Source organism: Streptomyces sp. NPDC057702 (assembly GCF_042799315.1).
GTDB lineage: Bacteria > Actinomycetota > Actinomycetes > Streptomycetales > Streptomycetaceae > Streptomyces.
In genome coordinates this window covers 261,591-319,261 of sequence record NZ_JBHVJC010000001.1, presented here as the reverse complement: position 1 = coordinate 319,261, position 57,671 = coordinate 261,591, and the positions used below count along the sequence as shown (strand labels likewise).

At 74.2% G+C, this 57,671-nt stretch carries 37 protein-coding genes and 3 pseudogenes (1 of these 40 only partly in view); 15 read left to right on the top strand and 25 right to left on the bottom strand.

Annotated elements, in window-relative coordinates; all coding sequences use genetic code 11:
- Both ACFVFR_RS01180 and ACFVFR_RS01175 read right to left on the bottom strand, forming a co-directional pair.
- Positions 1–588 carry the 5' end (the start) of a gluconate:H+ symporter gene (locus tag ACFVFR_RS01180; RefSeq protein ID WP_383696672.1) on the bottom strand. Its footprint begins 810 nt before the window's first position, so the window shows 588 of its 1,398 coding nt (coding positions 1–588); its start codon is at positions 586–588; its stop codon lies beyond the left edge, outside the window.
- A 298-nt stretch (positions 589–886) separates the two neighbouring features.
- Entirely contained in the window at positions 887–1,408 is a 522-nt protein-coding gene (locus ACFVFR_RS01175) for a gluconokinase (protein WP_383696669.1), read from the bottom strand.
- A gap of 131 nt (positions 1,409–1,539) precedes the next feature.
- Between ACFVFR_RS01175 and ACFVFR_RS01170 the strand changes: the two genes are divergently transcribed.
- Positions 1,540–2,241 carry a FadR/GntR family transcriptional regulator gene (locus ACFVFR_RS01170; RefSeq protein ID WP_383696822.1) on the top strand — a complete coding sequence of 234 codons (702 nt, stop codon included), beginning with the start codon at positions 1,540–1,542 and terminating at the stop codon, positions 2,239–2,241.
- A gap of 979 nt (positions 2,242–3,220) precedes the next feature.
- Here ACFVFR_RS01170 and ACFVFR_RS01165 read toward each other — a convergent pair.
- Positions 3,221–3,916, bottom strand: a complete 696-nt coding sequence (locus tag ACFVFR_RS01165; RefSeq protein ID WP_383696667.1) for a GNAT family N-acetyltransferase — start codon at positions 3,914–3,916, stop codon at positions 3,221–3,223.
- 351 nt (positions 3,917–4,267) lie between these two features.
- Here ACFVFR_RS01165 and ACFVFR_RS01160 point away from each other — a divergent pair, with 351 nt between their 5' ends.
- Positions 4,268–5,185: a L,D-transpeptidase family protein gene (locus tag ACFVFR_RS01160; protein WP_383696664.1), complete on the top strand. Its 918-nt coding sequence runs from the start codon at positions 4,268–4,270 to the stop codon at positions 5,183–5,185.
- Positions 5,186–6,423: 1,238 nt separating this feature from the next.
- Here ACFVFR_RS01160 and ACFVFR_RS01155 read toward each other — a convergent pair.
- The 4 genes from ACFVFR_RS01155 to ACFVFR_RS01140 form a co-directional block, all read right to left on the bottom strand.
- The gene (locus tag ACFVFR_RS01155) at positions 6,424–7,509 is read right to left on the bottom strand and encodes a hypothetical protein (RefSeq protein WP_383696662.1); all 1,086 of its coding nucleotides are present in this window, start codon (positions 7,507–7,509) and stop codon (positions 6,424–6,426) included.
- A 1,016-nt stretch (positions 7,510–8,525) separates the two neighbouring features.
- On the bottom strand, positions 8,526–9,416 hold the full coding sequence (locus ACFVFR_RS01150; RefSeq protein WP_383696660.1) for an RNA polymerase sigma factor: 891 nt from the start codon (positions 9,414–9,416) through the stop codon (positions 8,526–8,528).
- 59 nt (positions 9,417–9,475) lie between these two features.
- Complete coding sequence (locus tag ACFVFR_RS01145; RefSeq protein WP_383696657.1) at positions 9,476–10,387, bottom strand: DUF4328 domain-containing protein; 912 nt, start codon at positions 10,385–10,387, stop codon at positions 9,476–9,478.
- Positions 10,388–10,977: 590 nt separating this feature from the next.
- The gene (locus ACFVFR_RS01140; RefSeq protein WP_383696654.1) at positions 10,978–12,699 is read right to left on the bottom strand and encodes a glycoside hydrolase family 20 protein; all 1,722 of its coding nucleotides are present in this window, start codon (positions 12,697–12,699) and stop codon (positions 10,978–10,980) included.
- 435 nt (positions 12,700–13,134) lie between these two features.
- Here ACFVFR_RS01140 and ACFVFR_RS01135 point away from each other — a divergent pair, with 435 nt between their 5' ends.
- From ACFVFR_RS01135 to ACFVFR_RS01115, 5 genes are all read left to right on the top strand, one after another.
- A complete protein-coding gene (locus ACFVFR_RS01135) occupies positions 13,135–13,761 on the top strand; it encodes a 2-oxo-4-hydroxy-4-carboxy-5-ureidoimidazoline decarboxylase (RefSeq protein ID WP_383696652.1) in 627 nt (208 codons plus the stop codon).
- A 241-nt stretch (positions 13,762–14,002) separates the two neighbouring features.
- Entirely contained in the window at positions 14,003–14,383 is a 381-nt protein-coding gene (sdhC, locus tag ACFVFR_RS01130) for a succinate dehydrogenase, cytochrome b556 subunit (protein WP_383696649.1), read from the top strand.
- 2 nt (positions 14,384–14,385) lie between these two features.
- The gene (locus ACFVFR_RS01125) at positions 14,386–14,847 is read left to right on the top strand and encodes a succinate dehydrogenase hydrophobic membrane anchor subunit (RefSeq protein WP_383696646.1); all 462 of its coding nucleotides are present in this window, start codon (positions 14,386–14,388) and stop codon (positions 14,845–14,847) included.
- 21 nt (positions 14,848–14,868) lie between these two features.
- A complete protein-coding gene (sdhA, locus tag ACFVFR_RS01120) occupies positions 14,869–16,623 on the top strand; it encodes a succinate dehydrogenase flavoprotein subunit (protein ID WP_383696643.1) in 1,755 nt (584 codons plus the stop codon).
- Positions 16,623–17,396: a succinate dehydrogenase iron-sulfur subunit gene (locus tag ACFVFR_RS01115; protein ID WP_383696640.1), complete on the top strand. Its 774-nt coding sequence runs from the start codon at positions 16,623–16,625 to the stop codon at positions 17,394–17,396. The genes sdhA and ACFVFR_RS01115 overlap by 1 nt, the downstream gene beginning before the upstream one ends.
- 97 nt (positions 17,397–17,493) lie before the next feature.
- Here ACFVFR_RS01115 and ACFVFR_RS01110 read toward each other — a convergent pair whose 3' ends face one another.
- A complete protein-coding gene (locus ACFVFR_RS01110) occupies positions 17,494–17,895 on the bottom strand; it encodes a MerR family transcriptional regulator (RefSeq protein ID WP_383696637.1) in 402 nt (133 codons plus the stop codon).
- A 66-nt stretch (positions 17,896–17,961) separates the two neighbouring features.
- Here ACFVFR_RS01110 and ACFVFR_RS01105 point away from each other — a divergent pair, with 66 nt between their 5' ends.
- Complete coding sequence (locus ACFVFR_RS01105) at positions 17,962–18,909, top strand: alpha/beta fold hydrolase (protein WP_383696635.1); 948 nt, start codon at positions 17,962–17,964, stop codon at positions 18,907–18,909.
- 98 nt (positions 18,910–19,007) lie between these two features.
- Here ACFVFR_RS01105 and ACFVFR_RS01100 read toward each other — a convergent pair whose 3' ends face one another.
- The 3 genes from ACFVFR_RS01100 to ACFVFR_RS01090 all read right to left on the bottom strand — a co-directional run bounded on the left by ACFVFR_RS01100 (position 19,008) and on the right by ACFVFR_RS01090 (position 22,850).
- Positions 19,008–20,573 (bottom strand): ABC transporter substrate-binding protein, encoded by a 1,566-nt coding sequence (locus ACFVFR_RS01100; RefSeq protein ID WP_383696633.1) that lies wholly within the window; start codon positions 20,571–20,573, stop codon positions 19,008–19,010.
- A gap of 531 nt (positions 20,574–21,104) precedes the next feature.
- A complete protein-coding gene (locus ACFVFR_RS01095) occupies positions 21,105–22,583 on the bottom strand; it encodes a metallophosphoesterase (protein ID WP_383696630.1) in 1,479 nt (492 codons plus the stop codon).
- Between the two features lie 15 nt (positions 22,584–22,598).
- Positions 22,599–22,850: an SCO4848 family membrane protein gene (locus ACFVFR_RS01090; RefSeq protein WP_232109995.1), complete on the bottom strand. Its 252-nt coding sequence runs from the start codon at positions 22,848–22,850 to the stop codon at positions 22,599–22,601.
- On the opposite strand from ACFVFR_RS01090, the gene ACFVFR_RS01085 reads away from it, so the two are divergent.
- Positions 22,849–24,294, top strand: a complete 1,446-nt coding sequence (locus ACFVFR_RS01085; RefSeq protein WP_383696628.1) for a D-alanyl-D-alanine carboxypeptidase — start codon at positions 22,849–22,851, stop codon at positions 24,292–24,294. The two genes, ACFVFR_RS01090 and ACFVFR_RS01085, sit on opposite strands and share 2 nt — an antisense overlap.
- Positions 24,295–24,823: 529 nt before the next feature.
- Here ACFVFR_RS01085 and ACFVFR_RS01080 read toward each other — a convergent pair.
- The 5 genes and pseudogenes from ACFVFR_RS01080 to trpS all read right to left on the bottom strand — a co-directional run.
- Positions 24,824–25,768: pseudogene (locus ACFVFR_RS01080) on the bottom strand (YihY/virulence factor BrkB family protein); the annotation flags it as partial.
- Positions 25,769–26,053: 285 nt separating this feature from the next.
- Entirely contained in the window at positions 26,054–28,120 is a 2,067-nt protein-coding gene (locus tag ACFVFR_RS01075; protein WP_383696820.1) for a HelD family protein, read from the bottom strand.
- A 1,264-nt stretch (positions 28,121–29,384) separates the two neighbouring features.
- Positions 29,385–29,819, bottom strand: a pseudogene (locus ACFVFR_RS01070) (TetR/AcrR family transcriptional regulator); the annotation flags it as partial.
- Between the two features lie 55 nt (positions 29,820–29,874).
- Positions 29,875–30,486 (bottom strand): 2'-5' RNA ligase family protein, encoded by a 612-nt coding sequence (locus ACFVFR_RS01065; RefSeq protein WP_383696626.1) that lies wholly within the window; start codon positions 30,484–30,486, stop codon positions 29,875–29,877.
- Positions 30,487–30,799: 313 nt separating this feature from the next.
- Positions 30,800–31,813 (bottom strand): tryptophan--tRNA ligase, encoded by a 1,014-nt coding sequence (gene trpS / locus ACFVFR_RS01060; RefSeq protein ID WP_383696624.1) that lies wholly within the window; start codon positions 31,811–31,813, stop codon positions 30,800–30,802.
- Positions 31,814–32,217: 404 nt separating this feature from the next.
- Here trpS and rocD point away from each other — a divergent pair, with 404 nt between their 5' ends.
- Positions 32,218–33,429 (top strand): ornithine--oxo-acid transaminase, encoded by a 1,212-nt coding sequence (rocD, locus tag ACFVFR_RS01055; RefSeq protein WP_383696622.1) that lies wholly within the window; start codon positions 32,218–32,220, stop codon positions 33,427–33,429.
- A gap of 127 nt (positions 33,430–33,556) precedes the next feature.
- Here the strand turns inward: rocD and ACFVFR_RS01050 are convergent, their stop codons facing one another.
- Positions 33,557–35,065, bottom strand: a complete 1,509-nt coding sequence (locus tag ACFVFR_RS01050; RefSeq protein ID WP_383696619.1) for a PLP-dependent aminotransferase family protein — start codon at positions 35,063–35,065, stop codon at positions 33,557–33,559.
- A 47-nt stretch (positions 35,066–35,112) separates the two neighbouring features.
- On the opposite strand from ACFVFR_RS01050, the gene ACFVFR_RS01045 reads away from it, so the two are divergent.
- The gene (locus ACFVFR_RS01045; protein ID WP_383696617.1) at positions 35,113–35,598 is read left to right on the top strand and encodes a carboxymuconolactone decarboxylase family protein; all 486 of its coding nucleotides are present in this window, start codon (positions 35,113–35,115) and stop codon (positions 35,596–35,598) included.
- Positions 35,598–36,365, top strand: coding sequence for an isocitrate lyase/phosphoenolpyruvate mutase family protein (locus ACFVFR_RS01040; RefSeq protein ID WP_383696616.1), 768 nt, complete (start codon positions 35,598–35,600; stop codon positions 36,363–36,365). Before ACFVFR_RS01045 ends, ACFVFR_RS01040 begins: the two co-directional genes overlap by 1 nt.
- 815 nt (positions 36,366–37,180) lie before the next feature.
- Here ACFVFR_RS01040 and ACFVFR_RS01035 read toward each other — a convergent pair.
- The 5 genes and pseudogenes from ACFVFR_RS01035 to ACFVFR_RS01015 form a co-directional block, all read right to left on the bottom strand.
- Positions 37,181–38,074, bottom strand: coding sequence for an ABC transporter substrate-binding protein (locus ACFVFR_RS01035; protein ID WP_383696817.1), 894 nt, complete (start codon positions 38,072–38,074; stop codon positions 37,181–37,183).
- A gap of 271 nt (positions 38,075–38,345) precedes the next feature.
- Positions 38,346–40,496, bottom strand: a complete 2,151-nt coding sequence (locus ACFVFR_RS01030) for an ABC transporter permease (protein WP_383696613.1) — start codon at positions 40,494–40,496, stop codon at positions 38,346–38,348.
- Positions 40,497–40,804: 308 nt separating this feature from the next.
- A pseudogene (locus tag ACFVFR_RS01025) lies at positions 40,805–41,809 on the bottom strand (glycine betaine/L-proline ABC transporter ATP-binding protein); the annotation flags it as partial.
- 143 nt (positions 41,810–41,952) lie between these two features.
- Complete coding sequence (locus tag ACFVFR_RS01020; protein WP_383696610.1) at positions 41,953–43,494, bottom strand: GMC family oxidoreductase; 1,542 nt, start codon at positions 43,492–43,494, stop codon at positions 41,953–41,955.
- A 230-nt stretch (positions 43,495–43,724) separates the two neighbouring features.
- On the bottom strand, positions 43,725–45,227 hold the full coding sequence (locus ACFVFR_RS01015; RefSeq protein ID WP_383696607.1) for an aldehyde dehydrogenase family protein: 1,503 nt from the start codon (positions 45,225–45,227) through the stop codon (positions 43,725–43,727).
- Between the two features lie 207 nt (positions 45,228–45,434).
- Between ACFVFR_RS01015 and ACFVFR_RS01010 the strand changes: the two genes are divergently transcribed.
- Positions 45,435–46,244, top strand: coding sequence for a hypothetical protein (locus tag ACFVFR_RS01010; RefSeq protein ID WP_383696604.1), 810 nt, complete (start codon positions 45,435–45,437; stop codon positions 46,242–46,244).
- Between the two features lie 303 nt (positions 46,245–46,547).
- Complete coding sequence (locus ACFVFR_RS01005; protein ID WP_383696602.1) at positions 46,548–47,783, top strand: metallophosphoesterase; 1,236 nt, start codon at positions 46,548–46,550, stop codon at positions 47,781–47,783.
- 339 nt (positions 47,784–48,122) lie between these two features.
- Here ACFVFR_RS01005 and ACFVFR_RS01000 read toward each other — a convergent pair whose 3' ends face one another.
- Positions 48,123–49,112 carry a malate dehydrogenase gene (locus tag ACFVFR_RS01000; RefSeq protein WP_383696600.1) on the bottom strand — a complete coding sequence of 330 codons (990 nt, stop codon included), beginning with the start codon at positions 49,110–49,112 and terminating at the stop codon, positions 48,123–48,125.
- A 350-nt stretch (positions 49,113–49,462) separates the two neighbouring features.
- Entirely contained in the window at positions 49,463–50,035 is a 573-nt protein-coding gene (locus tag ACFVFR_RS00995; protein ID WP_383696599.1) for a winged helix-turn-helix transcriptional regulator, read from the bottom strand.
- 127 nt (positions 50,036–50,162) lie between these two features.
- On the opposite strand from ACFVFR_RS00995, the gene ACFVFR_RS00990 reads away from it, so the two are divergent.
- Complete coding sequence (locus ACFVFR_RS00990) at positions 50,163–51,746, top strand: MFS transporter (RefSeq protein ID WP_383696596.1); 1,584 nt, start codon at positions 50,163–50,165, stop codon at positions 51,744–51,746.
- A 1,162-nt stretch (positions 51,747–52,908) separates the two neighbouring features.
- On the opposite strand, the gene ACFVFR_RS00985 is transcribed toward ACFVFR_RS00990, so the two are convergent.
- Complete coding sequence (locus ACFVFR_RS00985; RefSeq protein ID WP_383696594.1) at positions 52,909–55,830, bottom strand: DUF2690 domain-containing protein; 2,922 nt, start codon at positions 55,828–55,830, stop codon at positions 52,909–52,911.
- Between the last annotated feature and the right edge of the window lie 1,841 nt (positions 55,831–57,671).

Genomic DNA, 57,671 nt, shown 5'->3' with positions numbered 1-57,671 from the left:
GACGCCGAGGTTGGCGTCGATCGCGTCGATGGCGGCGAGCGGGCCGGGGTGGGGCGGGACGAGGCCGTGCATGACGGACAGGCCGGCGAGAGCCGGGATGCCGATGCGCATGAGGGAGTACTGGCCCCGCTTGGCGACCAGCAGCACGACCGGGATCAGCAGCACGATGCCGACCTCGAAGAAGAGCGGTAGCCCGATGATCCCGGCGATGAGGGCCATGGCCCAGGGCATGGTGCGTTGGTTGGCCCGCGCGAGGATGGTGTCCACGATCTGGTCCGCGCCGCCGGAGTCCGCCAGCAGCTTGCCGAGGATCGCGCCGAGCGCGATGAGCACCCCCACACCGCCGACCGTGGACCCGAGCCCCGCCGTGAAGCTCGCGATGGTCTTGTCGAGCGGGGCCGCCGCCACCGCTCCGAGCACCAGCGAACCGATGGTCAGGGACAGGAACGCGTGCAGCTTGAACGTGGTGATGAGCAGGACGATGGCGGCGATGCCGACGAGGACGGCGATGCCCAGTTGGGCGTGGCCGGCCGAGGTGATGGGCTCGGCGGCATCCGCGGCCAGCATCTCGACGCTGAGAGTGCTCACGGGACGGTTCCTTACGTGTGCGGGTGCGGGTCAGGGGGCGTACGGGACGGGAGGGAGGCGGCGGACGGGAGAGGTACGGGGCGGCCCGGGCGCGTGGCGCGGCAGCCGGCGCGCGGTGGAGCCCCCCGGCGCGCCCGGGGTCGGGCGTGGGGCGGTGGCTCCCCCGAGCCGGCCGACGCCTGGGGGCCCGGAGCCGGCCACGGTGGCCGGGCGGCGACGCGGTCGGCTGGGGCCGGTGGGGCCGCCGCCGGGAGGCTGGCGGGTGTGCCGCCAGCCCGGGTGGCGGGCCGGGACGAGGTCAGACGGGGTGGTCCGGGTCGAGTCGGGCGATCTCCTCGACGGCGCGTTGGGTGATCACCGCGGGTTGCGGGGTGACGTCCACCGCCACCCCGCGCTCGTCGTCCTGGAGCGGTTCGAGGTCGGCGTACTGGGAGTCCAGCAGCGTGTCGGGCATGAAGTGGCCCTTACGGGTGCGCAGCCGGTCGGCGATGAGCGCGCGTTCGCCGGTCAGGTGCAGGAAGACGATGCCGGGGGCCGCGGTGCGCAGCCGGTCCCGGTAGGTCCGTTTGAGTGCCGAGCAGCTCACGACGCCGCCCTGGTCGGCCTGGTCGTGGGCCCACGCGCCGATGGCGTCGAGCCAGGGAGCCCGGTCCGCGTCGTCCAGCGGGGTGCCGGCGGACATCTTGGCGATGTTGCGCGGCGGGTGGAAGTCGTCGGCCTCGGCGTAGGGGACGCCGAGGAGCGCGGCGAGCGAGCGGCCGATGGTGGACTTGCCCGTACCGGACACGCCCATGACGACCACGACGTGGGGGGCTTGCATGAACAACCTCGCTGTCTTCATCGACCTCGACGACGCCCCACACCTTCACGCATAGGTACGACGTATTCAAGAGTCTGTGATTTAAAAGTCATACTTAATTGCCGTGGATGTCACGTCGTAGGCTGACCGGCATGGACAACCACGGGCAGGGGCTACACGCTCGCGTTCTGGCCTCGCTCGGCCCGGCGATCACCGCGGGCGAGTACCCGCCGGGCACGGTGCTGCGCACCGACGAGCTGGAACGGCGCTTCGAGGTGTCCCGCACCGTGATCCGCGAGGCCGTCCGGGTGCTGGAGTCCATGTACCTGGTGGCCTCCCGGCGCCGGGTCGGTGTGACGGTCCGGCCCGCCGAGGAGTGGAACGTCTTCGACCCGCAGGTGATCCGCTGGCGCCTGGCCGGGGCGGACCGTGCGCGTCAACTCCGTTCACTGACGGTGCTGCGGTCGGCGGTGGAGCCGGTCGCGGCCGGGCTCGCGGCCACCCTCGCCACGCCCGAGCAGTGCGCCCGCCTCACCGAGCACGCCCTGGGCATGGTGGCCACCTCACGGGGTCAGCAGCTCGACGCCTATCTGGTGCATGACGTGGCCTTTCACCGGACGGTGCTGAACGCCTCGGGCAACGAGATGTTCGCGCGGCTCGGCGACGTGGTGGCCGAGGTGCTGGCCGGGCGGACCGAGCACCATGTCATGTTCGCCGACCCGGACCCGGCGGCGGTCACCCTGCACGTGCGCGTCGCCGAGGCGATACGCGAGCGGGACGCGGCCAGGGCCGAGTCGCTGACCCGCGAGATCGCGGTGGGCGCGATGGCGGAACTGGACGTTCTGGCCCCGTAGGCCACCGGTCGGCGGACCGGCCCGCCTCTGCCTCGGATCGTGTCTCTTTCCCTTCCCGACCGCTCCCCGACCCGCTCCCCGGAATCGGGCCCCCGCCACCGGCAGCGCGGGTCCGGCTCGGGCGGGGCAGGGAAGTCGGACAGGGCCCCAAGCCCTCGGGTCGCCACACCTCATGCCACCCAGGTCGCGGCGTCGCGCCGTCGGGCGAACCACCCGCCGGCCAGGCGGTGCTCGGCGGCGCGTTCCGCCTCGTCGCGGGGTCCGACACCGCACACCGTGGCCCAGACGTCGCATCCCCCGCGCGCCGCGACCGGCTGCGGGGCGCGCGGGTCGCAGGACGTACGCCCATGGCGTACGGCGGCGCGAGAGGGCCCGGCGGGATGGGCAGTGTCCGGCGACGCGCGGGCACCGGCGCCGGGAAGCGGACCGCGGGCCCCGCGATCCGGTGCCGCATGACCGGCGCACCCGCCCCACCATCACCCACCACCCCCGTGGCGATCGCGGCGAAGGGGCGGAGGGCGCGGACGTCCCGTCAGACATGAGCGTCCCGGGGGCACGAGATGGGCCGTGGGCGGAGGCCGGGCGTGAGGACCGCCGTCCGCGATCTGTGGCCCCACGGGCGTACGGGGTCGGCTCCTGGCCTGATGGAGCGGGGCCGGCAGGCGCGGGCCCGGCCGCGAGACCGGCAGGCGCGGGCCCGACAGGTACGAGAACCGGCAGGCGCGGGGGCGACCGGCGCGGGAGCACTGACCGCTCGGCTGGAGCGGAGGCGCCGGAACGGCGAACGCGAGAGCGAGCCTGACGTGCGCCTCGGTCGCGGCGGCTGACCGTCCCGCTCGGCCCGAACACGCACCACCGGAGGGCGCGGGAGCGGGTGACGTACGGCTGACCGTGAGGCTGCGGACTCACCTTCGGTTCACGTCAGTGGCCTTCGCTCCGACGCGGGCGCCCCGACCACGACTCGCCGTGCCCCGCCCGGCTAGATCGGGGCCTGCTCCGGTTCGGTCGGGGCCTGCTCCGGGGCCGCTCGCGGGTCCAGGCCGAACAGCGGGAGGCAGGGGGTGAGGCCGGTCACGGTGATCGGGAGATCCGGGTCGGGCCGCCAGTCGGCGCGGGCCAGCCGGAGCCGCCGTAGGGTGGCCGGCCGGCCCTGGGAGACGACGCGCTCCAGGCCGTCGGGCGCGTAGCCGAGCTTGTGCGAGACCGCGCACGAGCGCGCGTTGTCCTCGAACGCCGACGTCATCGCCTCACGGGCGCCGAGCCCGGCGAAGGCGAGGTGCAGGATGGCGGCGCGCATCTCGGTGCCCACGCCCCGGCCCTGGTGTCGCAGGCCCAGCCACGAACCGGTGGTCACCACGCCCAACACGCCGAAGTCCCGCCCCGCCACCTCCTGTACGCCCAGCGGCCGACCGTCCTGGAAGACGGTCAGGTTCAGCGACCAGTGGGTGGGGGTCCAGTCGCCACGGCGCAGCCAGTGGTACTGGACCACCGCGCGCGCCCGCTCCGGCCCCGGCACGTCCGACCACGGCACGGTGAACGGCATGCGGCCCGGCGCGTGGACGCCCTCGGCGGCGACGTCGGCCAGCGCGGCGAGTTCCTCGGCATCGGGAAGCCGCAGTTCCAGGCGCGGGGTGCGCACGCGCAGCCCGACCAGCGGCCAGTGATCGATCAGCATGATCCATTGTCGGTCGGCCACCCCCGGCCGAGCACACGGTTTTCCCGTCCCCGCCAGCTCGCCCTACCCGCCCGCGTCGTCCGCCACCCGGACCGGTGCCGGGCACACTCACGCGTCGCGCGTCCCGTTGGCGGCGGGCCACGCCACGTCACGGGGGGCGAGGGTACGGAGGCGGGGGCGCGTCGCGCGGCGGAGGCGCGCCCCTCGTGGTGGTGGTCGGTGTGGTGTCAGGGAGGTCGGTCGTGGTGTCAGGGTTTCCTCGGGGTAGCGCAAGGTTCGGCGTCCGGTGGCCCAGGGCATATGGGGGAGGGGACGAAATCGCCGTGATGTGGGGGGCAACAGATGCGCCGGATGTCCGCGTCCGTCTTGCGGGCCACGCTCGCCGCGCTGACGGCGGCGGCCGTGACCACGGTCGCCACCGGATGCGAACCAACGACCGCGCAGTCCCGGGCGTCGCACAGGCCGACCGCCGCCGCCGAGACCAAGCGCGAAGCCCCACGGCGCACGCACGCGGCGCCGGAGCCCACCCGGGCCAAGCCCCGCACGTACCGCCCTCGGCCACCGCGCACCCACCGCCCGACCCCGACCCCACCGGCCGCCAAGCGCACCTGGCCGACGCGGCCCGCCCCGCCACGACCCCGGCCGGTGCTCGCGGCGGGGACCAGCGGCGAGAAGGTCCGCGAACTCCAGGCCCGGCTGCGCCAGCTCGACCTCTTCTCACGCCAACCCACGGGTTACTACGGCTCGGTCACCAGCGCCGCGGTGGCCACCTTCCAGCGTGGCCACGGCCGGACCGCGACCGGCGCGCTCGACGCCAAGACCTGGTCCAAGCTGCGCGACCTGACGGACCAGCCGGACCAGGACGCGATGTACCCGCCGACGACGCTGCCGATAGCCAGGCCGGACGCGCGGTGCATGACCGGGCGGACGCTGTGCATCAGCAAGTCGAGCCGGACCCTGGCGTGGATGGTCAACGGCAAGGTGGAGGCGGCGATGGACGTCCGGTTCGGCTCGCAGTACACGCCGACGCGCGAGGGCACGTTCAAGGTGGACTTCAAGAGCCGCGACCACGTCTCGACGATCTACGACACACCGATGCCGTACGCGATGTTCTTCAGCGGCGGCCAAGCGGTGCACTATTCGTCGGACTTCGCCGCGCGCGGATACAGCGGCGCCTCGCACGGCTGCGTCAACGTCCGGGACCGGAAGCAGATAGCCACGGTCTTCGCCCAGGTGAAGGCGGGCGACAAGGTCGTCGTCTACCGCTAGCGCACCCCGCGCGACGGTCGGCACCGCCAGGCCCGCCCGTACGCCGCCCGCCCACCAGCCGCCAGTCCGCCAGGGCACCGACATCCCGGGCCGGGCCGCGCGAGGCCAGGCCGGATCGGTCCCGCCCGCCAGATCGGGACCTGACCAGGCCAGGCTCCGGACACGGCCCTGCCCCGTGGAGAGGCTCACGCTCCGTGCCCCGGGCCCACGGTCGGACGAGCGGCGTGCCGAAGAGGCCGGGAGGATGTCGCGAGCAAGTCGGTTCAGCCAACCCGAGCCGGCACGCCTGACCCGTACGGCGTACGACGCCTACCCGCCGCGCGCGTGACCCGGCGCCAAACCGCACCACACCGCCCCGTGTCACACCACGGCACGGCACGACGCGACACCCGTCCCGAACCCGAACGCGGCGAGCCCGCGCCTACCCCCGTACGACGGCGTCGCCGCGCCCGGTCGCGCGTGAGCGTGAGGCCGGGCCCACATCGGGATGCGGCACGGGGCGAGTGCTCGGAAGGGTCGTACGACAGCACGCCGCACGCCGATCCCGTACGGCGGGCACGTCCGGGCGTCGGTTCGCGCGGCGCGGCGCCGGGTCGCGACCCGGGCCCGTGCCCGTGCCCCGTGGACGGCTGCGCGTGCTGGCGGCCCTCACGAGCAGCAGGGCGCGGCATCCACGTGACGCCCGTGGGCGAACCGTCGCGAGCGGGTCGTGCCGTCGGGGCCGCCTGGTGGGCCGGGGCGCTCGACGGCGTGGGCGTCGCGTGACGCGCGGCGGTGTGGGGCATCGCCCGGTGTGGGCGGGCCGTATCGCGGCGGTACGGCGGGTGGTGTCACGGCGGTGGCGGGCCGCGCCCGGTAGCGCGCAGCGGCAGACGGCGCGGGAGAGCGGTGCGGGACGGCGTCGCACGAGGAGGTGGGCAGGGCCGCGCGTCCCGGAGCGGGAGCGTGGGAAGGCGAGAGCGGTGATGTGAGAGGGGGCGCGGGCAGGGCCGGGGGAACGTGCCCCGCCCGCGCCGGTTGCGCGTAGCCGTAGGTACGGGGGGAACCCCCGGCTAGCGCGCGGCCGATGACCAGTCGGCCCGCTCCATTCAGCGTCGTGGTCCGAGAAAACGTCACACCTCATCGGTTCTGGTCAGCACACGGCCCGCTCATCGGGGCTTTTGTCTGCTGGTGACCGATATGGCAGGCCAGGTGTTCGGCAGAGTGGCGCGCTCCGCCCGGGAGGAGGTGAGGAACATTCAGTGGGTCGTGGCGGGACTGGGGGATTCCTCGGCGGTGTGGCTGGGGGACGGCGTGCTCGACTGCGTGGGCGAGGGCCGACCCTCGCCGGGGGGCCGCCCGCCGCCGGGCGGGTGGTCTCCGTCGCCGTCTCCCTCGTTCCCCCCGCCGGGCTCCCCGCTGTGACCGTCGCCCGGCTCCCCGCCCTGGTCACCGCCGCCACCGCCACCGCCACCCCCACCACCGCCACCGGGGCGTGCCGTGCTGGCCTCGTTCAGCAGGCCGTCGCAGAACGTGCGTACCGCGGTCGCGCCGCCTGCCGCGCGCTCCAGTTTGAGCAGGGTGTGCGAGTCGAGGCCGGCGTCCTTGCCGTCCTTCTGGGCGACGTAGTCGCGGCACATCGCGATGGCCCAGCGCTTCTTGTTCGGGTCGGGCTTCCATCGTGGCGGGTGGGTGCCGGGGCGGTTGCCGGGCCTGGTGATGCCCGGGGTCGGGTCGCCGGGGTCGGGTTCCTGGCCGGCGCCGTCGGTCGCGCCCCCGCTCGGGTTCGGTTCGCCGTCCCGTCCTGTGTCGTCGGGGTGGGCGGAGCCGGATTCGGAGGGCCTGGTTCCGTCGCTGGGGCGCGCGGAGCGGCTCGGGTCGCCGGACGGCCCGCCGGTCGTGGCGCTGAACTTCGGCTGGGGCAGCGAGCCGTCGGGGGTCTCGGCGGCGGTCACGCTGGAGGCCGGTGCCGGTTGCGCGTCGCCCCGAAAGGGCGTCGGCAGCACACCGGTGCCCGCCGCGACGGCGACGCTGCCCAGCGCGCACCCCACCAGGGCCGCGGCGAGGCCGGCGCGCAGGGGGCGGCGCACTGGCGACGGTCTGCCCCGCGCCGACCGGCCCTTGCGTCCGGGCCCGGTGTCCGCCCGACCGACCACGGTGCTCGCCGACGGGCCCGTGGTGCGTCTGCCGCGCGGCGCGGCCAACGGGGCACGCCCCTTGCCGGCGGCGCCCCGCGCCTCGGCCGCCCGCTCGTCGTCGGAGGCGGAGGGCAGCGCGGACCCGCCGGTGACCGTGGACGTCGGCACACCGGCCGCCGACACACCAGGGGCCGAGGCGTCAGGCATCGACGCGCCGGCCGTCGACGCGCCGGAGGTCAGAGCGTCAAGCGGCGACGCGTCAGAGGCCGAAGCGTCAAGCGCCGACGCACCAGGGCCCGGCCCACCAGGCATCGACACACCAGGGGCCGAAGCGCCAGGCATCGACGCGGCGGCCGTCGACGCGTCAGAGGTCAGAGCGTCAAGCGGCGACGCGTCAGAGGCCGAAGCGTCAAGCGCCGACGCACCGGGAGCCGAGGCGCCAGACATCGGCACCCCGGGGACCGGTGCACCAGGCGCCGGAGCGTCAGGCACCGGCACGCCAGGGCGCGGAGCATCGGACGTCGACGCGTCAGAGGCCGAGGCGTCGAGCGTCGGCGCGCCATGTGCCGGCGCACCCGGACCCGAAGCGTCGAGCGGCTGCGCACCGGCCGTCGGCGCGTCAGCCGTCAGCGCGCCGGGCGCCGGCCCACCGGGTAGCGGCGGGTCGGGCTCGGTCCGTGCCGCCGGGGTCGCCGCCGCGCGCCATCCCCGCGCCGCGCGGAAGGCCGCGACCGCCGCCTCCTCGCCGGGCAGCGGTCCGTCCCCGCGCTCCGCGTGGGCCAGCGGCCCCACCGCGTCCTCGGCGACGGCCGCGAGGACGGCGGCCAGCCGCTCGGCGGTCGCGCGCTCCTCGGCGGCCATCCCGGTGTGAACGTCCGGTGTGCCGGCACCCGTCGCGTCGGCGTCGCGGCCCACCGCCGCCGAACCGTCGACCGTGGGTCTACCCGCGTGGTGCGGGTGCGTGAAAAAAGACCCTCGACCATCGGTCCGAGCGAGGTCGCGAGCGCCGGTGGTGCGCCCCGCGCCCGGGTCGCCGAAGCCGTTCGGATGGGCCCTGGCGATTCGTTCCGCCTCGCATCGCCCCTGTTCAGCAGGGGTCGAGCCGCTTTCGGCCCGCTCGTTGCCCGCCGCGCCGAACCCGCCTTGGCCATGCACCCGAACGCCGCGCAGCAACTGCTCAGCGGCATCATCATCCAGCCAGCCGTACTGGTGCTTGTCGGCCATCACATGTCCCTCTGCGTCCGCGCGCACGAATCCGTCACACTCGCGGACGTCGCCGCGCCACCGCGCCCCAGGCGCTGCGACGGGATCGGCTCTCCCGTCGCGTCCGCTCCCACTTCGGCCGGTGTGCTCTCCCGGCCGGTGAGCGCCGCCGCCCCCGGTCGTACGGCGGAAGCCGCCCCCCTTCGCGGCAGCGGGGCCGGTTCCCGCGCCGGTGTGGTCTCCCTCCGCCCGGCTCCCCCGGGCGGCCCGGCGCCACCCCCGCCGCCGGTGGGCCCGGTGGTGTCGGGGGGAGCGGTGGCGTGCTGGTCGGGCGGCCCGTTCGGCGGGCCCTCGATGAGGTCGGCCAGGCGTCGCAGGCCACGGTGTGCCGAGGTGCGCACCGCGCCGGGGCGCTTGCCGAGCACCCCGGCCGCGCTCTTGGCGTCGAGTCCGACGACGACCCGCAGCACCACGGCCTCGGCCTGGTCGCGGGGCAACTGGGCGATGAGCGCGAGCGTGTGCCCGGTGCCCAGCGACTCCAGGGCCTCGCGCGCGGTGTCGGCGTCGGCGGGCCGGTCGGCGAGCTCGGTCTCGTCGCCGCCGATGGCCGGCCGTCGCCCGCGCATCCTGATGTGGTCGAGTGCCCGGTTGCGGGCGATGCGCGCCGCCCAGCCCCGGAAGCGGTCCGCGTCCCCGTCGAACCGGCCGAGGTCGCGCGCGATCTGCAGCCAGGACTCGGAGGTGACGTCCTCCGCGTCCGACTCGCCGACCAGTGTCCGCACGTATCCCAGCAGTCGCGGGTGCACGGATCGGTAGACGGTTCGGAAGGCGGCCTCGTCCCCGTCCTGCGCCGCGCGCACCGCGGCGGTCAGCTCCCCGTCGTCCCCCTGCACGCCCTCATCCTGCTCCACTTGGAGAATCCGCTGTTCAGCGGCGCCGTACGTGGTCGTCGTCCGGGCCGCCCTGGGTCTCAGTATCCGGCGGGACCGGAGCCGTACGGGTACTGCTGCGGGCCCGGCGCCTGCCCTCCCGGGGGCGGCGGGGTGCCGGGGCCGCCGCCGTACTGCTGTCCACCGTACTGCGGGCCGCCGTAGGGGGCGGCGCCTCCGTAGGGCTGGTTCGGGTCGTAGGGCTGGGCGCCGGGGGCCCCGTACGGCATGCCGCCGGAAGGACCGTACGGAGCGGGGCCGCTCTGCGGGGGCAGCGTGGCGCGCTGGGCCTGCAGCCGGGTGATCTGCCGGACGAGCAGCAGGGCGAGGATCGCGGAGGCGATGGAGACGACCGAGGAGAACATGCTGGTGCCCAGCGAGGAGTGCATGTCGTTCAGGAGGTCGTTGGCCTCCTCCACGCTGGAGTAGTCACCGTCTTCGAGCTTGTTGTACGCCATCTCGTACCGGATGCCGCCCAGGGTGCTGAGGACGCCGCTCACCAGGAACGTCACCCACCAGGCGTTGAGCAGGCCGCGCGGGGCGGCCTGGGGGCCCTGCGGGGAGCTGGCCCGCCAGATGTCGTTGGCGATCTGCTTGGGGAACCACAGGTTCACCACCGGCGTGAACCAGGCGCCCGCCGCCCAGCCGGCGCTGAACCGGTGCTGCCCCGGCGCGAAGGTCTCCGCGTTCAACCGCAGCCGGCGGAACCACACGGCCCACACGACGATGACCGGAACCACGGCCAGCAGGTAGACGAAGGACATGGCCGCCGCGAAGTCGTCCGCGTCGTCCGCCTTCTTGAAGGAGACGTCCTTGCCGTCCTTGATGTCCCCGACGACGCTCCACTGGTTGCTCTCCGCGATCAGCACGAGCACCAGCGCGGCCAGCAGCACCCCGAACAGCACCGTGAGCGCGGTCGACAGCCCGCGCCGCAGGTCCACCGGGGCCGGCATGCCCATGCCGTGCGGGCCGGGGGCGGGGTAGCCGAGGGGGGGAGCGCTGGGGAACGGTTGCTGTTGCTGCTGGTAGGAGCCGCACGCGGCGCAGCGCCCATCGGCGCCGACAGCGGTGGCGCGGCAATTCCCGCACGGAAACATTTCAGGCCCCCTGGAACGCGGCCGGTGGTCCGGGCCGCGATGAGATACGCGAACGGCGCGCCCGACGGCGCGGACCTGCACGTTACGGGCATCCGCTAGGTCGCGTCCAGACCGGTCGTCGGGGGGCGGTGTGACGCAATCGAGGCCCGTGGCGCTGTAGGTGATACGGGCTCGTACGCGGGCCCGTCTCGAACGGCGGTCGGGGCCTCTCCTGTGGGGGGTGGCGGCCCCGGCCGTCTTTCTCAAGCCCCACCTCGGTGGGGCTTGTTTCTTTCCCGCACCCCATGTGACGAGGTGTTTTCCACGCACGCCGGCGGAGCGCCGGGGGGGCGAGCCGCCCGGTGGGCGCCGCGTGACCCACGGCGTGACCCGCGCGTCAGCCGGGCCGCCACCACCACGTCGGGCGGCCTGGTGGGACGGCACCCGGTGTGCCGCCCCGCCGCCGGCTACCGCGCCGTCACCTGCTCGCCCAGCGCCGCGAACCGGTCCCAGGACAGAGCGGGCTCGCGCGGGTCCCAGACGCGCTGCGCCAGCGCGCGCAGCGGCGCGCGGATGCCCCGGGCGATCTGCTCGGGGGTCTGCGCGTCGGCGATGTCGCACCAGATGCCGAACCGGCCGCCGAGCACCTGGTCCCGACCGCCGAGCGAGGCGGGCACGGGCCGGGTGCCGCGCACCACGCGGGGCGACCACTCCTGGTAGATCCGCCGACCGGTGGGGTACGCGAAGTCGTTGGGCTCGCCCAGGACGTAGTAGAGGTACTCGTCGTTGACGTTGATCAGCGGGCGCCCCTCGCGCAGGTACTCCTCCGGCTGCCGGGCGCCGATCTCCTTGCCGGTCCAGTACTCCACCTCGCGGTCCCGGTCGGCCTGGACCACGCCGCCGCGGAAGAGGCCGTCGTTCCACGACTTGACCCGGGTCCCGGCCTTCCGCGCCACCTCGGCGCGGTCGTTGAGCCAGCCGGTGGCCAGGTCCTGTACCCGCGCCCCGGGCCCGTACCGGCGCTCGGCCGCGTTGGCCAGGTCCGGGAAGGTGCCCTCCGGGTCGCGCACGGTCAGCGCCAGGTACTCGTCACCGCCCAGGTGCCAGTAGGGGCCGCCGCCGCTGTCGGTGGCGAACAGGGGCGCGAACTCGCGGAGCAGGTCGTCCAGGATGCGGGCCGCGCCCGGCTCGGAGATGTCGACGGTGCCACGCGGGGCGCGCCCGTCGGTGCCGCGCAGTTGCAGCGAGGGGTGGGCGCGGATGACCATGCCCAGGTGGCCGGGCGAGTCGATCTCGGGGATCACCGCGACGTGCAGCGAGTCGGCCAGCCGCACGATGCGGCGCACCTCGTCCTGGGTCAGGCGCTGCCGGGAGACGATCTCCGGATGGGAGCGGCTCTCGATCCGGAAGCCCTGGTCGTCGGAGAAGTGCAGGCCGACCTGGTTGAGCTTGAGTTCGGCCGCCTCCCGTACCCGGTCCTCGATCCAGCGCGCCGAGAAGTGCTTGCGCGCCGTGTCGATCATGAGGCCGCGCTGTGGCCGGTCGGGGCGGTCGCGTACGACGCCGGCCGGCAGCCCGCCGCCGCCCGAGCGCAGCGCCTGCCGCACGGTGCGGGTGCCGTAGAAGACGCCCGCCGGGTCGGAGCCGGTGACCAGCGCCTGCCCGTCCCGCACCGTCAGGACGTACGCCTCGCGGGCGATCTGGTCGGCTCCCGCGTCGGCCCGCCCGCGCGGGCCCGCGCCCTTGCCGCCGTCCGACGGGGTGGCGCGGATGGCGGACGCGGGGCGCAGGGCGAGAGCGATGTCGCCCCGGTGGGGCTGGCCGTCGGCGACGGGGAGGTCGAGTTCGCGCGCGAGCCGGCGCGCCTCGGCGGCGAGCGGGCCGCGCGGGTCGGCCACCACGCGCGAGTCGCGGCCGGGCCGCCAACCGGGCCCGCCCTCGGGGGCGTACGCGCGGACGGCGGGGATCACGCGCGGCGCGGCCGGCGCCTTGGCCGAGCCGAGGGAGCGTGGCGGGCGGTCGTCGAGGGGTGGTGGCCGCGAGGGGCCGGCGGAGGCCGAGCCGGGGGCGCGGTCGGGGTCGGGGTCGTCGTCGCCGGGCCACCCGACCACGAGCGCGACCGCCAGGGCGGCCACGGCCACGAGGGCCGCGACGATGATCGTGGTCCTGGAGACAGAACGAGGCGTCATCACAAGGGAAAAGTACGGGCAATCCGCCCACAAGTGGAGGAAAGCGCCGAGATAGCGGAGGTAAATCGTCCACTACCCCCAGAAAAACTCTCCCCTTCGGGTGAAGTTCACGTCGGGCGGGGTCGATTTCGGAGTGGTGTCGCTACGGTGACCCCGCCTCCCCCCGGAGCCGTCGTACCACCCCTACCGCGCCCTCCCGTTCATCTCGCGCCCCGCCCGACCACCCCCCTCGCGCTCCCCTTCCCCCGCACGCTTCAGCCACCAGCCGACCGTGACCGCCGCACTCCCGATTCCCTTGCGATTTCCCTGTCCGTTCCCTTCACGTATCCGACGCGTCACGCACCGCAGCGGCCGTCCCTGGCGGCCCGGCCCTACGGTCTTCGCCCACCCCGCGCCGCCTTCTTCTCCGGGCCCGCTCATCCCGAGGAGGCCATCGTGTCCAGCGACAGTCCCCACGTGCTGACCGGCGCGACCACCGCGCCCGCCCCGCACGAACCACCCACCCCCGCCCGCACCGGCGCGCCCCCGCCCGGCCCGGCGCCCGCCACGCCACCCGCCGCGCCACCGCCCACCGCCTGCGCGCTCGACCGGCTCAACGCCGCCGGGGACGGGGCCGCCGAGGCCGCGCTGCTCGCGTGTTGCGGCAGCCGCCGCTGGGCCCGCCGGCTCGCCACCCACCGCCCCTACCCCGACCTGGCCACCCTGCTGGCCGCCGCCGACCGGGCCAGCCACGACCTGACACCCCGCGACCTCACCGAGGCCCTCGCCGACGAGTCCGTCGCCCAGCACGCCCTGTCCGGCTCGCGCGGGCCCGGCACGGCCGCCGCCCACACCGCGCTGCGGGCCGCGCACGCCGCGTACGAGAGCAAGTTCGGGCACGTCTTCGTGGTCTGCCTGGACGAGGTCCCGCACGAGGAGGTGCTCGGCCACGTGCTGGCCGCGCTGCGCGCCCGGCTCGGCAACACGGCGGCGGCCGAGCGCGAGGTGGCGGCCGACGAGCTGCGCCGCATCGCCCGGGGCCGGCTCGCCCACCTCGCCGCGACCAGACCCCACACCCCCTGATCGCGGGCCGCGCCACCACCGGCCCGCGCGGAGCCCGGCACTCCCCCACGCCACGCCGCGCCGGGGCCCCGTGGGCCGGGCCTCCCTAGGCCGTACGTGGCTGTTTGATCACACCTCCGGACCCCGGCGCGGGGAACCGACAACACGTCGCTACGATGGCCAGGGCCGGTGGACCGTACCCGGCCGGGCCCGACCGACAGTGAAGCCGGTGGCCCCAGTCCCCGCTCCCGGAGGGTTTTCCGTGCCGGCTGGAACGCTGTACCGCGGCCGGGAAGGCATGTGGTCCTGGGTGGCTCATCGAGTCACCGGCGTGACCATTTTCTTCTTCCTGCTCGTCCATGTCCTGGACACCGCGCTCGTCCGTGTCTCGCCCGAGGCGTACGACGACACGATCGCGATCTACAAGAATCCCGTAGTGAACCTGATGGAGTACGGCCTCGCCGCCGCCGTGCTCTTCCACGCGCTCAACGGCCTGCGCCTGATCGCCGTGGACTTCTGGTCGAAGGGTCCGCGGTACCAGAAGCAGATGCTCTGGGCCTCGGTGGGTACCTGGGTCGTCCTGATGGCCGGCGCCTTCTACCCGATCATGCAGCACACCCTGCGCGACCTCTTCGGGAGCTGATGATGGCGACTGACACCACCCCCGCGACGGTCACGGCGTACGACGTCGACAACCCGGCCCCGGTCATCGAGCCGCCCCGGGCCCGCACCGCTCGGACCCCGAAGGCCAGCCGGACCAACTTCGAGCTGTACGGCTGGCTGTTCATGCGGCTGTCCGGCATCGTGCTCACCGTCCTGGTCCTGGGCCACCTGCTGATCCAGCTCGTGATCGACGGCGGCGTCTCCCGACTGGGCTTCGCCTTCGTCGCCGGCCGCTGGGCCTCGCCGTTCTGGCAGGCGTGGGACCTGGTGATGCTGTGGCTGGCGATGCTGCACGGCGCCAACGGGCTGCGCACGATCATCAACGACTACGCGGAGCGCGACCAGACCCGCTTCTGGCTGAAGACGGTGCTCTACTGCGCCACCGTGTGGACCATCCTGCTGGGCACGCTGGTGATCTTCACCTTCGACCCGAACATCCGCTAGAGCCCGGGGCTGACGCAACCGATGAAGATCCACAAGTACGACACCGTCATCGTCGGCGCCGGTGGCGCCGGGATGCGCGCGGCCATCGAGTCGACCAAGCGCAGCCGGACCGCCGTCCTGACGAAGCTCTACCCGACCCGCTCCCACACCGGCGCGGCGCAGGGCGGCATGGCCGCCGCCCTGGCCAACGTCGAGGAGGACAACTGGGAGTGGCACACCTTCGACACGATCAAGGGCGGCGACTACCTGGTCGACCAGGACGCCGCGGAGATCCTGGCGAAGGAGGCCATCGACTCGGTCCTGGACCTGGAGAAGATGGGCCTGCCGTTCAACCGCACCCCGGACGGCACCATCGACCAGCGCCGCTTCGGCGGCCACTCCCGCAACCACGGTGAGGCCCCGGTCCGCCGGTCCTGCTACGCCGCGGACCGCACCGGCCACATGATCCTCCAGACGCTGTACCAGAACTGCGTCAAGGAGGGCGTGGAGTTCTTCAACGAGTTCTACGTCCTGGACCAGCTCATCACCGAGGTCGACGGCGTCAAGAAGTCGGCCGGCGTGGTCGCGTACGAGCTGGCCACCGGCGAGATCCACATCTTCCAGGCGAAGGCCGTCATCTACGCCTCCGGCGGCTGCGGCAAGTTCTTCAAGGTGACCTCCAACGCGCACACCCTCACCGGCGACGGCCAGGCGGCCGTCTACCGGCGCGGGCTGCCGCTGGAGGACATGGAGTTCTTCCAGTTCCACCCGACGGGCATCTGGCGGATGGGCATCCTGCTCACCGAGGGCGCGCGCGGCGAGGGCGGCATCCTGCGTAACAAGGACGGCGAGCGCTTCATGGAGAAGTACGCGCCCGTCATGAAGGACCTCGCCTCGCGTGACGTCGTCTCCCGCTCGATCTACACCGAGATCCGCGAGGGCCGCGGCTGCGGCCCCGAGGGTGACCACGTCTACCTGGACCTGACCCACCTGCCGCCGGAGCAGCTCGACGCCAAGCTGCCCGACATCACCGAGTTCGCGCGCACCTACCTGGGCATCGAGCCGTACACCGACCCGATCCCGATCCAGCCCACCGCGCACTACGCCATGGGCGGCATCCCGACCAACGTCGAGGGCGAGGTGCTGTCCGACAACGACACCGTCGTCCCCGGCCTGTACGCCGCCGGCGAGGTCGCCTGCGTCTCGGTGCACGGCGCCAACCGGCTCGGCACCAACTCGCTGCTGGACATCAACGTCTTCGGGCGCCGCGCGGGCATCGCCGCCGCCGAGTACGCCGCCAAGGCCGACTACGTCGAGCTGCCCGAGGACCCGGCGTCGCTGGTCGTCGAGCAGGTCGAGCGGCTGCGCGACTCGACCGGCAGCGAGCGCGTGACCGAGATCCGCAAGGCGCTCCAGGACACGATGGACGCCAACGTCATGGTCTTCCGCACCGAGCAGACGATCAAGACGGCGGTCGAGGAGATCGGCGCGCTGCGCGAGCGCTACCGGAACGTTTCCGTGCAGGACAAGGGCAAGCGCTTCAACACCGACCTGCTGGAGGCCATCGAGCTGGGCAACCTGCTCGACCTGGCCGAGGTGATGGCCGTGTCCGCGCTGGCCCGCAAGGAGTCGCGCGGCGGCCACTACCGCGAGGACTACCCGAACCGCGACGACGTCAACTTCATGCGGCACACCATGGCGTACCGCGAGGTGGGCGCAGACGGCGTCGAGTCGATCCGACTCGACTACAAGCCGGTCGTGCAGACCCGCTACGAGCCGATGGAGCGTAAGTACTGATGAGCAGCGCGACCCTTGAGAAGAACTCGTCGGCACTGGCGGACGCCGAGTCCGGTGCCGCGCACCTGATCACGGTCACGTTCCGAATCCGACGGTTCAACCCGGAGGTCTCGGACCAGGCGGTCTGGGAGGACTTCCAGATCGAGATGGATCCCAAGGAGCGCGTCCTGGACGCCCTCCACAAGATCAAGTGGGATCTGGACGGAACCCTGACCTTCCGTCGCTCGTGCGCGCACGGCATCTGCGGCTCGGACGCCATGCGGATCAACGGCCGCAACCGGCTGGCCTGCAAGACGCTGATCAAGGACATCAACCCGCACAAGCCGATCTCGGTCGAGCCCATCAAGGGCCTGACGGTCCTGAAGGACCTCGTGGTCGACATGGAGCCGTTCTTCCAGGCGTACCGGGACGTGATGCCCTTCCTGATCACCACGGGCAACGAGCCGACGCGCGAGCGCCGGCAGTCCTCGGCCGACCGGGAGCGCTTCGACGACACGACCAAGTGCATCCTGTGCGCCGCGTGCACGTCCTCGTGCCCGGTGTTCTGGAACGACGGCCAGTACTTCGGGCCGGCGGCGATCGTGGGCGCCCACCGCTTCATCTTCGACTCGCGTGACGAGGGCGGCGAGCAGCGGCTGGAGATCCTCAACGACCGCGACGGGGTGTGGCGCTGCCGCACCACGTTCAACTGCACCGAGGCGTGCCCGCGTGGCATCGAGATCACCAAGGCGATCCAGGAAGTCAAGCGGGCGCTGATCACCCGCCGCTTCTGACCTGGCGGTCCGTGGATACGCACGGGGCCCCGCACCGGCTGTTCGGCCGGTGCGGGGCCCCTGTGCGTCGTGCCCGCGCGCGAAGGGCCGGCGCGGGTCAGGCGGGGGTCGCGTGCGGCGGGGTGGGGGCCGCCGGCGCGGGCGGGGCGGGGAGGTCGGAGACGGCCGCGTAGTCGGTCAGCGCCTCGCGGCGGCGCTGGAGTTCGGCTATCTCGTCGTCCAGCTTCGTGAGCTGCCCGTCCACGATCTGGGTGAAGTGCGCGCAGTCGCGGACGCCGGGGCCCGCGCTGTGCGTGCAGGGCAGCACCGTACGGATCGCCTCCGTGTTCAGCCCCGTGGCCAGCAGTTCGCGCACCCGCAGGACCCGCTGCACGGCCTCCGGGGCGTAGCGGCGGTAGTCGTTGCTGTCCCGCTCCGACCGCAGCAGGCCCTGTTCCTCGTAGTACCGCAGCAGCCTGGTGCTGACGCCCGTACGCCGTGCCAGCTCGCCGATCCGCATCACGCCCGGCCGTCCTTCCGTCTCGATTTGACCTTCACACTGATGTCAAAGGGCAACCTGTCGGCCATGGCACAGATTCCCGTGGCCCAGGCCGCGCTCTCCGATTCGTCCCCCTCCACCCGCCCGGGCGCCCAGGCCGAGCCCGCCCAGGCTCCGGTGGGCTCCGCTGTCCCCGGGCGCTCGGCCGCCGCGCCGGCGCGGGTCGCGGACTCCGCTTCCGCCGCGTCGGGCCCCGCGCCGATCGGCCCGCTGGCGACGCGGGTCACCGGCGCGGGCCCGGGGCTGCTGCTCGCGCACGGGGCGGGGGGCAGCGTCAAGGACAACTTCGTGCCGATCCTGCCGGCGTTGGCGGCCGGGCACACCGTCGTCGCCTCCGACTACCCGGGCGCCGGGGAGACGCCGCGCTCCACCACGCCGCTGCACCTGGACGGGCTGGCCGACGCGGTGGTGGCGGAGGCCGTCGCGGCCGGTGTGGAGACGTTCACGCTGGTCGGCTACTCGCTGGGCTCGGCGGTCGCCGTACGGGCCGCCACCCGGCACCCGGAGCGGGTGCGGGGCCTGGTGCTGACGGCCGGGCTGGCCAGGGCCGACAACCGGGCGCGGACCACGCTCGCCCTGTGGCTGCGCCTGCTCGCCCTTGAGGACCGGCGGGCCTTCGCCGAGCTGGTGGCGCTGACGGGGTTCGCGCCCGCGACGTACCAGGGGCTGGCGGCCGACGCACTGGAGCCGCTGTTGGCCGACATCGCCGCCTCCGTGCCGCCGGGCACGCCGGAGCACGCGGCGCTGGTCCTGGAGGTGGACACGGTCGCCGACCTCCCGCGCGTGTCCGTGCCCACGCTGGTCATCGCCACCACGGCGGACCTGCTCGTGGACCCGGCGAACTCGCGGGTGCTGGCCGACGCCATCCCGGGGGCCGAGTACGCGGAGCTGGACACGGGCCACGTGCCGATGGTCGAGCGGCCGGCGGAGTGGGCCGACCTGATCACCGACTTCCTGGCCCGGCACGGCCTCTGAACTCCCCGCCGCCGGGTGTGGGCGGGGGGAGGGTGGGGTCGCGGCACGCTGGCGGGTCGGCCGCGGCCCCACCCGCGTCAGATGCGTCCTCGCCCGTCTCAGATCCGGTCCAGCTCCCACAGCCGCCACATGCCGGTGCCCTCAGAGAGGAACTGGGTGCCGGCGATGGTGTCCCGGCTGACCACGATGTCCCGGCCCTGCCACAGCGGCAGCACCGGCACGTCGTGCGCCACCAGCCGCTGGATCTCCCGGAAGTCCCACACCACGCGTTCACGCTGCGGGGTCTTCTGGGTGTCGCGGATCAGGGCCCGCACCCGCGAGCTGTCGTATCCGTTGTGCAGCGTGGACTCCTCGCCCACCAGGGGGCTGATGAAGGTGTCGGCGTCGAGGAAGTCGGGGTACCAGATGATGCCGTACGCGTCGTAGTCGCCCCGGTTGAACCCGGTCTGGAACTCGTCCCACTTGTACTGCTGGAACGACACCTTGAACAGGCCCGACTTCTCCAGCTGCGCTTTGATCTCGTCCCCCTCGGCCTTGGCCGCCGAACCCGGCGCATAGGCCATCCGGAAGCTGATCGGGGTGCTGATTCCCGCTTCCTGGAGCAGCTGACGGGCGCTGTCGGCGCTGGGCTGGGGGTAGGAGTCGTAGAAGGCGGTGTTGTGTCCGGTGACGCCCTTGGGGATGAGCGAGTACAGCGGATCGACGGTGCGGCTGTGTGCCTTGCGGATGACTTCCGAGCGGTCGACGGTGGCGGCAATCGCCCGGCGTATCACCGGGTTGCTCAGCGCCGATCCCCTCCGCAGGTTGAAGACCAGATTCCCGGTGGTGGCCCCCGAGTTCTCCATCACCTTCATCGACGGGTCGGCGGCGGAAAGCGAGCGCACGTACGCGGACGGCAACTGGCGTGCCGCGACGTCCACGTCCTTCTTCTTCCAGGCGTCCCGCAGGTCTTCGGAATTCGCGAAGTAGCGGACCGTGATGGGCTTTCCGGTGTCCTTTATGGCGCCCTTGTAGTCGTCGTTGGGGCGCAGCTCGGCCACCTTTTCGCGCTGGTACTTCCGCAGCACGTAGGGGCCCGAGCCCACGGCGTCCTGGCCGGTGCTCAGCTTGCTGGCGCTGTACTTCTCGCGGTCCACGATGGACCCGGCACCGGTCGCGATCTTGTACGGGAAGGTCGCGTCCGGTGCCTTGAGGTGGAAGACCACCGTGCCCTCACCCCGGGTCTCGACCGACTTGAGGCCGGTGAGCAGGGCCATCGGGCCACGCGGGTCGTTGATGGTGACGATGCGGTCGAAGGAGAACTTCACGTCCCGCGCGGTGATCTCGCGCCCGCCGGCGAAGCGCAGGCCGGGCCGCAGTTCACAGACGTACGTCAGCAGCTCGTCGTTGGTGAAGTCGCACTTCCTCGCCGCGTCCGGGACCGGCTTGGGGCTCTCGGTCCGGAAGGTCAGCAGCGACTGGAAGACATTGCTGAACAGGCCCCAGGCACCCGCGTCGTACGCGCCGGCCGGGTCGAGCGTGGTCACCGGATCGGCCGTGCCCACCGTGATCGGCTCGTCGTCCGTGGACGAGGACAGGACGTCACAGCCACTGGCGCCCCACCCGGCCACCACCGCGCCGAGCGTCCACCCCAAAGCGAGACATCGCTTGCCGACCCATCGCATCCCCGCGCCCCCTCCGGCACCTCACGGCGCGGGGAAGAAAGGACAGGCACACCTGCGGCAACCCGGTTGTTCCCCGCTCAACAATTGCGCTTCACCCAACCACACGGTCGACGCCTGCGCTAGCAACCCCCTTTTCTCGCCGTGGATTTGACCGCTTTACGCATGCGTACGGTGTGGTCATCGAGCACTGGTAAGCAGCCCATCCACGGAAAGGGCCTTTCCACCCGCTTCTCCCGGCGGACAGCAGGGGAGATACCGGAAGGGTTCGGTCAAAGGTCGCGCGTCCACCGCCGCGGGGACGCGAGGGCGGACGACCGGCTCCGCAAAGGAGGCAAGCCGACCGAAGGCGGCCACCACATCTCCCGAACTCCTCGGATACGGGGCCGACGCGGGCCGAATAGGCGAAATCCGGTGCGCCGCGAAGTGACCGGGCGCGTAAAAGGCTCAGACCAATGCGTCATGCGGTGGAATGGGAACGCGGGAGAAGCGACGGCCGGTCGGATGCGGAACGGAAATGGGGAAACCGCCCCGTTAGGCGTGTGGGGAAGCGAGTTGAACGACCGTGATGTCGGACTGGGCGCCCACGCGTACCGGCGGGCCCCACGCGCCCGCGCCCCGCGAGACGTAGAGCTGTGTGTCCCCGTACCGCTCCAGCCCGGCGACGGTCGGGTTGGCCAGCTCCGCGAGGTAGTTGCCGGGCCACAGCTGGCCGCCGTGGGTGTGTCCGGAGAGCTGGAGGTCCACGCCGTGCCGGACGGCGTCGTGGATGACCACGGGCTGGTGCGCGAGGAGGACGGCCGCCCGGCTCCGGTCCCGGTCGCCGAGGGCCCGCGCGAAGTCCGGGCCCTTGCCCTCGTCCTCGCCGGCGATGTCGTTGACCCCGGCCAGGTCGAATCCGGGCAGTTCGGTGCGCTCGTTCTCCATCGGGCGCAGACCCAGTTCGCGTACGTGGTCCACCCAGGCGTCGGCGCCGGAGAAGTACTCGTGGTTGCCGGTGACGAAGAAGGAGCCGTCCCGCGCCCGCAGGTGGCGCAGCGGTTCGGCGGCGGGGCCCAGGTCGGCCACGGTGCCGTCGACCAGGTCGCCGACGACGGCCACCAGGTCGGGGTTGACGCGGTTGATGGTCTCCACGATGCGCTGGGTGTGCGACCGGCCCAGGATCGGCCCGAGGTGGATGTCGCTGACGACGGCGATCCGGTACCCGTGTGCCCGCCGGGACAGCTTGGCCAGCGGCACGGTGACCCGCTTGACGCGCGGGCCACGCAGGACGCCGTATGTGCCGTACCCGACCGTGGCCGCGGCGACGGCCCCCGCCCCCACGGCCACGCCACGCGCGACGAACAGCCGCCGCGAGGTGACGGCGGCGGGGGCGCTCGCGACGTCGGGGACAGGGTCGGGGCTGGAGGTGGTGCCGGGGCCAGGGTCGGCGCTGTCCGGGCCGGGGCTGGTGTCGGGGTCGGGGTCGGGGCCGACGGGGGTGGCGTCGGGGGCCGTGGCGGTGGACGGACCGTTGGGCGCGGGCGCGGCGGCGGGGGCCGTCGTGGCGGTGGACGGGCCGTGCGGCACGAGGGGCGGGGTGGGCGTGCCGGCAACGGGTGGGGCGCTCGCCGTCGGTGCGGCTTCCGCGCTGGTCACGGCCGTGGAGCCGGGGATCCTCGGGGCGGCGGTGGCGCGGTCGGCGCGTCTCGCGCGGCGTTCGAGGGCGCGCGTGAGCAGCGGCCGGACCGCCTCGCCGACGATCAGCGCGAGCGTCAGGTACAGCAGGACCGCCAGCCACATGTAGCCCGGCCAGGCCAGCAGCCGCTGGACGGTGAACGGAGCGCCCGCCCGCCCGCTGACCAGGGCCCCGACGCTCAGCAGCGGCAGGGCGACCACGGCCCAGGTACCGATACGGCGCGGCCACCCCCCGGCGGCCGTGACATCGCGCACCATGCGGCGCCAGACGTACCAGTGCACGCCCCCCAGCAGTGCGACGATCAGCAGCGCGACCAGCGCGAACACGGCGACCATCCGCCCATCCTCCCGTTACGTCGAGGCGCCTTCGCGCCGCAGGGCCCGCACCCCACGGAACCCGAGCACCCCGATCCCCGTCCCCAAGAGAAACGAGGTGATGGCGAGTGCGAGATGGACCCAGAAGTACGTGGTCGGGTCGCCGGACTCGTCGAACGCGAGCCCGCTTGAGTCTTTCCAGAGGTTTTTCACAAAGGTGAACCAAATGCACCAGCTCCACGCCCCGAACGCGAGCAGGAACCAGGACACGGGGCGGCTGAGCTTCATGGCTTCCAGTATGCGGAACCCCTCGGCGGGACCCACGGGAGGGTCGCTTTCGCCCGAGCCGGCGGTGACGCCCCGTACGGGTACCGATACGTTCACCTCCGTGCCGACGACTCCCCGTACCCCGCGTACCTCCCGCACTCCGCACGCCGCCCCCTCCGCTCCCCCGCGTCCCCGTGGGCGTGGGCGCGCCACCACGGTCGCGGCGCTGCTCGCGTCGTGCCTGCTCGCCACCGCGCACCCCGCGCTCGCCGACGACGGGCCGAAGCGGGAGGAGGAGAAGCAGCCGAAGCCCCCGGCCGCGATGTCCACCGTGGGCGGCGCGCGACTGGGCGAACCCGGCACCCAGGTGCGGCTGAAGGCGGGCGTGCCACCGCTGCCCGCGGGGCTCACCGCCCGGTCGTGGATGGTCTCGGACGCCGAGTCCGGCGAGGTGCTGGCCGCGCACAACGCGCACTGGCCACTCCCCCCGGCCAGCACGCTCAAGATGCTGTTCGCCGACACGCTGCTGCCGAAGTTCCCCAAGGACCAGACCCACAAGGTCGCGCTCTCCGACCTGGAGGGCATGGGCGAGGGCAGCAGCCTGGTCGGCGTCAAGGAGAAGTACACCTACTCCGTGCACGACCTGTGGCTCGGCGTCTTCCTGCGCTCCGGCAACGACGCCGTCCACGTGCTCTCCGCCATGAACGGCGGCAAGCCACGGACGGTCAGCGACATGCAGGCCCACGCGAACGACCTGAACGCGCGCGACACGCACGTCGTCAGCCCCGACGGTTACGACGAGAAGGGGCAGGTCAGCAGCGCGTACGACCTCACGCTCTTCGCGCGCTCCGGGCTGCGCAAGGCGGACTTCCGGGAGTACGCGGCCACCGCGCGGGCCAAGTTCCCCGGGGAGATCAAGAAGGACAAGAAGACGAAGAAGGCCACCCGCGAGCACTTCGAGATCCAGAACACGAACCGGCTGCTCACCGGCGACACCGACCTGGAGCCGTACGAGGGCATCGCCGGCGTCAAGAACGGTTCGACCACGCACGCCGGCACCACGTTCACCGGCGTCGCCGAACGGAACGACCGCGTGCTGCTCGTGACCGTCATGAACCCCGCGAAGGCTGAGCACAACGAGGTCTACAAGGAGACCGCGAAGCTCTTCGACTGGGGCTTCAAGGCGGCGGGCACCATCGAGCCGGTGGGCACGCTGGTGGCACCGGGCCCCGACGGGGTGGCCACGGCCGAGGCCGAGGAGAAGAACGGCGTGGCCGGCGGCGGCAAGAACAGCCACCAGCAGGCCAACGCGGCCGTCCCCGACGGCGACGGAGGCGCGGGTGGTGGCGGCTGGACGGCCGTGGGCATCGCGGCCGGTTCGGCGGCGCTCCTCGCGGCAGCCGTGTTCGTGATCCACCGCCGCTGGCCCCTGCCCGACATGGTCCGCCGCCGCACCCGCCCGTAACCCAGCCCGGTGTGGGCCGACCTGGGGTGTGCCACGCTCCGCCGCGATTCGGGCTGCCCCGGCCTGGTCCCACCGCGACGCGATGACCCGCGCTCGGCTGTCCCTACCGCGTGTCCGCACGGGCCCGCCGTGGGGCTGGGCGTCAGGGCTGGCCCTGGTCGCCTGGGGCGGGGCGGGGCGGCGGAGTGGGCCCGTCACTGGTTGGGGCGGGTCCGCTGTCGTACGGGGGCCGCGCTGGTCCGGTCGACCGTCGCTCGGTGGGTGGGGCGGGGGCGGGCGCCTCGGTGAGCGGGCGGGCCCCGGTCGGGTCGGGCGTGGGTGGGCCGGGCGTGGGTGGGCCGGGCGTGGGCGGGGCCGTCGCGGGCGGGCCGGGCGCTGGCGAGTCAGTCGCGGGCGGGCCGGGTGGGGGTGCGGCCGTCGCGGGTTGGTCGCCTGTGACCTGGTGCTCCGACCGTGGCGGGGCGGACTCCCGGGTCGCGAGGGTCGGGTACGCGTACGCCGCCGCCTGCCCAACCGGCACCCGCGAGGCTCCCCCCTCGGTCGCCTCGACGTTCGCGCCCCGCTCGGCCCCCTCGGCCGGCCCGGCCTCGGCCGGCCCGGCGTCGTCGGGCGCCAGGACCTCGTGGGCCTTGGACGGGGTGGCGGTCCAGCCCGCGCAGTAGAGCGCCAGCTTGGCCGTGAAGTTGATCCACAGCAGCAGGGCGATCGGGGTGCCGAACGCCCCGTACATGCTCTTGGCCGCCACCCCCTGCATATAGCCGCTCAGCAGGTACTTCAGCAGCTCGAAGCCGACCGCGCCGATCAGTGCGGCGACGACCACGGCCCGGCGGGGCGGCGTGACGCCCGGCAACCAGGTCAGGACGTAACACAGCAGCAGGAAGTCGGCGCCGACCGCGGCGGCGAACGCCGCCAGCCGCAACAACCAGCTCCCCACCCCGCCCTCGGGGATGTCGAGCTCCCGCGCGGCCCAGCCCACCGCGGTGACCGCGAAGGTGGAGACGGCGAAGGAGCCGAGAGCCACACCACCCAGGCCCAGCAGGATGCCGCCGTCCTTGAGCTTGCGCAGCACAACGTTGTCGTGTTCGTCGTCCAGCTCCCACACGGCCCGCAGGCACTCGCGCAGCGAGCCCACCCAGCCGATGCCGGTGAACAGCAGCGCCGCACCCGCGAGCACCCCGACCGTGGCGGCGTTCTCCACCAGCGCGCTGAGGTCGAGCTGCCCCGAGATGCCCGGCACCTGTTCGGCGAGCTTGCCCTCCAGCTCGCGCATCCTGGCGTCGCTGAGCAGCGCGGCACCGATGGCGGCCCCCACGGTGATCAGCGGAAACAGCGCCAGGAAGCTGATGAAGGTAATGGCGGCGGCCAACCGTGCCCAGTGGACCCGCTCCAGGGTCTCGTACGTCCGCCACGCGTGCGTACGCATCAACCGCGCGACGACGGGGCCGATCCACGGCAGTCGGGTCAACCAGTCCATGAACCCTTTTCTACCCTTATACGCATATTCATTCCTCGTCGTCGCTCATTCTTCCACCGTCCCCGTCACGCCTTCCCCGGTGTCCACGCGCTATCCCGCGTCGCGCGGTGGCCCCGAGGGCGGCGGCCCCGCGAGTGGTGGGCCTCGCGCGGTGCGGTGGCCTGGGGGCGCGGTGGCCCCGCGTGGTGGGTGGCCCCGCGTGGTGCGGTGGCCCCAGGGCGGGCGGTGGCCTCGCGTGGTGCGGCCATCCGTGGGCGGTTCCGCCTGGCGTGGTTCCGCGCCGGGTCACTCCGCTCCGGCCGGCTCCGCTCCGGGTGGCCCCGCTGCCGGTCGGGCCAGGGAGCGCAGGGCCACGGGGAGGGGGCGGGAGTGCACGAGGTGGAGGCCCGAGACGGCCCGGGTGAGCACGACGTACAGCCGGTGCAGCCCGCGCGGTTCGGCCTCGACGATGGCCGCGGGCTCCACGGCCACCACGTGGTCGTACTCCAGCCCCTTGGCCAGGGACGCGGGCAGCACCGTCACCCGTCGCGCCGGGTCGGCCTCCTCGGGCTCGGCCGTGGGGATGTCCGCCGCCGCCAACGCCCGGCGCAGGGCGGGCACGGCGGCGTCGGCCGATATCACCCCGACCGAACCGGCCGCGCCCAGCGCGGCCCGCACCGCCGCCACCGTGCCCATGACGATGTCGGCCGCCGGATGCAGGCGCAGTTCCCCGTCGCCACGGAGCGAGCGCGCGGGCGGCACCCGGGTCTCCAGGTGGGGCAGGAGTTCGTTGGCCACCGCCACGATCACGGCGGGCACCCGGAAACCGGTCGTGAGCGGGGCGATCGTGGCCTGGGGCTTGCCCAGGTGCGCCAGGTGTTCGGGCCAGCTTCGCGCGGCCCAGGGCGTGGTGCCCTGGGCCAGGTCGCCGAGGACGGTCAGGGAGCCGAAGTCGCTGCGTCGGGCCAGCACCCTGCACTGCATGGGTGAGAGGTCCTGGGCCTCGTCCACCACCACGTGGCCGTAACTGACGGGGCGCTCGATCAGACCCGCGACCTCGTCCACGAGCACCAGGTCCGCCGCCGACCACATGGCACTCCTGGCCGAGCGGGGCGGTGTGGTCCAGCCCAGCGCGGCCTGTTCCGCGTCGGTGAGCAGCCCGTCCGCCGCCGCCTGGATCGCGGCGGGCGAACTCAGCAGCGCGGCGACCACCTCTTCCGGCCGCACCGTCGGCCAGGTGGCGTCCAGGAACTCCCGCAGGGCCGGGGAGCGGCCCATGCGGCGCACCCACTCCCGGGGCGGCGGGCCCGCGCGCCGCTCGACCTGGCGGCGGACGAGTTCCAGGGTGCGCGAGCCCACCCAGGAGCGGCCCGTGGCGTACGGCGGGGCCTGCTCCCGCACCTGGGCGACGATCTCGGCGAGGTCGTCGGTCCCCACGCGCCAGCGGTAGGAGCCGTCGGGGATGGCGAGGGGTTCGCTCGGTGGGCGCACGCGGTGGTAGAGGGCGCGTTCGAGTACGGCGGCCATGCGCGGGTCGTGCTTGACGGCCGCCGCGTCGGGGGTGTCCTGGCCGCGCACCGGGAGGCGGTCGACGAGGTCGTCGACGGTGCACTGGCGGACGTCGATCTCACCGAGCGCGGGCAGCACCTCCGCGATGTAGCGCAGGAAGGTCCGGTTGGGGCCGACGATCAACAGGCCGCCGCGCTGGATGCGTTGGGGATAGGTGTAGAGCAGGTAGGCCGCGCGGTGCAGGCCGACGGCCGTCTTCCCGGTGCCGGGAGCGCCCTGGACGCACACCGAGTCGGCCAACGGGCCGCGCACCAGATCGTCCTGGTCGGGCTGGATGGTGGCGACGATGTCCCGCATCGGGCCCACGCGGGGCCGTTCGATCTCGGCGGCCACGATCCGGCTGCCGGCCCCGACCGGCACGGGGCCACCCGTCGGCGCGGCCGACGGGCCCGACGGGGCGGGGGACGCGCCCAGTCGCTCGTCCTCCAGGCTGGTGAGGTCGCCGGGCTCGCCCGAGCCCGCCGGGGCCCAGCCGAACCTGCGGCGCACCGCGACGCCGCGCGGGTCGCGCGGCGACGCCTGGTAGAAGACGCGGGAGACCGGTGCGCGCCAGTCGATCACCAGGGGGGTGGCCGCGGCGTCGGCGGCGATGTGCCGGCGCCCGACGTAGTAGCGCTGGCCCTGGTGGTCGCCGGTGGTGGGGGCGGTGTCGAAGTCGAGACGGCCGAAGAACAGCGGGGCCTCCGGCTCGTCGGCCAACTGCCGTGCGTAGCCGCGGAGGTAGCGACCGAGCACCTCCGCGCTCGCGCCGTCGCCGGAGACGTCCTCGCCGAGCGTCACCTGCCGCCCGGCCGCCTCGACCATGCGGGCCAACGTGGCACGACACGCCGCGACATGGGCCCGCTCCGCCGCGAGCCCCCCGGCCGGCCCCTCCTCGGAGCGGGCGGAGGCCGCGTCGGACGCCGCACCCGACACGGCGGCGGAGCCAGAGGCGGACACCGCGTCGGACGCGGCGCCCGGCAGGGCGCCTGGCACGGTGGCGGGCGCGGCGGGTGCCTCGGCCGTGGGCTTCGCGCCGGGGGTGGGCACGGCGTGCGTGGGAGCGGGCGGGTCAGCGGAGGGCGTGGGCGGAGACGAGGTCGGGGGCGGGGGCGGGTGGGGCTCCTCGTGCGACGCGGCGGCGGCCACGCCCCGGGACGGTGAGGTCACTTCGGTACACCTTTCGCACAGGGATGACGGGCAACGGGCGGGCTCGCGGGCAGCACGCGGCGCCGCACGGCTCGGGCCGGACACGGGGACGCGGAGGCGGGCGGTGCGGGCCCGGTCGTTCGCGAGGCTGTGCAGTGGCGGGGGCGGCGGGCGTCGGCGTACGGCCGGGGCGGGTCAGGTGTCACGCGTCCCGACGGCGGGGCGGGCGGCGGGCCCGGGCCGCGGGATCGGCGAGCTGGCTCGCGCGGCCGGGTGGAGCTGGATGTCAGGGTGCCGGCTCACGCGGCTGGGGTGGCGGGAGGTCGGGGGCCGGTCGCGCGGGCGGCCCAGCGGGTCAGCGGTGGTGGTGGGCGAGGCCGGAGCCGAGCACCGTGAAGGCGTGGTCGGCGGCGGTGACGGCCGCCGGGTACACCGCGTCGGCGCTCTCCCCGTCGGCTATGCGGCGCCAGTTGTCGAGCGCCAGGATGCGCTGGGCCGCGATGACCTGGCTGGCGGTGAGGCGGGCCGTCAGCGCCTCCAGTCCGGTGGGCTCCCCCGGGCCCGGCAGCCCCGGCTCGGGGTGCGGGCTCGGCGCCGCCCCCGCCCCACGCCCGCCGCCCGTGGCGCCGGGCTCGGTGGCCCGCTCGGAGAGGGGCTCGGCGCTGCGCTCGACGGCGTGACCAGGCGCGTCGGAGGGGCGTCCGGCCGCCACGGGCGCGGCGGCGACGGACGCGGCGGGCGCGGCCCTCCCGGCCACGGGCCCGCCGGTCGGGGGCGCCTCGGCCCCGGCGCGGCCCCGGGGCGCGGCGGGCGAGCGCCGCTCGGCGCCGGCCGCGGCGGCACCAGGCGCCTCGACCTCGGACGCGCCGGCCCCAGGCGTGTCCCTCTCGGACGCGGCGCTGTGGAGAGCCGTCGGCCCGGGGCCGCTCGCCGCCTCGAAGAGCGCGCGGGCCAGGGCGTCCTCGGCGCGCGTCGTGTAGGCGTACAGGCGCGCCACCAGGCTCGGTGTGCCGTACAGCAGGCGGTGGAAGGCGAGGACCTCGCTGTCGTCGCACAGGCCCGTGACCGGGTCGCGGCGGTCGAGGCCGGCGCGGAAGTGGGCGTGCAGGGCCCGCAGCGGGGTCTGGTCCGGGGCCCGGTCGCGCACCACACGGCTCGCCTCGCCCTCGTGATCGGCGAAGCGGTAGAGCGCGAGGTCTTCCTTGGTGGGGAAATACCGGAACAGGGTCGGCTTGGAGACCATGGCGGCGGCGGCGACCTCGGCCACGGAGACCCGGTCGAAGCCCTGCTCAAGGAAGAGCGCGATCGCGGCGTCCGAGATCGCCTGATAGGTGCGCTGCTTCTTACGTGCGCGAAGGCTCGTGTGACCGTCCATGGGGACAGCCTACCGATAATGAGACCCGGTTACAAGTGCGGAGCGGAGTCTTTTCTTACTCGGTCACATTTACCGGCTCGTCGAGCGCGGTGTCACGGTGATGCGACTGGCGCGGGAAGGCCGGGTTCGGCCCCTGCCCTCCCGCCGGCCGGAAAGGGTATTCGCGCTCCAGCCGCCACACGCCGTCCGCGCCCTGTTCGTAGAGCGCGAAGCCCGCGATGGTCCACGCCGCCTCGTACTCCTTGAGCTCGGCGTACGCCCGGTCCATCGCCTCCTCGGAGATGCCGTGCGCCACGGTGACGTGCGGGTGGTAGGGGAACTGCAGCTCGCGCGCGCACGGCCCGGAGGCCGCTCGGACCCGCTCCTGGAGTGCCGCGCACTCCGCCGCCCCCTCCGCGAGCTTCACGAAGACCACCGGGGAGAGCGGGCGGAAGGTGTCCGTCCCGGACAGCCGCATCGGGAAGGGGGCCCAGCCGGCCGCGACCTCCGCGAGGTGCCGTTCGATCCCGGGCAGTGCCGCCTCGTCCACCTCGGTGGGCGGCAGCAGCGTGACGTGCGTGGGGATGCTGTGCGCGGCCGGGTCCCCGAAGCCCGCGCGCCGCTCCTGGAGGAAGCTGCCGTACGGCTCCGGGACCGCGATCGACACACCGATCGTTACGGTCCCCACTGCGTTCTCCCTTCCGCACCACTGTCTGCTCAAGCTGTCCGTCACGCCGCACGCCCTCGTGTCCCTGTCAGGCGGTCAAGCGCCCGTGTCAGTGTGCCGGCTTCCCTGCCGTCCCGGCTAGGTTCCTTGGGCCCCACCGGCCGGGGCCCATCGACCCGCCCGCGCCGCCCCGGGCCGACCCCGCTCCGGTCGGCCCCGGCCCGGAGCGTATCCGTGTCGGGCGCCGTCGGCCGGGCCGCGAGCGCCCGTGGGCCGGGCCCGGTCGGGGGCTCGGCGCCGCTTCGGCGCGGGCGGCCCGCCGGGGCGAGCTCGCTCAGTGCTTGGCGGGCAGCAGACCCACCTTGTCGTAGGCCAGGGCCAGGGTCTCGGCGGCGACGGTGCGCGCCTTCTCGGCGCCCTTGGCCAGGATGCTGTCCAGCGTCTCGGGGTCGTCCAGATATTCCTGGGTGCGGGTGCGGAACGGTGCCACCCAGTCGACCATGACCTCCGCCAGGTCGGTCTTCAGCGCGCCGTACCCCTTGCCCTCGTACCTGCGTTCCAGCTCGGCCACGCTGGTGTCGGTGAGGGTGGCGTAGATGGTGAGCAGGTTGCTCACGCCCGGCTTGCTCTCCTCGTCGAAGCGGATCACGGTGTCCAGGTCGGTCACCGCGCTCTTGATCTTCTTGGCGGAGACCTTGGGGTCGTCGAGGAGGCTGATGATGCCCTTCGGCGTGGACGCCGACTTGCTCATCTTGATCGACGGGTCCTGGAGGTCGTAGATCTTGCCGGTCTCCTTGACGATGTGCGCCGAGGGCACCGTGAAGGCGTGGCCGAAACGGCTGTTGAAGCGCTCCGCGAGGTCGCGGGTCAGCTCGATGTGCTGGCGCTGGTCCTCGCCGACCGGGACGTGCGTGGCCTGGTAGAGCAGGATGTCGGCGACCTGGAGGACCGGGTAGGTGAAGAGGCCGACGGTCGTACGGTCCGCGCCCTGCTTGGCCGACTTGTCCTTGAACTGCGTCATGCGGGACGCCTCGCCGAAGCCGGTGAGGCAGTTCATCACCCAACCGAGCTGCGCGTGCTCGGGCACGTGGCTCTGGACGAAGAGCGTGCACCGGTCCGGGTCCAGCCCGGCGGCCAGCAGTTGCGCCGCGGCGACCCGGGTGTTCTCCCGCAGCTCCCGCGGGTCCTGCGGGACGGTGATCGCGTGGAGGTCGACGACCATGTAGAAGGCGTCGTGGGATTCCTGCAAGGCGACGTACTGACGGATCGCGCCGAGGTAGTTCCCGAGGTGGAAGGAGCCCGCAGTGGGCTGGATACCGGAAAGCGCGCGGGGACGGTCATGGGCCATGGCATCCATTCTCTCAGGTATGCGGCGCGGCCACGGCCCCCGGTCGAAGACCAGGGGGCGTTTGGCAGCACCCTGCCGCCGGGCGTACGACGGGTGCCGGCGCGCGCCGGCACACGCGACAGCGCACCGGCCGGCGCGCCACCGGGCGTCCGGGCAGGTGGACCGCGCGACGCGGCCACGGCCGCTCGGGCGGACACGGCGCGCGGTCGTGGCGCGCGGTCGTGGCGCGGGCGACGGGGCGGGGTCTCTCCCCGGCGGGCCACGGCGGAGGGTGTCGCGGCGCCGGCCGTGCGGCTCATACCGCGGGCATATTCGGCGGGCTACGGAATTTTTGTTCGCTTCCCGCCCGGGCAGCGATAGAAAGAAGGCTGAGCCCGCCCCGACTCCGTAAGGATGGAGCGCACGTGACCGCTAGTGAACGCAGCATCGCCGCAGCAGAGGCGCACAGCGCGCACAACTACCACCCGCTGCCCGTCGTCGTCGCCTCGGCGGACGGCGCCTGGGTGACCGACGTCGAGGGGCGCCGTTACCTCGACATGCTCGCCGGATACTCCGCGCTCAACTTCGGGCACGGCAACCGTCGCCTCGTCGATGCCGCGAAGGCCCAGCTGGAGCGGGTCACGCTGACGTCGCGGGCCTTCCACCACGACAGGTTCGCCGACTTCTCCACGCAGCTCGCCGCGTTGTGCGGCAAGGAGATGGTGCTGCCGATGAACACCGGCGCCGAGGCCATCGAGACCGCCGTCAAGACGGCCCGCAAGTGGGGCTACCAGGTCAAGGGCGTTCCCGACGGTCAGGCCAAGATCGTGGTCGCGGACGGCAACTTCCACGGTCGCACCACGACCATCGTCAGCTTCTCCTCCGACCCGGAGGCGCGGGCCGACTACGGTCCGTACACGCCGGGCTTCGAGATCGTTCCGTACGGTGACCTGGCCGCGTTGGAGGCGGCGGTGGACGAGCACACCGTGGCCGTGCTGATCGAGCCGATCCAGGGCGAGGCGGGCGTCCTGGTGCCGCCGGCCGGCTACCTGCCGGGCGTGCGGGAGCTGACCCGGGCGCGGAACGTGCTGTTCATCGCGGACGAGATCCAGTCCGGTCTCGGGCGCACCGGCCGCACCTTCGCGTGCGACCACGAGGACGTGGTGCCGGACGTGTACGTGCTGGGCAAGGCGCTCGGCGGTGGTGTCGTGCCGGTCTCCGCGGTGGTCGCCGACCGCGACGTGCTCGGCGTCTTCCGGCCCGGCGAACACGGCTCGACCTTCGGCGGCAACCCGCTGGCCTGCGCGGTCGCCCTGGAGGTGATCGACATGCTGCGTGGTGGCGAGTACCAGCAGCGGGCCACCGAACTCGGCGAGCACCTGCACCGCGAGCTGGCGGCGCTGACCGGCGGCGGCGCGGTGCTCGAGGTGCGCGGGCGCGGCCTGTGGGCCGGCGTCGACATCGACCCGGCGCTCGGCACCGGCCGCGAGGTCTCCGAGCGGCTGATGGCCCGTGGCGTCCTGGTCAAGGACACCCACGGCAGCACCATCCGCATCGCCCCGCCGCTGGTGGTCAGCAAGGAGGACCTCGACTGGGGTCTTGAGCAGCTCCGGGCCGTCCTGGCCTCGGCCGCCTAGGTCGGACCGCTTCGGATCACGTACGGGCCCGTCGCGCGGGTGCCGGGCCCGTACCCTGACGCGGCCCCGCACGGCCGGCCGCCGTGCGCGCCCGCGCTCGCGCTGGGGCTCAGCCCGCGCCCGGGGCTCAGGGCAGGGCGCGACAGAGGGCGTCCAGGGCGCCGGTGTACGCGTGGTCGGGCGGGGTGCCGTAGCCGACGACCAGGGCGTCGCCGATGACGTCGTCGCGCGGGGCCGGGTCGCCGCCGGTGCCGGCGCCCAACCGGAAGCGGCGCAGGCCCTCCAGGGCCAGGCCCTGCCAGGCGGCGCCGTTGATGACCGACTGCTCGGTGCCCTGCGGGAGTTCCAGGACCGCGTGCAGACCGGCGGCGATGCCGCTGACCCTGACGTGCGGGGCGCGTTCGGCCAGGGCCGCGACGAGCTGGTCGCGGCGACGCTGGTAGCGCTGGCGCATGCCCCGCACGTGCCGGTCGTACGCCCCCGAGGTGATGAACTCCGCCAGCGTGAGCTGCTCCAGGCCGCTGGTCTGGGAGCCGGGGCGGCGCTTGAGCTCGGCGACGGCGGCGAACAGCCGCTCCGGGAGCACCAGCCAGCCCAGGCGCAGCGCGGGCGAGAGGCTCTTACTGACGGTGCCCATGTAGACGACGTGTTCGGGGTCCAGGCCCTGCACGGCGCCCACCCGCTGGCCGTCGTAGCGGAACTCGCCGTCGTAGTCGTCCTCCAGCAGCACGCCGCCGGTCTCCACCGCCCACTTGACGGTCGCCGCGCGGCGCTCGGGCGGCAGGGAGACGCCGAAGGGGAACTGGTGCGCCGGGGTCATCAGCGCGGCCCTGGCCCGGGTGGCGGACAACTCCTCGGTGCGCGGGCCGTGTTCGTCGAAGCCGACGGCGACGGTCCGCAGGCCGCAGCCGGTGAGCAGGTCGCGGTGGATGTCCAGGCCGAAGGACTCGACGGCCACCAGGTCGGCGCCGGACGTGGCGCCCGGCAGCCGCGCGGTCTGCCCCAGCACCTCGCCGACCAGCCGCAGCCCCTCGGACAGGCCCGAGCAGATGAGGATGCGCTCGGGCACGGCGCGTACGCCCCGGGCGCGCGCGAGGTAGTCGGCGAGCGCCCGGCGCAGTTCGGGGCGGCCGGCGACGTGCGTGCCGTAGCCGAACGCGTCGTGGGGCGCGTGGGTGATGGCCCGGCGGGCGGCCGTGAGCCAGGCGGCGCGGGGGAAGGAGGACACGTCGGGCGAGCCCGGCGTCAGGTCGTAGACCGGGACGGGGGCCGGGGCCGGGCGCGCGGGCGGGCGACGGACCGGGGTGGGCGGCTCGACGCGGGTCTCGGAGGCGACGGCGCGCTCGGCGACGCGCGTTCCGGAGCCCTGTCGGGCGGTGAGCCAGCCCTCGGCGACGAGTTCGGCGTACGCGTCGGCGACCGTGTTGCGGGCGATGCCCAGGTCAGTGGCCAGGGTGCGGGAGGAGGGCAGGCGGGTACCGGGAGCGAGCCGGCCGGAGCGTACGGCATCGCGCAGGGCGTTCATCAGCGACGCCCTGACACCTCCCGTCTGGCTCAGTTCCAGGTGGAGGTCGCTTCCGACGGCGAAGTCGGCGCCCGCTGCGGACGGTGTCTCAGTGGCCCAGGAATCTGCCATGGAAATGGACCATACCCCTGGGCAGGTGCCGCCGTAGCGTGAGGGGCATGTCGACGAGCGAAACGGCCCGTAGGCGGGAGCCGAGGATGGCGTTGCCCACCCTGGCCCCCGAGTTCTACAAGGCCATGATCAATCTTGACGCGGCGGCCAGACGGGGCCTGGACCCCGCCTTGGTCGAGCTGGTGAAGATTCGCGCGTCGCAGATCAACCACTGCGCCTTTTGCATCACGATGTACACCCGGGACGCACGGACGGAAGGGGAGAGCGAGGAGCGGATATATCTGCTCAACGCGTGGGAGGAGTCGCCGACGTACTTCACCGCCAAGGAACAGGCAGCGCTCGCGCTGACCGAGGCGGTGACCGTCCTGACCGACGGATTCGTACCGGACGCGGTCTACGACCGGGCGGCCGAGCACTTCGAGGCCGCCGAGCTCGCCCAACTCGTCAGTCTGATCATCACGATCAACGCGTGGAACCGGATCAGCGTGACCACGCGGATGTCCCCCGGCAACCCGCCTTCCCAGGAGTTGTGATGCCCCCCACCGACACCACGAACAACACCAACACCGCCCAGGCGTTTCTGGCCCTGCACCAGGGCCGCGCCGCCGCCGACCCGCTGGTCCTGCCCGGTCCGTGGGACGCGGCCAGCGCGCTGATCTTCGCCGAGGCCGGCTTCCCGGCGCTGGCGACGCCGAGCGCGGGCATCGCGGCCTCCCTCGGGTACGAGGACGGCGGCGGCACGCCGGTCGACGAGATGTTCGCGGCGATCACCCGCATCACGCGGGTGGTGGACATCCCCGTGTCGGCCGACGTCGAGGACGGCTACGGGCTGGCGCCGGCCGAACTGGTCGAGCGGCTGCTCGCGGCGGGTGTGGTGGGCTGCAACCTGGAGGACACCGACCTGGCCACGGGGCGGCTCAAGGACGCCCGGCAGCACGCCGACTGGCTGGCGCAGGTGCGCCAGGAGGCCGGTGACCGGCTGGTCATCAACGCCCGGGTCGACACGTTCCTGCGCGGACAGAACAGCGCGGACGCGGCGATCGAGCGGGCCAAGCTGTACGTCGGCGCGGGCGCCGACGTGATCTATCCGCTGCTGGCTCCCGTCGAGCTGGTCACCGAGCTGGCGCAGGGCGTCGGCGTGCCACTGAACATGGCCGCCCTGCCCGACGGCCCGCCGCCGGCCGAACTCGGCGAGCTGGGAGCGACGCGGATCACGTTCGGACCCGGGCTCTTCCACGCGGCGATGGAGGCGCTACGGGGCCACGCCGAGCGGGTGCGCTCGGCCCAGCCCCAGGCGTAGCCGCCTGATCGGGGGCGCCGGACACGGGGGTTCTGGCGCCCCTGCCCCCGCCACGTTCCATCCGTGGCGGGGGCCCACAGCGGGCCGGTGGGATGGGACGCGTACGGACGGGGGACGTGCGTACGACGGGGGCCATCTCACCGGCCGGATCGCCGGGCAGCGGGGCGTGGCGGGAGCCCTGCCGCTCGCGGGCGGGCACCTCGGGGCCGGCCGCGCGGGAACCCGGTGCACGACGTCGCGGGCCCACGGGCCCGTGGCGGTACGGGGGAGCCACGTCGCACGGGGGCGGCGGGGCACACGAGGCCGCGTCACCACGGGGGTGACACGGCGACACGGGGCCGCGCCTCCTCGCGGGGGCGCGGCGTAACGGGGGCCTGGTCGCCCGACGGGTGATCAGGTGTAACGGGGGTGTCCGGCCGCTTCACGGAGCGGCCGGGCGGTACGGGGGAAGCCGGGCCGCCGCACACGGAGCGGTCAGGTGGTACGGAACGCCTGGCCGCTTCACGGAGGGTCAGGTGGTACGGGGTGCCCGGCCGCTTCACGGAGCGGCCGGACGCCACGGGGGAAGCCCGGCCGTCCGCACGGGGGGTCGGGTGTCACGGGGGAACCCGGCCCGTCCGGTGGGCGGTCGGGGATTACGGGGGTGCCGCGCCGCTCTTCGGGCGGCCGGCCGCACGGGGGTCGTGGCGCACGGGGGTGCCACGGCGGGCCGCCGACATGCCTGGCATGTCGGCGGCCCTTCCCGTGCGCGCGACCAGCGGCGCGGGCGACGGCCGGCGGCGGGGTTCGACGGCCGGGGGCCACCGTGGCGGGGGTCAGGGGAGCCAGCGCTGCCAGATGTCCGGGTTCGCCCTGACCCAGCGTTCGGCCGCCTCGTCGGCCGACAGGCCCTGGGAGGCGATCAGCTCCGAGACGTCGTTCTGGTTCTCCTTCGACCAGCGGAACTTCTTCAGGAACCGGGCCGCGTCGCCGCCCTGCTCCGCGAAGTCGGCGTTGAGGTACTTCTGGAGCGGGGTCCTCGGATAGGCGCAGTCGACGGACTCCGGGTCCGCCACGCCCCGCTCGGCGCACTTCTCGGTGTACGGCGGCAGCTTCACCTCCACCATCGGCACCTCGTTGAACAGCCACTGCGGCTCGTACCAGTAGACGAGGAAGGGCTTCCGCTGCTTGGCGAACTGCTTGATCTGGGTGATCTGCGCCGCCTCCGAACCCGCGAAGACCACCTGGTAGTCCAGGCCGAGGTTCTTCACCAGCGCCTTGTCGTGGGTGACGTAGGACGGCGAGCCGTCTAGGAGCTGGCCCTTCCTGCCGCTCTCGGCCGTCCGCAACTGGTCGGCGTACGCGTTGAGGTTGCGCCAGTCGGTGACCTCGGGGTGCGCGTCGGCGAAGTACTTGGGGACCCACCAGCCGATGTGGCCGGTGACGCCGAGGTCGCCGCCGCGCGCGATGGTCTTCTTGTCCTCGACGTAGCGCTTCTCCTGCTCCGGGTGGCCCCAGTCCTCCAGGATGGCGTCCACCCGGCCCTGGCTCAGCGCGTCCCAGGCCGGCACCTCGTCCACCTGCACGGTGTCCACGCGGTAGCCCAGCTCGCTCTCGAGCAGGTGCTTGGCGACGGCCACGTTGCCCTGCGCGCCCACCCAGGACTGGACGGAGAGGGTGACGGTCTTCGCGTCGGAGACGTTCGCGTACGGGGACGCCTGCTTGGTCATGTCGGCCTTGCCGCAACCCGTCAGGGCCAGCAGGGACGCCACCACGGCGAACGCTCCCACCGCCCGCGCGCGGGAGCCACGTCGAACTCCGCCAGCGGACACGGCGGGTCGGCGGGTCCCGTGCGACCCCAGGCGGGAGCCGTACGACCGGCGGCGGGGTCCGTGTGGCCCGGGCTCGGTTCGGGTGGGGTGGGCCGGCCGGGGCCCGGGTGGGGTGGGGCCGGGCGGGCGGGCGCCACCGGGGGCGGAGTGGGGTGTACGGAATGCCATGTCAGGACCCCTTCCGGGCGCGGCGGGCGGTCGGTTGTGTCACGCGGTCGAGCACCAGCCCCAGGCAGACGATCGCCGCGCCCGCGACCAGACCGGTGGCCAGGTCACCCTGGGCCAGGCCGAACAGCACCTCGTACCCGAGGCCGCCACCGCCCACCAGCGAACCGATGATGACCACGGCGAGCACCAGCACCACGCCCTGGTTGACCGCCAACAGCAATGCCGGCCGCGCGAGAGGCAGTTGGACCTGCCGCAGTTGCTGCCCACGGGTCGCGCCGAGGGAGCGCGCGGCCTCCAGGGCGGCCGGGTCCACCTGGCGCAGGCCCTGGGTGGTGATGCGGATGACGGCGGGCAGCGCGTAGACGACAGCGGCAGCGGCGGCCGGGGCCCGCCCGACGCCGAACAGGGCGACCACCGGGATCAGGTACACGAACTGCGGCATCGTCTGGAACACGTCCAACACCGGTCGCAGCAGCCTCTCCAGACGCGCACTCCGGGCCGCCGCGACGCCGACCGCGAAGCCGATGACGAGGGTGACGGCGACGGCGGCCAGCACCTGGGAGAGGGTGTTCATCGACTCGTCCCACACCCCGAGCACCCCGACGGCGGCCATGGCCAGCGTCGCCGTCAGGGCCGTGCCCCAGGTGCCGATCAGCCACGCGAGGGTGGCGACGATCAGCAGTGCCGACCACCACGGCAGGCCCTGCAGGCCGTCACGCAGCGGGTCGAGCACCCAGGAGGTGAAGTGGCCGGCCCAGTCGGCGGTGCCGCCGAGGACGGGGACGCCCGTGTAGAGGTGGTCGGTCATCCAGTCGACCGCGTCGTTGACCGGCTCGGCGATCTCCACCGTCCAGTCCTTCGGCCAGGTCAGGGAGTCGGCGAGCTGCCCGGCGACCAGGGCGCCGGCGACGGCCCAACCGTCCAGGCCACGGAAGCCGCCCGGGTCGGAAACCGCGTCCGCGCGCTCGCCGGCCGCGGCGGTCGTCCGGTCCAGCACCACGGCCAACAGCACGATCGGGACGCCGGCGGCCAGCGCCGCCCCGACGTCCACCGACGAGAGCGCCTGGTAGACGCGGTCACCGAGGCCGCCACCGCCGATCATGGAAGCGATCACGGCCATGGAGAGCGCCATCATGATCGTCTGGTTGACGCCGAGCAGCAGTTCCCGGCGGGCCAACGGCAGCCGCGCGGTCACCAGCCGCTGCCAGCGGCCCGCCCCCAGCGAGTCCACGGCCTCCAGCACGCCGGGGTCGGCCCCGCGCAGGCCGAGCGCGGTCAGCCGGGCCATGGGCGGGGCGGCGTAGACGACGGTGGCCAACACCGCGCCCGGCACGCCGATCCCGAAGACCAGGACGACCGGCAGCAGGTACGCGAAGGCCGGCAGCACCTGCATGGTGTCCAGCACCGGGCGCAGCACCCGGAAGGCCCGCTCGGACAGGCCACCGGCGAGGCCGAGCGCCCCGCCGAGGGCCACCGACAGCGCGACCGCGACGACCATCAGCGCCAGGGTCTGCATCGTCGGCACCCACATGCCGAGCAGACCGCAGATCGCGAAGGAGACGGCGCTGGTCAGCGCGGTCCGCGCACCGGCGGCGCGCCAGGCGACCAGGGTGGCGGCGGCGGTCACGCCGATCCAGCCCAGCGCCAGCAGCACCAGGTAGACGCCGCGTACCGAGGCCACGATGGCGTTGCTGACATGGCCGAGGAAGTACACGAACAGCGGGTGGCTGTCGCGGTTGTCGATGATCCAGTCGTTGGCGTCGGTCAGCGGACCGCTCAGATCGACGGTCAGCGCCTCCGGCCAACTCCCGCTCGCCCACCGGATGTGCGCGAGCGGCACCAGGACGGCGGCCAGCAGGGCGAGCACCACGAGCTTGCGTACGCCACGGTGGCGCGCCAGACCGCGCACCCGGCCACGGCCGCCACCTCCGCCGGGGGCGTCGGCGTCTCCGACGGAGGCGTCGGCGTCTCCGTCGGGGGCGGGTGGGGGCGCGGGGGCAGCGCCCGGTACGCCCGACGCGCCGGCGGGGCGGGAGGGGGCGTTCGCGGGGGTGCTCGCGGGGGTGCTGGGGCTGGTGCTCGCGGTGGTGGCCCCGGGGTCGGTGGCCGGCGTGGTCCCCGGGCCCGTGGCGGGCGGGGTGGCGGCGCTCATACGCGGCCCCCGGTGCCGTTCGCCGCGTCCGCTTCGGCGTCGCCGCCGGTGGCCGGTGTGTTGTCGGTGACCGGTGCGGCGGGGTCGGCGGGATCGGCCGTGGCGGCGCTGCCCGTGGCCGGTGCGCGGTCGCTGGCCGGTGCGGCGGGGTCGGCCGTGGGGAGCTCGGTCGTGGGGGGCTCGGGGTTCGCGACCGTGGGTGGGTCGCTGGCCGGTGCGGCGGGGTCGGTCGTGGGGGCACTGTTCGTGGCCGGCGCATGGTTGCTGGCCGGTGCGGCGTTGCTGGCCGGTGCGGCGGGGTCGGGGTGGGGGTCGTCCAGGCCGGCGACCACTTCCAGCAGGCGGGCGTGGTCGACGACGCCCAGGCAGCGGGCGGCGTCCATCACGCGGGCGGGGCCGCCGGAACGCGCCACGGCCTCGATGGCCTCGGCCACGGTGGCGGTGGGCACCAGCGCGGGGCCCCGGTCGGCCTCGCCGGCACGGACCGGGCGCATCGCGCGGCGTACGGTGAGCACCTGTTCGCGGGGCACGTCGCGGACGAAGTCCCGTACGTACGCGTCCGCCGGCGACCCCACGATCTCCTCGGGCGTGCCGAGCTGCACGATCTGGCCGTCGCGCATCAGCGCGATTCGGGTGCCCAGGCGCAGCGCCTCGCTCAGGTCGTGGGTGATGAAGACCATGGTGCGGCCCTCGTCCCGGTGCAGGCGGATGACCTCCTCCTGCATGTCGCGGCGGATCAGCGGGTCGAGGGCGCTGAACGGCTCGTCGAACAGCAACACTTCGGGGTCGACCGCCAGCGCGCGGGCCAGGCCCACGCGCTGCTGCTGGCCGCCGGAGAGTTGGCCGGGGCGGCGGTGTTCCAGGCCGGACAGGCCGACCTTGGCCACCATCTCGGCGGCCTTCGCCCGGCGCCGAACGCGGCTCACGCCCTGCACCTCAAGCCCGTACGCGACGTTGTCGAGCACCGAGCGGTGGGGCAGCAGGCCGAAGTGCTGGAAGACCATGGCGGCGCGGTGCCGGCGTAGTTCGCGTAGCCGGGAGCGGTCCATGGCGAGCACGTCCTCGCCGTCGATGGCGACAGCGCCGCTGGTCGGCTCGATGAGTCGGGTCAGGCAGCGCACCAGCGTGGACTTGCCCGAACCGGACAGGCCCATCACCACGAACACCTCGCCTCGGCGGACGTCGAAGCTCACACCCCGGACGGCGGCCGTGCAGCCGGTGCGCTCGCGCAACTCGGCCGCCGAGAGCAGGGCTTCGGGGCTGCCGGGTACGCGGTCGGCCTTCGGCCCGAAGACCTTCCACAGCTCACGCACCGCGAAGACGGCCGGGGCATCCGCCGACTCTTCAGCGGGGGTGGTGGCATCGGCGGGGGCGCTGGCGCCAGTGGGAGCGTCTGCGGCGAGTTGGGGCGCCGACGTTCGCCGCTTCGGCCCGCGCGTCGCGTCCTGGGTGCCGTTCACGCCGCACCACCCGGCGTGTGGGTGCGCGCCAGCAACTCGGCGCACTTCTCCCCGACCATGAGCACGCCGATCATGGGGTTGACGGCCGGCATCGTCGGGAAGACCGACGCGTCGGCTATCCGCAGGTTCCGCAGGCCGCGCACGCGCAACTCCGGGTCCACCACGGCCTGTTCGTCGGCGGCCGCGCCCATGCGGCAGGTGCCGGCCGGGTGGTAGACGGTGTGCGCGACCTGGCGGGCGTACGCGCTGATCTCCTCGTCCGAGGTCACCTCGGGCCCCGGGCACACCTCGCGCCCCAGCCAGCTCGCCAGTGGTTCCCGCGCGGCGACCTGGCGGGCGATCCGGATGCCGTCCACCAGGGTGCGGCCGTCGTAGTCGTCCTCGTCGGTGAAGTAGCGGAAGTCCAGGGCGGGCTTGACGGACGGATCGGCACTGGTCAGGTAGAGCCGGCCACGGCTGCGCGGCTTGGGGATGTTGGGCGTCATCGACACGCCGTGCGCGGGCTTCTCGTAGCCCAGGCGCTCCGGGTTGTCGGTGAAGGGGATCTGGTAGAAGTGGAACATCAGGTCCGGGCCCCGGGATTCCGGGTCGCGGCGTACGAACAGGCCGGCGTCGGAGTCCATCGCCGAGTTGTCGGGAAGGGGGCCGTTGGTCTCCCAGACGATGACCGATTCGGGGTGGTCGAGCAGGTTCTCGCCCACGCCCGGCAGGTCGTGCGTGACGGGGATGCCGAGGGCCTCCAGGTCGCCGCGCGGGCCGATGCCCGAGTGCATGAGCAGCCTCGGGGTGTCCACCGCGCCCGCGCACACCAGCACCTCGCGGGACGCCTCGACGAGTTCCTCAACGCCGTCCTCGCCGCGCACCCACACGCCGGTGGCCCGGTCCGCGTCGAGTTCCAGCCGGTAGGCCCAGGTCTCCAGGAGGAGGGTGAGGTTGGGGCGGTCGCCCGCCTCGATGTGCGGGTGCAGGTAGGCGACGGAAGCGGAGGAGCGCTTGTTGTCCTCCGGGTGGTACGCCAGGTCGAAGAAGCCGACGCCCTCGTGGAAGGGCGCCTTGTTGAACCCCTCGACGCGTGGCACGTCCAGCGCCGCCTGGGCGGCGGTGACGAAGTCGCTGGCGATGGCGTTCCGGTCCTTCTCGTGCACCGGGACGATGTTGTTGCGCAGCCGGGCGAAGTACGGGTCCATGGACGCGGCGTCCCAACCCGCCGCCCCCGCCTCGGCCCACTCGTCCCAGTCGCCGGGCAACGGCTTGAAGCTGATGAGCGTGTTGTGCGAGGAGCAGCCGCCGAGGACCCGGGCGCGGCTGTGTCGGATGTGCGAGTTGCCGCGCGGCTGCTCGGTGGTGGGGTAGTCGTAGTCGAGGTCGCCGCCGAGCAGGCCGAGCCAACGCCGCAGGGTGAGCACGTCGGGCCGGTCGATGTCGGTGGGGCCGCCCTCGATGACGGCGACGGTGACGTGGGGGTCCTCGGTCAGTCGGGAGGCGATCACCGAGCCGGCGGTGCCGCCGCCGACGACGACGTAGTCGTACACGGGCATGGGGGTGCTCCTTTGGCAAGGTACGTGCGTGAACGGGGTGCGCGGGCGGGCGCCCGGGTGGGTCGGACGCGCGGGCGCCCCGGGTGCTCGGGCGCGGTCGGGCGCGCCGACGGGGTCGGGCACGCGGGCGCGAGCGGGTGCGCCGACGGGGTCGGGCGCGGGTGTGCGCGCGCACCCGGGCGCGGTCGGTCGCGGGGGCGCGGTCGGGTGCGGGCGCGCCCGAGGCGGCGTCAGCCCGCGAACCAGCGGACGGGCCGGGGGTCCAGATTCTGGTAGATGTGCTTGGCCTCGCGGTACTCCGCCAGGCCCGAGGGACCGAGTTCGCGGCCCACGCCGGACCTGCCGAAGCCGCCCCACTCGGCCTGCGGCAGGTAGGGGTGGTAGTCGTTGATCCACACGGTGCCGTGCCGCAGCCGTCCGGCCACGCGGCGGGCGCGGTTGGCGTCGCCGCTCCACACGGCGCCGGCCAGGCCGTACTCGGTGTCGTTGGCCAACGACACCGCCTCCTCCTCGGTACGGAAGGTCTCCACCGTGAGGATGGGCCCGAACGTCTCCTCGCGGACCACGCGCATCTCGCGGTGGCACTGGTCGAGCACGGTGGGGGCGAAGAAGAAGCCGCTGGCCGGGCGGTGTTCGGCGGGCTCGGGGCGACCGCCGCCGCAGCGCAGCGACGCGCCTTCGGCGAGCGCCGAGGCGACGTAGTCCCGCGTCTTCTCCCACTGCTGGCGGGAGACGAGCGGGCCGCACTCGACGCCCGGCGCGGTGCCCCGGCCCAGGGTGATCCGCTCGGCGCGGCGGGCGAGTTCGGCGACGAAGCGCTCGCGCACGGACTCCTCGACGATCAGCCGCGCGCCCGCCGAGCAGACCTGGCCGCTGTGGATGAAGGCGGCGTTCAGGGCCTGGTCGACGGCGGTGTCGAAGCCCTCGTCGGTGGCGCAGGCGTCGGCGAAGACGACGTTGGGGTTCTTGCCGCCCAGTTCGAGGGCGACCTTCTTGACGGTGGGCGCGGCGGCCTGGGCCACCTTGACGCCGCTGACCAGTCCGCCGGTGAAGGAGACCAGGTCGACGTCCGGGTGCTCGGACATGCGCGCGCCCACCGGCTGGCCCGCGCCGGTCACCAGGTTCGCGACGCCGGCCGGCAGCCCGGCCTCCACCAGCAGTCGCACCAGGTGGACGGTGGACAGCGGGGTGACCTCGCTGGGCTTGAGGACGAACGTGTTGCCCGCGGCCAGCGCCGGGGCGACCTTCCAACTCGCCTGCAGCAGCGGGTAGTTCCACGGGGTGATGAGCGCGCACACGCCCACCGGCTCGTGCACGACGACGCTGTGCACGTCGGGGCTGCCCGCGTCCACCACCCGGCCGCCGCTCTCGTTCGTGACGAGGTCGGCGAAGTAGCGGAAGGCGGCCGTCACGTCGTCGACGTCGACGCGCCCCTCTTCCAGGGTCGTGCCCGTGTCCCGGCTCTCGGTCAGCGCGATCTCCTCGCGGTCCCGCTGGAGCAGGTCGGCGACCCGGCGTAGCAGCGCGGCGCGTTCGACCACTGGCGTACGCGGCCAGGGCCCGGTGTCGAAGGCGCGGCGCGCGGCCCCGATCGCCGCATCCACGTCGGAGGCGTCGCTTTCGGCCACCACGGCGAGGGTGGTCGCGTCCGCGGGGTCGAGCACCTCCCGCTGAGCGCCGTTGGTGGCCGTCCGCCACTCTCCGTCAACATGGATGGTCTCGATCGCCGACACGCTGGTTCTGCCTCCCACTGCACCGATACGTTTCCTTGCTGGTCATGCCAGCAACCGGAACCCCTCCCCGGAAGCTTCAAACGTATGCGCCACCCTTCCTGGAAAGTGGGCTGTCTCACGGGCCGTAATGACCTTTGCCGAGCTTTACTGAGTAAAGAGCTGATAAATTCACCCTCTGCCAGGGAACTGAGGGGGAGGAATCTCGCCATGACGAGGAAGTACGGCGTGCTGACCGCGACGGCGTGTGTGGTCGCGGTGCTGGGCCTGACGGGCTGCGGCAGCGAGAGCAAGGGTGACAAGGACAAGGCCGACGCGGGCGCGACCGTCCCCAAGGCGTCGCAGGAGCCCACGAGCGAACTCAGCGGTCTGACCGCACAGCAGATCTCCGACAAGGCCAAGAACGCCCTGCTCGGCGCCACATCGCTGCGCATGAAGATGAACCAGGGCGTCGGCGCGGAGTCGATGAAGATCGACATGGCTCTCGACAAGCAGGGCAACTGCAACGGCACCATCGGCGACGGCGGCGGCGCCAGCTCCGAGCTGATCAAGTCCGGCACCAAGGTCTGGATGAAGCCCAACCAGCAGTTCTGGACGCAGCCCGACGTCGCCGGCGAGAAGGACGGCGCCGCGGCGGCCGAACTCTTCAAGGACCGCTACATCCACGGCACCACCGACGACGAGATGCTCAAGGCCAACGCCGACATGTGCAACCTCGCGGCGATGCAGACCGCCATGGAGTCCGACGGCAAGACGAAGGACCAGCTCACCAAGGGCACCCTCACCAAGCTCGGTGACCAACTCGTCATCCCCCTCACCGGCCCCGGCGAGGACGGCGGCCAGGAGACGATGTACGTCGCGGCCACCGGCACCCCCTACCCCCTGAAGATCGTCATCAAGGGCGGCAGCGAGCCCGGCACCGTCGAACTGAGCGACTACGACAAGCCCGTCAGCACCACCCCGCCGCCCGCCAACGAGGTCATCGACATCGCCAAGCTGGAGCAGCAGCTCGGCCTGTAGCCCCACCCCCCGCCTCACCCGCTCCACCGCCCCCGCCCCACCGCCCAGCGAGTCGCCCCCCAGCGAACCGCCACACGCGGCGGGGCGGGGGCGGCCTGCGGTGGGGCGGTACGTGATGGGGCGGAGGCGGTACGTGGTGGGGTGGGGTGGTGGGGGTGGTGGGGTACGCCGGGGGTGGGGCCCCTCCCCCTCCCCCACCCCACCCCTCCCCCGCCTCTCGCCCTTCGTCACGGACCGCAGACCTTCACCTCGCGTTCACCGTCTCTCCAGCGCCGAGCCGAAGTTACCTGCGAGAAACTTGGCATGTGCGATGACGAATACACCCCGCCGCGGCCCGACCTGACCGAGCGGCAGTGGCTCGACCTCGACGACGGCATCGTCACGACGGGCCGGCCCGTCGCGGAGCCCGTGGCCGGTGCGGGCGGCTCGGGCGTGGGCCGCCGTACCGTGCTGGGCGGTGCGATGGCCGGGGCCGCCGCGTTCGCCCTGTTGCCGCAGGCCGCGCAGGCGGCGCAGGCCGCTCGGGCCGCGAGTGGCGCCCCGGTCGACACGTTCCCCCTTCCCACCAGGCCGGGGCCCGGAGGTTCGTACGCGGTGCTGGTGACCGGGGACGCCGGTACCGGTAACGCGGCGCAGTACGCCGTCGCCGAGGCCGCCAGGAAGGTGTGTCGCACCGAACGGGTCGGGCTGGCCATCGGGTTGGGCGACAACATCTACGAGAACGGGCCCGAGTCGGCCCACGACAGCGAGTTCCAGACCAAGTTCGAGAAGCCCAACACGGGCATCGACGTGCCGTGGCTGATGGTGCTCGGCAACCACGACTGCTCCGGGCTGATACCCGGCAGTGGCGGCGACCCCTCGCGCGGCGACCGTGAGGTGGCCTACGCGACGACCTCGCGACGCTGGCACATGCCCGCGCGCTACTACTCGACGGCGCTGCCGGCCGGCCGTGGGAAGAGCGCACCGGTGGTGGAGTTCTTCGCGCTGGACACCAACCCGGTGGCGTCGACCGTGGCGCAGCTCGATCCGTATTTCCGCTGGAACGGGCCGTACATGCGCGAACAGCGTCGCTGGTTGGACTCGGCGCTGCGGTCCTCCCGGGCCACCTGGAAGATCGTCATCGGGCACCACCCGTATCTCAACAACGGCAAGCACGGCAGCGCGGGCTCCTATGACGGCTTCACCATCGGTCACTACACCAGCGGCGTGCACCTCAAGGAGTTGTACGAGGAGGTGGTGTGCGGTCAGGCCGATCTGATCCTGTCCGGGCACGATCACACCCAGCAGATCCTGGAGCCCACCAAGCGTTCGCGCGGTACGCGGCAGATCGTGTGTGGCACGGCGGGCAAGAAGGGCGACGGCAAGGCACACGGCGATCACCCCGCGCGCTGGCAGGACTTCGGCCAGCACGGCTTCATGGTGATGAAGGTGTCGGCGGGCAGGCTGACCGTCGACGCGTACACCGTGGACGTGGCGACCGCCACCGCCACTCGCGCCCATCGCTACACCTCCACTTCGGCGCTTCGCGCGCACTCCTGAGACCACGCCCGCCCCGACGGCGGAGGCACGCCCGGCGCGGGCGTGCCGGCTCGTCGTGAGCACGGCGGACAGCCTCGGACCGGTGGGTCCGGGGGCGGCTGTCCGTGGACTGGTTCCACGCTAGGGGGTGGGAGGCGTGGGTGTGGGGGGCTGTGGACAAAGGGGGTGCGGGCCCTGTGGATAACTGCCCGTTCGTACGACAAAAGGCCGTTCCCCGGCGTGCTGCCAGGGGAACGGCCTTGTCGTATCGCGCCCGTACCCGGGCGATCGGCGCCTGTCGCGGTGGGCCCGTGGGCGGCCCGGTGGTGGGGCCGCGCGGGGCCGGGCGCCGTGGGGTGCTTAGAGCAGGCCCAGGCCGCGTACGGCCTCGCGCTCCTCGGCGAGCTCCTTGACGGAGGCGTCGATGCGGGTGCGCGAGAACTCGTTGATCTCCAGACCCTGGACGATCGTGTACGTGCCGTCCTGCGTGGTGACCGGGAAGGAGGAGATGAGGCCCTCCGGCACGCCGTAGGAGCCGTCCGAGGGGATGCCCATGGAGGTCCAGTCGCCCTCGGCGGTGCCGTTGACCCAGGTGTGGACGTGGTCGATGGCGGCGTTGGCGGCCGAGGCGGCCGAGGACGCGCCACGGGCCTCGATGATCGCGGCGCCGCGCTTGGCGACGGTGGGGATGAAGGTGTCCGCCAGCCACTGCTCGTCGTTCACGACCTCGGCGGCGTTCTTGCCCGCGACCTCGGCGTGGAAGATGTCCGGGTACTGGGTGGCGGAGTGGTTGCCCCAGATCGTGAGCTTGCGGATCTCGCTGACCGGCGCGCCGGTCTTCTGCGCGAGCTGCGAGATGGCGCGGTTGTGGTCCAGGCGGGTCATCGCGGTGAAGCGCTCGCGGGGCACGTCCGGCGCGGCGGCCTGCGCGATGAGCGCGTTGGTGTTGGCCGGGTTGCCCACGACCAGGACCTTGATGTCGTCCGCGGCGTGCGCGTTGATGGCGGCGCCCTGCGGCTTGAAGATGCCGCCGTTGGCCTCCAGCAGGTCGCCACGCTCCATGCCCTTGGTCCGCGGGCGGGCACCCACGAGCAGGGCGACGTTGGCGCCGTCGAAGGCCACGTTCGGGTCATCGGAGATGTCGATGCCACGCAGCAGCGGGAACGCGCTGTCGTCCAGCTCCATGGCGGTGCCCTCGGCGGCCTTGAGGCCCTGCGGGATCTCCAGGAGGCGGAGCTTGACCGGCACGTCCGCGCCGAGGAGGTGGCCGGAGGCGATGCGGAAAAGCAGCGCGTAGCCGATCTGGCCGGCCGCGCCGGTAACGGTGACATTGACGGGAGTGCGGGTCATGGCGATCTCCTGCTGCGAGCTAGCGGTGGGTGTCCCTGCCCATTTTCCGAGGTCTCTTGGTATCGAGAGACGCGGCGTCAGGCTATCCGACGCGGCGAACGCCCACTCCGCGGCCCGGTGTGTCCCACCTCACCGGGCGCGCAGCGCCAGCCCACGCGATACCGGTACGCCCTGGCCGGCTTGCCACCGCCCGGGCCAGCCGGGCCACCGCGCCGGCCCGGCGGCCGATGGCGTACGGGGTCCCGGTCGCGCCGGCCGGCGGCGTACCGGGCCGATGGCGCGACGGCGGGCGCGGCCCCGCGCGTACCCGACGGGGGCCCGGCTCCCGGGCACACCTCGCGCGCTCCGTGTCACGCGCCGGCGGCGGGCTCGGGGGTGGCGGTCGACGGGGCTGACGGGGGTGGGAAGAGTTCGGTCAGCAGCCGGTGGGGGCCCTTGCGCAGGGCCGCGCTGACGCGGTCGGCGCGCAGCGTCGGATCGGCGCCGGGGCCCTGGCGGATGAGCAGGTCGGCGGGGGGCGGCTGGGTCTCGCAGGTGGGGCACCAGCCGGTGGCGACGATGTCGGTGCCGCACGTCGCGTGCGCGAAGGAGCGGCGGGCGCCCTGTGGGGCGAGCCAGCGTTCGCCCCACTGGGCCAGCGTGAACACCGTGGGCCACAGGTCGACGCCGCGTTCGGTCAGGACGTAGTCGACCTCCACGCCGGTGGGGTGCGGGTGGCGGGCGAGGACACCGAGGGCGGTGAGGGCCTTGAGTCGGTCGGCGAGCACGGCGCGCGGGATGTCCAGGTGGGCGCGGAAGTCGGCGAAGCGCCGCACGCCGTAGAAGCAGTCCCGCAGGACCAGCAGCGTCCAGCGCTCGCCGACCACCTCCAGCGCGCGGGCCAGCGAACAGTCCTGCCCCGTGTAGTTCCGCCCCAGTCCCATGCCCGTCACGGTAGCAGTTCATTCATTGAACCCCATGGTTCGTTCATTGAACTTTCATTGCTACAGTCCGCCGCACGGCGCCACCCCGCGCCGTACCCACCCGCACGCATCGAACCGGGGGCAGACGATGGGACCCGAAACGGGCCGGCACCACGGCGCCGCCCACACCACACTGGCCGTCTCCTGCGCGGCCACGCTGCTCGTCCTGATCAACTTCACGGCGCCCATGTCGACCGTGCGCGCGCTCAGCGCGAGCCTGGGGGCCGGGCCCACCGGGCAGACCTGGATGCTCGGCGGCATCAGCGTCGGCCTCGCGGCGTGCCTGATGGCGGCCGGCGCGCTCGCCGACGGCCACGGCCGCAAGCGGGTCTTCGCGTGCGGCGGCGTGGCGTTGGCGGCGGCCTCCGCGCTGTGCGCCGCCGCGCCCACCACGGGCGTCTTCGTCGCGGGCCGGCTGGCGCAGGGCGCCGCGAGCGCCGCGCTGCTCGCGTCGAGCCTGGGGCTGTTGGGCCACGCCTACGCGCCTGGCCCGGCACGCGCCAGGGCCACCGGCCTGTGGGGCGCCATGGTGGGCGGGGGCATCGCCGTGGGCCCGGTGTTCACCGCGCTGCTGGGCGAGGTCGCCCCGTGGCGCACCGCGTACGTGGTCATCGCCGGCGCCGCCGCGCTGGTCACCGGCTGGGGCCTGGCGGCGCTGCGGGAGTCACGCGCGACGGAGCGGCGACGCTTCGACACGGCCGGCGTCCTGACGCTCGGCGCGGGCATCGCCCTGCTGGTCGCGGCCCTCACCGAGGGGCGCGCCGGCTGGGGGCAGCCGCGCGTGGTGGCCCTGCTGTGCGGCGCGCTGGCGCTGCTGGTCGCCTTCGCCTGGGCGGAGCGGCGCGCGCCGGAACCCGTCCTGGACCCGACGCTGTTACGCCGCCCGGCCTTCCGCGCGGCGACGGTCGGCGCTCTGGTGACCGGCGTCGGGGTGATCGGGCTGATGACCTACGTACCGGTGCTGGCGCAGCGGGTACTGGGGCTGAGTCCGCCGCACAGCGCCCTGCTGCTGGCGATCTGGTCCGGACTCTCGTTCCTGGCGGCGCCGCAGGCCCGGCGGTTGGCGGGGCGGGTCGGGGGCCGGCAGCAGGTGGTGGCGGGGCTCGTGTTGTGCGGGGTGGGCGAGTGGGCGCTGGTGGGAGTCGGGGAGCAGTCCTCGTGGTGGCGCCTGGTGCCGGGGCTCGCGCTGGCGGGGCTGGGCAGCGGGGTGGTCAACGCGGCGTTGGCCGGGCTCGCGGTGCACAGCGTTCCGGCGCACCGGGTGGCGGTGGGTTCGGCGGCCAACAACACGGCGCGTTACCTGGGTTCGTCGATCGGCGTCGCCCTGGTCGCCGCCGTCCTCGCGCTCCCGTCACACGGCGGGAGCGACACGGGCGACGTCGGTACGGGCATGAGTCGGGCCGCCGCCGTCGCCGGCACCCTCACCCTGGCCGGCGCGGCCCTCGTCGCCCTGTGCCGGGACCGCGCGCCCATCCCCACCCGCCACGCGCCGCCCACCGCTCCCGTCGCGCGCGGCGGGACTCCCGGTGCGGGGTGCGACCGACGGGAGGCCGTCCGCGAGGGCGGGGGCCCCGCGCGCGGCGGGGCCCGACCGAACGGCGAGGTCGGGCCGGAGGGAGTGGCGGGGCACGGGCCGGGATGCGCTGGCGCGTCGGAGCCCCACAGCGAGTGAGGCGCCCCGGGGGGAGCTCTGGGGCGGGGGCCGTGGCGTTCGGCTGCCGGCGGGTCGCGCGTACCGGCCTGGCCCCAGCCGGGTCGGGCCGGCGATGAGCGGTCGGCCGTCGGCATCGGGACCGGAGGCGGGCGGGCCTCGCGTCGCGGGCGGCTGGCGCGGCGTCAGCCCGTACGGGCCGGACGGCCAGCGGCGGCCGTCCGCGCTCAGGAGGAAACGCGGACGACCGCCTGCGGCCTTGCCGTACCCGTGGGGGGTTAGTAGTCGCTTGCCCAGCATTGGCGTGCGCATGCCCCCGCGATACGCACCATCACCGAACGGTCACTCGCCCTCCGCAGCTCACCAACAGAACAGGGCAAATTAGGTCACCCAGTGTGACTCACCGTCAAAGTCGGTCAGCCCAGCGTCCACCCCGCCCACACGCCCACCTGTCCCGTCTCCCCGACGCCGTGACCCCGCCGCACCGCCCGACCACCGACACCACGGCCTCCACACCGCCCCGTGCCCGGCCCGACCGGGTACCGATACGCACCGCCCCCGCCGCCCCCGTCCCGGCCTCCACGCGGCGTCACTCCCAGCGCCTCGCGCAACCGGCCGCCTACCAACCCGTCCCGCGTTCGACGCCTACGCCAACTCGCCGCGCGTGCCCGCCCCGCCTCGCCGGCACGCCCACTCGGGGTGCCACGCGGGCGAACACCGCGCGCCCGAAGCCCGCGCGCACCCGACGCGCCCACCGGACCGCCGCGTCCGCGACCCGTCCCGGCCCGCACCCACCGCCCTGTCGCGCCCGCGTCGGCGACCCGATCCGCTCCACGCGCGCGCCCGCGCCCGCGTCGCGTGCGGTAACCGCGCGTCCGCACCCCGCGTCGGGCCCCCCTCCCGCGCCCGCGCGGCCAGCGTCGCCGCGCGTTCCCGCGTCCGGTGGGCCGGGCGCGCCGGGCCCGTTCGCTCGGGCGGGCTGGTCGTACGGCGCGCTCGGGCCAGCCACCGCCCACGTCCCCCGGGGCCCGGCGGTCGGGCCCACGCGGCCGGAGGCGGCCCGCGCGGAGGCGGCCCCCCGTCGGGCGGTCCGTACGGAAGCGGGCCGTACGGAAGCGGGCCGTACGGACACGGCTCTCGCGGATGCGATCCGTGCGGCGAGGCGTTCGTGGCGGGTGTGCCGTCACGAACTGGTGCAGCCGGCCTCGCCTGTCGTACGCGTGACGCATGCCGTGGCCTGGGCGGCGGATCGTACGGGCACCATGGCGGTGTACCCGTCGCCGGCCGCGTCCGCCTTCGCGTCGCGTTCCTGGCCGCCCTGCGCGCCCTTGGCGTCGCCGCGTACCCGGACCTCGTCGCCGACACCCGCCCGCGCGATCCGGGCCCAGGCCGCGCCGCAGACCTCGCTGTAGCGGACCTCCACGTACACCCCGCCGACCACGGCGTCGGCGGCGGTCCTCGCGTGTTCGCCGCCGCATCCCATCGCCTCCGGGTCCTTGCCGCCGCAGGCCGCGCCGGTGCACCGGACCCCCTCGGGCAGGTCCACACTGGGCGTCGCCACCGGCTCGGCCCGCCTGGACTCACCCTCCCCGAAACGGACATCGAAGATCAGCACCACGGCCGCGACCACGAGCAGGGTGCCCACCACGCCCGCCGCGAACATCCCCAGCCGATGCCACCGCGTGCCGGGCGGTACGGGTTCGCCACCGGCGGCCGGCCCGCGCGGCAGGTCCGCCCCGACCTGGTCGGCGGACTCCACGCCAGCACGGGTACCAGCACCAGCGTCCACGTCGGTGTCGGCGACCGCTCCGGGGCCCGGGGGCTCGGGCGCCGGCCGTACCGGCGGTGGGTCGGCCGGGTCGGCGTTCGCCGGGCCCTGCGCGGGCGCCGGGCGCACGCTCGGCCCGTACGGCCACGGCTGGCGCGCCGGGCGCGTGCCGGAGGCGGCCTGTGGCGCGGCCGGGGTCCCGGCTCGCGGGCCGAGCGTCGCGGCCGTGCTCGGCGGTGGTGTCGCGAGGGCCCGAGGCCAGGCCAGGCGCGGCGCGCGAGGCACGGCGTCCACCGGCTCCTCGTCCATGTCGAAGAACCCTCGCGCCGCCGCGTCGCCCGCCCGGACTCCGCCGCGCGCCCGCGCCGCGGCGCCCGACTCCCGCGCCCCGCCGCGCGTCACGGGTACGTCATCCGCCCCCGGCGCGCCCCGCGCCTCACACGCGTCTCCCGTACCGGCCGGGTCCTCCGGTCGCGCCGCCTCGGGCTCCGCCACGTCCGCCTGCGCGGCGTCACCGGTCGCGGTGGCGCGCTCGGCCGGGGCACCGTCCACGGCTATGTCGTCTGCCGCGTCCCCGGCCACGGCTTCGCCCCAGGCTCGGGCCCGCGCCGCGTCATCCGTCGCGGCGACACCGGCCACGCCGTCCCGTCCCCCAGCACTCTCCGGCGCGCCCTTGGCGGCGGTGTGCCCCCTGTCGCCCCCGTCGGACGAGGTGTCCTCGTCCCCCGGGTGGTCGACGTCAAGCGGAACCTCCCCCCGGGTCTCACCGTCCCCGTGGGCCGAAGCGCCCGCACCGGGCGGAGCTCCCTCACCAACCGGGTCGCCCTCCTCAGACCGCGCGACCACACCGGCCGCGCCACCCCCACGCGACAGTCCGCCCGCGACGGGCGCATCGTCCCCGTCGGACGGCGCACCCGTATCGGGCTCACCGCCGCTGTCGGCCAGAGCACCCACGTCGGACGGGCGGCCCGCGTCGCGCGGAGCGCTTACGCCGGCCTGGCGGCCCGAGCCCAGCGAAGCACCCTCACCAGCCGGACGGCCTCCGACGCGCGAAGCAGCCACATCGGGCCCACCGGCGCCGTCGGCCAGAGCTCCCGCACCGGAGGCGTCAGCCGCTCCGCGCTCTCCGCTCTCACCCGCTGGAGCTCCCGCGCCCGGCGAAGCCCCGCCACCAGCCGGCCAGCCCCTGTCGCGTGCAGCACCCACATCGGGCTCACCACTCCCGTCGGCCAGAGCGCCCGCGTCCAGCGAAGCCTCCTGACCAGCCGGACGGCCCCCTTCATGTGAAGCGCCGTCACCAGCCGGGCGGCCCGCGTCGCGTAGAGCGCCCGCGCCGGCCGCGCCGGCCGCGTCGTACGGGCTGCCCGCGCGGGCCACGGTTTCGCGAGGGGACGGGCTGTCCCCGACGGGTGAGGTGGCGCCACCGGAAGGGGCGTCCCCGTCGCGGCGTGTGTCCGCGCCGGACGGGCCGTCCGGTGCCGCCGCGTTCGCGGCGTGCGTGTGCGTGTCCCTCGCGTGGTGCCGCACGGCCGGGGCCATCTCGGGGGGCGGGGGCGTCGTCTGGTCGGTCGCCTTGCGGAATGTCAGGCGGGCGGGCGTCGACGGGTGGGGCGCCTCCTCCGGCGCCGGGTGGGGACGTTGGCCTGGGGCGGGCCGGGCGCCGGGGGTGGGCGTCTCGTCGGGCCGCTCCGCCGCCCTGGCCCGCCAGCTCGTACCGGCACGTTCCCGCGCGGCGGCGCGCGGGGCCGGGCGGTGGGTCGGGCCGGCCGTCGGGCCGCCGTTGCCCAGCGCGCGTTCCCGGTCGAGCACCGGCCAGGTGCGCGGCGCGGCACGCCGGTCCGCGCCGGCCGCCGGCGTACGCCGCTCCGTGGGCGCGGACGGCCCGTCACCGGTCACGGGACCGGGCTCACCCGGCGTCGCCGTATCCGCCGTCGTGTCCCCGCCCCGCCCCGGGCCCGAACGCGCGCCCGCACTCGCGCGGACGCCCGCGCGTCGGGTGGCCGCCTGCCGGGCGGCGCCCACGGTCGCGCCACGGGGCGGCGTCGCCGCGCGGTCGTGCCGTGGCTCCTCGTCGCGTAGCGCGTACTCCGCCTGTTCGCGCAGTGCGGCCAGCGTCCGCGGGTCGGCGCCGGTCGCCTTGGCCAGCGCGCTCACGGCGGCGCGCGGCGGCAACGCCCCACCGCTCAGGTAGCGCCCCCACTCGGCCCGGCCGTGGCCGGTGGTCTCGGCGACCGTGGCCGCGCTCAGCCCGGCGTCCTCGATGATCTCGCGCAACCGCTCGGTGAACTCCCGCACGCGCGGGTCCAGTTCCTGCGGAAGCTCTCTCCAGCGAGGCATCCTGCCCCGTCCCCCCACTTCGTTCCTCGGCCCGTACCGCACGCCCGACCCCCGCGAGCGTCGGTGCCCGCGACCTCGTCGGCGATCCCACCGACCGTACGTCCTCGCGAGCCCAGGCTGTACCCAAGGATGACAGTTCCCGCATACGGGACGCATCGCGGCACCTCCCCCCGACCCGCCAACGCCCGCCACGCCCTCCCCTCGTCGCCCCCCGCCACCCGCCCCAGGCCGCCCGGGAGCCACGGCTCCACCACCGACCCCACACCCGCACCGGCACCCGCACCCGCGAAAGCCCCCCGTGGGCAACGGGCTCGCCCCCCACGGCGTACCCGTGCCGGACGTACCATCGCCGCTCGTGCCCTGCCCACGCCCCACGGCACGCACCGACCGTCGTCCGCACGCCCCCGCACCCCCGCTCGCGTCCCGACAGCCGCCCCCTCTCGCCCCCGGTCAGCCGACCGCTGTCGGGTTTCGCCGTCAGGCGCCCCGCGACGGGGCGCGCGCCCGCGAGCGCAGCCGCCGCGCCGGGCCACCCCGCCGCGTGCCCACCCCGCCGCCTCGTCCCCTTGTCCGGGGCCTGGCGGTCGGTCCGTACGCGCGGGAGCCGCGCGGTGCGCCCCCTCGGGGGCGTGGTGTGGTGATGGACCGGGCGGAGGTGCTGCTCATCGGGGGACTGACGGGTGGCGGGAAGACGACCGTGGGGTGGGCGGTCTCGGCGCGCCCGAGGGCGGCGGCGGTCGCGCACCGGGTGATCGCGGGCGACGTCATGGGGCAGGCCCATCCGGCTCCGGAGGAGGGCCCGCACCGCGAGGAGGATCGCCGAGCGCGATCTGACGGCGTTGGGGTCGCACCGCGCCGAACTCGGGTAGCGCCGCCTGATCTCCACGCGCACGGTGAGCGTGCTGGCCGAGAGGGAGGGCGTGTTCCAGCGGGCCGTGGGCCGCGCGGGACAGGATCGTACGGGTGGTGCTCACCACGTCCGACGCCACCGGCCGGGGACGGCTGACCGGCCGGGGACGGGGAACGGGGCTGGCGGACGCGTCGCGCGGCAGTGCGCGCACGGCACGGGTCCGGGAGGAGTGGACGTCACGGGACGCGGTGCGCGGGGCGACCGACGGCCGTGCCGTGGTCGACATCGCGCACGAGGTGGCGAGCGCCACCGGGTGGCCGCCGCGCGTCGCCGACCCAGGCCCCGCCGCGCCACGCCGTGTCAGGCCCCGGGCTCGGGCCGGGGAACGGAACGGCCGGCGGGGGCGGGCGCTACCCAGCGCGCGAGGCGGCCCACCGGGGCCGCACGCGAGGGGCCCACTCCGGCCGCGACGCCCGGCACACCGCGTACCCGAGGCGCACCCACCGCCCGCCCCGCGCGGCGTCACACCCACGACCTCCACCCGCACGACCCCGCGCCGGCCGCCGCGCACGGCGCCCCGCCTCGGGCCGTTGCCGTCGAGCCGGCCCCGTCCAGGTACGCCCCGATTCGCAGCCGTCCCGTTGCGTAACTGCGACGCCGTACCGGAACAGTTACTTCCGCGCCACAGGGCGCACCCCGCGCTTGATCCGTACCGTCCCGCGCGGCGATGCTCGTACGCAGTTCGAAACACGGGCCGGAAACAATCCGCGCTCCAGTGCGACACCAGCGTGATACCACGACACCAGCGCGACACTGCCATACCGCGCGACAGTGGCCGTCACTTCTGACGCACCGGAACCAGCGGTCCGGCGCGAAGAACGGCGGCTCGTCCTCCCACGGGGGGGGGGGGCGAGCCGCCCGGGGGTTGGGGCCCCCGGCCCGGGCCGGGGGGCCGGGGGGGGGGGGGGGGGGGGACGGGGCCGGGGAGTTG

Coding starts and splice junctions, on each gene's coding strand:
- ACFVFR_RS01175 (WP_383696669.1), bottom strand. CDS start 1,408: ATGCAAGCCCCCCACGTCGTGGTCGTCATGGGCGTGTCCGGTACGGGC.
- ACFVFR_RS01170 (WP_383696822.1), top strand. CDS start 1,540: ATGGACAACCACGGGCAGGGGCTACACGCTCGCGTTCTGGCCTCGCTC.
- ACFVFR_RS01165 (WP_383696667.1), bottom strand. CDS start 3,916: ATGCTGATCGATCACTGGCCGCTGGTCGGGCTGCGCGTGCGCACCCCG.
- ACFVFR_RS01160 (WP_383696664.1), top strand. CDS start 4,268: ATGTCCGCGTCCGTCTTGCGGGCCACGCTCGCCGCGCTGACGGCGGCG.
- ACFVFR_RS01155 (WP_383696662.1), bottom strand. CDS start 7,509: ATGCCTGACGCCTCGGCCCCTGGTGTGTCGGCGGCCGGTGTGCCGACG.
- ACFVFR_RS01145 (WP_383696657.1), bottom strand. CDS start 10,387: ATGCCGGCCCCGGTGGACCTGCGGCGCGGGCTGTCGACCGCGCTCACG.
- ACFVFR_RS01140 (WP_383696654.1), bottom strand. CDS start 12,699: ATGACGCCTCGTTCTGTCTCCAGGACCACGATCATCGTCGCGGCCCTC.
- ACFVFR_RS01125 (WP_383696646.1), top strand. CDS start 14,386: ATGGCGACTGACACCACCCCCGCGACGGTCACGGCGTACGACGTCGAC.
- sdhA (WP_383696643.1), top strand. CDS start 14,869: ATGAAGATCCACAAGTACGACACCGTCATCGTCGGCGCCGGTGGCGCC.
- ACFVFR_RS01115 (WP_383696640.1), top strand. CDS start 16,623: ATGAGCAGCGCGACCCTTGAGAAGAACTCGTCGGCACTGGCGGACGCC.
- ACFVFR_RS01110 (WP_383696637.1), bottom strand. CDS start 17,895: ATGCGGATCGGCGAGCTGGCACGGCGTACGGGCGTCAGCACCAGGCTG.
- ACFVFR_RS01105 (WP_383696635.1), top strand. CDS start 17,962: ATGGCACAGATTCCCGTGGCCCAGGCCGCGCTCTCCGATTCGTCCCCC.
- ACFVFR_RS01100 (WP_383696633.1), bottom strand. CDS start 20,573: ATGCGATGGGTCGGCAAGCGATGTCTCGCTTTGGGGTGGACGCTCGGC.
- ACFVFR_RS01095 (WP_383696630.1), bottom strand. CDS start 22,583: ATGGTCGCCGTGTTCGCGCTGGTCGCGCTGCTGATCGTCGCACTGCTG.
- ACFVFR_RS01085 (WP_383696628.1), top strand. CDS start 22,849: ATGGCTTCCAGTATGCGGAACCCCTCGGCGGGACCCACGGGAGGGTCG.
- ACFVFR_RS01090 (WP_232109995.1), bottom strand. CDS start 22,850: ATGAAGCTCAGCCGCCCCGTGTCCTGGTTCCTGCTCGCGTTCGGGGCG.
- ACFVFR_RS01075 (WP_383696820.1), bottom strand. CDS start 28,120: ATGGTCGAGGCGGCCGGGCGGCAGGTGACGCTCGGCGAGGACGTCTCC.
- trpS (WP_383696624.1), bottom strand. CDS start 31,813: ATGGCCCATGACCGTCCCCGCGCGCTTTCCGGTATCCAGCCCACTGCG.
- ACFVFR_RS01050 (WP_383696619.1), bottom strand. CDS start 35,065: ATGGCAGATTCCTGGGCCACTGAGACACCGTCCGCAGCGGGCGCCGAC.
- ACFVFR_RS01045 (WP_383696617.1), top strand. CDS start 35,113: ATGTCGACGAGCGAAACGGCCCGTAGGCGGGAGCCGAGGATGGCGTTG.
- ACFVFR_RS01040 (WP_383696616.1), top strand. CDS start 35,598: ATGCCCCCCACCGACACCACGAACAACACCAACACCGCCCAGGCGTTT.
- ACFVFR_RS01035 (WP_383696817.1), bottom strand. CDS start 38,074: ATGACCAAGCAGGCGTCCCCGTACGCGAACGTCTCCGACGCGAAGACC.
- ACFVFR_RS01030 (WP_383696613.1), bottom strand. CDS start 40,496: ATGAGCGCCGCCACCCCGCCCGCCACGGGCCCGGGGACCACGCCGGCC.
- ACFVFR_RS01020 (WP_383696610.1), bottom strand. CDS start 43,494: ATGCCCGTGTACGACTACGTCGTCGTCGGCGGCGGCACCGCCGGCTCG.
- ACFVFR_RS01010 (WP_383696604.1), top strand. CDS start 45,435: ATGACGAGGAAGTACGGCGTGCTGACCGCGACGGCGTGTGTGGTCGCG.
- ACFVFR_RS01005 (WP_383696602.1), top strand. CDS start 46,548: ATGTGCGATGACGAATACACCCCGCCGCGGCCCGACCTGACCGAGCGG.
- ACFVFR_RS01000 (WP_383696600.1), bottom strand. CDS start 49,112: ATGACCCGCACTCCCGTCAATGTCACCGTTACCGGCGCGGCCGGCCAG.
- ACFVFR_RS00995 (WP_383696599.1), bottom strand. CDS start 50,035: ATGGGACTGGGGCGGAACTACACGGGGCAGGACTGTTCGCTGGCCCGC.
- ACFVFR_RS00990 (WP_383696596.1), top strand. CDS start 50,163: ATGGGACCCGAAACGGGCCGGCACCACGGCGCCGCCCACACCACACTG.
- ACFVFR_RS00985 (WP_383696594.1), bottom strand. CDS start 55,830: ATGCCTCGCTGGAGAGAGCTTCCGCAGGAACTGGACCCGCGCGTGCGG.